The 56,778-nt window shown below is 64.6% G+C and carries 51 protein-coding genes (2 of these 51 cut by a window edge); 26 read left to right on the top strand and 25 right to left on the bottom strand.

The genetic code is table 11. The features are described 5' to 3' along the window. The 4 genes from DOL89_RS18340 to DOL89_RS18355 form a co-directional block, all read right to left on the bottom strand. Positions 1-394: the 5' end (the start) of an efflux RND transporter permease subunit gene (locus tag DOL89_RS18340; protein ID WP_119680815.1), read on the bottom strand. 2,861 nt of this gene lie to the left of the window's left edge; the window shows 394 of its 3,255 coding nt (coding positions 1-394); its start codon is at positions 392-394; the stop codon falls past the left edge of the window. Positions 395-405: 11 nt separating this feature from the next. Further along, on the bottom strand, positions 406-1,731 hold the full coding sequence (locus tag DOL89_RS18345) for an efflux RND transporter periplasmic adaptor subunit (RefSeq protein ID WP_119680816.1): 1,326 nt from the start codon (positions 1,729-1,731) through the stop codon (positions 406-408). A 4-nt stretch (positions 1,732-1,735) separates the two neighbouring features. Then, entirely contained in the window at positions 1,736-3,013 is a 1,278-nt protein-coding gene (locus DOL89_RS18350) for a TolC family protein (RefSeq protein ID WP_119680817.1), read from the bottom strand. Positions 3,014-3,084: 71 nt separating this feature from the next. Further along, on the bottom strand, positions 3,085-3,420 hold the full coding sequence (locus DOL89_RS18355; RefSeq protein WP_162937657.1) for a hypothetical protein: 336 nt from the start codon (positions 3,418-3,420) through the stop codon (positions 3,085-3,087). A gap of 379 nt (positions 3,421-3,799) precedes the next feature. Between DOL89_RS18355 and DOL89_RS18360 the strand changes: the two genes are divergently transcribed. The 3 genes from DOL89_RS18360 to DOL89_RS18370 are packed head-to-tail and all read left to right on the top strand — an operon-like array spanning position 3,800 to position 5,918. Continuing rightward, positions 3,800-4,639: an anti-sigma factor family protein gene (locus DOL89_RS18360; protein ID WP_119680819.1), complete on the top strand. Its 840-nt coding sequence runs from the start codon at positions 3,800-3,802 to the stop codon at positions 4,637-4,639. After that, entirely contained in the window at positions 4,636-5,145 is a 510-nt protein-coding gene (locus tag DOL89_RS18365) for an RNA polymerase sigma factor (protein ID WP_119680820.1), read from the top strand. The genes DOL89_RS18360 and DOL89_RS18365 overlap by 4 nt, the downstream gene beginning before the upstream one ends. 50 nt (positions 5,146-5,195) lie before the next feature. Continuing rightward, positions 5,196-5,918, top strand: coding sequence for an anti-sigma factor family protein (locus DOL89_RS18370; protein ID WP_119680821.1), 723 nt, complete (start codon positions 5,196-5,198; stop codon positions 5,916-5,918). Positions 5,919-6,066: 148 nt separating this feature from the next. Here DOL89_RS18370 and DOL89_RS18375 read toward each other — a convergent pair whose 3' ends face one another. The 3 genes from DOL89_RS18375 to DOL89_RS18385 all read right to left on the bottom strand — a co-directional run bounded on the left by DOL89_RS18375 (position 6,067) and on the right by DOL89_RS18385 (position 9,176). Then, positions 6,067-6,429 carry a c-type cytochrome gene (locus DOL89_RS18375; RefSeq protein ID WP_119680822.1) on the bottom strand — a complete coding sequence of 121 codons (363 nt, stop codon included), beginning with the start codon at positions 6,427-6,429 and terminating at the stop codon, positions 6,067-6,069. 44 nt (positions 6,430-6,473) lie between these two features. Then, complete coding sequence (locus DOL89_RS18380; RefSeq protein WP_119680823.1) at positions 6,474-7,310, bottom strand: substrate-binding domain-containing protein; 837 nt, start codon at positions 7,308-7,310, stop codon at positions 6,474-6,476. Positions 7,311-7,376: 66 nt separating this feature from the next. Then, complete coding sequence (locus tag DOL89_RS18385; RefSeq protein WP_119680824.1) at positions 7,377-9,176, bottom strand: methanol/ethanol family PQQ-dependent dehydrogenase; 1,800 nt, start codon at positions 9,174-9,176, stop codon at positions 7,377-7,379. 1,017 nt (positions 9,177-10,193) lie between these two features. On the opposite strand from DOL89_RS18385, the gene DOL89_RS18390 reads away from it, so the two are divergent. Further along, the gene (locus DOL89_RS18390) at positions 10,194-10,607 is read left to right on the top strand and encodes an RNA polymerase sigma factor (protein WP_162937659.1); all 414 of its coding nucleotides are present in this window, start codon (positions 10,194-10,196) and stop codon (positions 10,605-10,607) included. 386 nt (positions 10,608-10,993) lie between these two features. On the opposite strand, the gene DOL89_RS25025 is transcribed toward DOL89_RS18390, so the two are convergent. The 3 genes from DOL89_RS25025 to DOL89_RS18400 all read right to left on the bottom strand — a co-directional run bounded on the left by DOL89_RS25025 (position 10,994) and on the right by DOL89_RS18400 (position 12,149). Next, positions 10,994-11,170 carry a hypothetical protein gene (locus DOL89_RS25025; RefSeq protein WP_162937660.1) on the bottom strand — a complete coding sequence of 59 codons (177 nt, stop codon included), beginning with the start codon at positions 11,168-11,170 and terminating at the stop codon, positions 10,994-10,996. 22 nt (positions 11,171-11,192) lie between these two features. Next, positions 11,193-11,678, bottom strand: a complete 486-nt coding sequence (locus DOL89_RS18395) for a manganese efflux pump MntP (RefSeq protein ID WP_119680826.1) — start codon at positions 11,676-11,678, stop codon at positions 11,193-11,195. 72 nt (positions 11,679-11,750) lie between these two features. Next, positions 11,751-12,149: an ATP-binding protein gene (locus DOL89_RS18400; RefSeq protein WP_119680827.1), complete on the bottom strand. Its 399-nt coding sequence runs from the start codon at positions 12,147-12,149 to the stop codon at positions 11,751-11,753. A gap of 608 nt (positions 12,150-12,757) precedes the next feature. Between DOL89_RS18400 and DOL89_RS18410 the strand changes: the two genes are divergently transcribed. Then, positions 12,758-13,417, top strand: a complete 660-nt coding sequence (locus DOL89_RS18410) for an AraC family transcriptional regulator (protein ID WP_119680829.1) — start codon at positions 12,758-12,760, stop codon at positions 13,415-13,417. A gap of 5 nt (positions 13,418-13,422) precedes the next feature. Here DOL89_RS18410 and DOL89_RS18415 read toward each other — a convergent pair whose 3' ends face one another. Then, positions 13,423-13,806: a VOC family protein gene (locus DOL89_RS18415; protein ID WP_119680830.1), complete on the bottom strand. Its 384-nt coding sequence runs from the start codon at positions 13,804-13,806 to the stop codon at positions 13,423-13,425. Between the two features lie 196 nt (positions 13,807-14,002). Beyond that, positions 14,003-14,344, bottom strand: a complete 342-nt coding sequence (locus DOL89_RS26065) for an HNH endonuclease (protein WP_119680831.1) — start codon at positions 14,342-14,344, stop codon at positions 14,003-14,005. Between DOL89_RS26065 and DOL89_RS18425 the strand changes: the two genes are divergently transcribed. Next, a complete protein-coding gene (locus tag DOL89_RS18425; RefSeq protein ID WP_119680832.1) occupies positions 14,282-15,274 on the top strand; it encodes an IS481 family transposase in 993 nt (330 codons plus the stop codon). The two genes, DOL89_RS26065 and DOL89_RS18425, sit on opposite strands and share 63 nt — an antisense overlap. A 166-nt stretch (positions 15,275-15,440) precedes the next feature. On the opposite strand, the gene DOL89_RS18430 is transcribed toward DOL89_RS18425, so the two are convergent. Further along, on the bottom strand, positions 15,441-15,827 hold the full coding sequence (locus DOL89_RS18430; protein WP_162937662.1) for a hypothetical protein: 387 nt from the start codon (positions 15,825-15,827) through the stop codon (positions 15,441-15,443). 870 nt (positions 15,828-16,697) lie between these two features. Here DOL89_RS18430 and DOL89_RS18435 point away from each other — a divergent pair. Together DOL89_RS18435 and DOL89_RS18440 are read left to right on the top strand one after the other, a co-directional pair. Next, positions 16,698-18,320: an acyl-CoA synthetase gene (locus tag DOL89_RS18435; RefSeq protein WP_119680834.1), complete on the top strand. Its 1,623-nt coding sequence runs from the start codon at positions 16,698-16,700 to the stop codon at positions 18,318-18,320. 86 nt (positions 18,321-18,406) lie between these two features. Beyond that, positions 18,407-19,114, top strand: a complete 708-nt coding sequence (locus tag DOL89_RS18440) for an alpha/beta fold hydrolase (RefSeq protein ID WP_162937663.1) — start codon at positions 18,407-18,409, stop codon at positions 19,112-19,114. Positions 19,115-19,178: 64 nt separating this feature from the next. Here DOL89_RS18440 and DOL89_RS18445 read toward each other — a convergent pair whose 3' ends face one another. From DOL89_RS18445 to DOL89_RS18455, 3 genes are all read right to left on the bottom strand, one after another. Beyond that, positions 19,179-21,794, bottom strand: coding sequence for a family 16 glycosylhydrolase (locus DOL89_RS18445; RefSeq protein WP_162937664.1), 2,616 nt, complete (start codon positions 21,792-21,794; stop codon positions 19,179-19,181). A 436-nt stretch (positions 21,795-22,230) separates the two neighbouring features. Next, positions 22,231-23,700 carry a phospholipase D-like domain-containing protein gene (locus DOL89_RS18450; RefSeq protein WP_162937665.1) on the bottom strand — a complete coding sequence of 490 codons (1,470 nt, stop codon included), beginning with the start codon at positions 23,698-23,700 and terminating at the stop codon, positions 22,231-22,233. Positions 23,701-23,852: 152 nt separating this feature from the next. Further along, the gene (locus DOL89_RS18455) at positions 23,853-24,059 is read right to left on the bottom strand and encodes a DUF2795 domain-containing protein (RefSeq protein ID WP_119681356.1); all 207 of its coding nucleotides are present in this window, start codon (positions 24,057-24,059) and stop codon (positions 23,853-23,855) included. A 385-nt stretch (positions 24,060-24,444) separates the two neighbouring features. Here DOL89_RS18455 and DOL89_RS18460 point away from each other — a divergent pair, with 385 nt between their 5' ends. Continuing rightward, positions 24,445-25,089, top strand: coding sequence for a LuxR C-terminal-related transcriptional regulator (locus DOL89_RS18460; RefSeq protein ID WP_119680838.1), 645 nt, complete (start codon positions 24,445-24,447; stop codon positions 25,087-25,089). Between the two features lie 168 nt (positions 25,090-25,257). On the opposite strand, the gene DOL89_RS18465 is transcribed toward DOL89_RS18460, so the two are convergent. Then, positions 25,258-25,854 carry a cysteine hydrolase family protein gene (locus tag DOL89_RS18465; RefSeq protein WP_119680839.1) on the bottom strand — a complete coding sequence of 199 codons (597 nt, stop codon included), beginning with the start codon at positions 25,852-25,854 and terminating at the stop codon, positions 25,258-25,260. 211 nt (positions 25,855-26,065) lie between these two features. Here DOL89_RS18465 and DOL89_RS18470 point away from each other — a divergent pair, with 211 nt between their 5' ends. The 5 genes from DOL89_RS18470 to DOL89_RS18490 all read left to right on the top strand — a co-directional run bounded on the left by DOL89_RS18470 (position 26,066) and on the right by DOL89_RS18490 (position 31,315). Next, positions 26,066-27,022 (top strand): TIGR03571 family LLM class oxidoreductase, encoded by a 957-nt coding sequence (locus DOL89_RS18470; RefSeq protein WP_205574734.1) that lies wholly within the window; start codon positions 26,066-26,068, stop codon positions 27,020-27,022. A 215-nt stretch (positions 27,023-27,237) separates the two neighbouring features. Further along, positions 27,238-28,188 carry a tripartite tricarboxylate transporter substrate binding protein gene (locus DOL89_RS18475; RefSeq protein WP_119680841.1) on the top strand — a complete coding sequence of 317 codons (951 nt, stop codon included), beginning with the start codon at positions 27,238-27,240 and terminating at the stop codon, positions 28,186-28,188. A 24-nt stretch (positions 28,189-28,212) separates the two neighbouring features. Then, a complete protein-coding gene (locus DOL89_RS18480) occupies positions 28,213-29,745 on the top strand; it encodes a tripartite tricarboxylate transporter permease (protein ID WP_119680842.1) in 1,533 nt (510 codons plus the stop codon). Then, the gene (locus tag DOL89_RS18485) at positions 29,735-30,205 is read left to right on the top strand and encodes a tripartite tricarboxylate transporter TctB family protein (RefSeq protein WP_119680843.1); all 471 of its coding nucleotides are present in this window, start codon (positions 29,735-29,737) and stop codon (positions 30,203-30,205) included. The genes DOL89_RS18480 and DOL89_RS18485 overlap by 11 nt, the downstream gene beginning before the upstream one ends. 45 nt (positions 30,206-30,250) lie before the next feature. Then, complete coding sequence (locus DOL89_RS18490; RefSeq protein WP_119680844.1) at positions 30,251-31,315, top strand: tartrate dehydrogenase; 1,065 nt, start codon at positions 30,251-30,253, stop codon at positions 31,313-31,315. Positions 31,316-31,354: 39 nt separating this feature from the next. On the opposite strand, the gene DOL89_RS18495 is transcribed toward DOL89_RS18490, so the two are convergent. Continuing rightward, positions 31,355-32,242, bottom strand: a complete 888-nt coding sequence (locus DOL89_RS18495) for a LysR family transcriptional regulator (protein ID WP_119680845.1) — start codon at positions 32,240-32,242, stop codon at positions 31,355-31,357. A 99-nt stretch (positions 32,243-32,341) separates the two neighbouring features. Here DOL89_RS18495 and DOL89_RS18500 point away from each other — a divergent pair, with 99 nt between their 5' ends. The 7 genes from DOL89_RS18500 (at position 32,342) to DOL89_RS18530 (ending at position 39,171) form a co-directional block, all read left to right on the top strand. After that, entirely contained in the window at positions 32,342-33,511 is a 1,170-nt protein-coding gene (locus DOL89_RS18500; protein WP_119680846.1) for a mandelate racemase/muconate lactonizing enzyme family protein, read from the top strand. Positions 33,512-33,525: 14 nt separating this feature from the next. Beyond that, the gene (locus tag DOL89_RS18505) at positions 33,526-34,599 is read left to right on the top strand and encodes a tartrate dehydrogenase (RefSeq protein WP_119680847.1); all 1,074 of its coding nucleotides are present in this window, start codon (positions 33,526-33,528) and stop codon (positions 34,597-34,599) included. Positions 34,600-34,886: 287 nt separating this feature from the next. Next, positions 34,887-35,279 carry a DUF350 domain-containing protein gene (locus DOL89_RS18510; RefSeq protein WP_119681357.1) on the top strand — a complete coding sequence of 131 codons (393 nt, stop codon included), beginning with the start codon at positions 34,887-34,889 and terminating at the stop codon, positions 35,277-35,279. Positions 35,280-35,297: 18 nt separating this feature from the next. Continuing rightward, the gene (locus tag DOL89_RS18515) at positions 35,298-36,119 is read left to right on the top strand and encodes a coiled-coil domain-containing protein (RefSeq protein WP_119680848.1); all 822 of its coding nucleotides are present in this window, start codon (positions 35,298-35,300) and stop codon (positions 36,117-36,119) included. Positions 36,120-36,131: 12 nt separating this feature from the next. Further along, positions 36,132-36,776 carry a DUF1190 domain-containing protein gene (locus DOL89_RS18520; RefSeq protein WP_119680849.1) on the top strand — a complete coding sequence of 215 codons (645 nt, stop codon included), beginning with the start codon at positions 36,132-36,134 and terminating at the stop codon, positions 36,774-36,776. Positions 36,777-36,781: 5 nt separating this feature from the next. After that, on the top strand, positions 36,782-38,065 hold the full coding sequence (locus tag DOL89_RS18525; protein ID WP_119680850.1) for a glutathionylspermidine synthase family protein: 1,284 nt from the start codon (positions 36,782-36,784) through the stop codon (positions 38,063-38,065). An 8-nt stretch (positions 38,066-38,073) separates the two neighbouring features. Then, positions 38,074-39,171 (top strand): potassium channel protein, encoded by a 1,098-nt coding sequence (locus DOL89_RS18530; RefSeq protein ID WP_119680851.1) that lies wholly within the window; start codon positions 38,074-38,076, stop codon positions 39,169-39,171. Between the two features lie 36 nt (positions 39,172-39,207). On the opposite strand, the gene DOL89_RS18535 is transcribed toward DOL89_RS18530, so the two are convergent. The 3 genes from DOL89_RS18535 to DOL89_RS25030 form a co-directional block, all read right to left on the bottom strand. Continuing rightward, positions 39,208-39,693: a Mut7-C RNAse domain-containing protein gene (locus DOL89_RS18535; RefSeq protein WP_119680852.1), complete on the bottom strand. Its 486-nt coding sequence runs from the start codon at positions 39,691-39,693 to the stop codon at positions 39,208-39,210. 89 nt (positions 39,694-39,782) lie between these two features. Continuing rightward, positions 39,783-42,917, bottom strand: a complete 3,135-nt coding sequence (locus tag DOL89_RS18540) for an ATP-binding protein (protein ID WP_119680853.1) — start codon at positions 42,915-42,917, stop codon at positions 39,783-39,785. A gap of 217 nt (positions 42,918-43,134) precedes the next feature. Beyond that, positions 43,135-43,302: a hypothetical protein gene (locus DOL89_RS25030; protein WP_162937666.1), complete on the bottom strand. Its 168-nt coding sequence runs from the start codon at positions 43,300-43,302 to the stop codon at positions 43,135-43,137. 231 nt (positions 43,303-43,533) lie between these two features. Here DOL89_RS25030 and DOL89_RS25870 point away from each other — a divergent pair, with 231 nt between their 5' ends. Then, positions 43,534-46,236 carry an endonuclease/exonuclease/phosphatase family protein gene (locus tag DOL89_RS25870; protein WP_119680854.1) on the top strand — a complete coding sequence of 901 codons (2,703 nt, stop codon included), beginning with the start codon at positions 43,534-43,536 and terminating at the stop codon, positions 46,234-46,236. Positions 46,237-46,305: 69 nt separating this feature from the next. Here the strand turns inward: DOL89_RS25870 and DOL89_RS18550 are convergent, their stop codons facing one another. After that, positions 46,306-46,557 carry a hypothetical protein gene (locus tag DOL89_RS18550; protein ID WP_119680855.1) on the bottom strand — a complete coding sequence of 84 codons (252 nt, stop codon included), beginning with the start codon at positions 46,555-46,557 and terminating at the stop codon, positions 46,306-46,308. 398 nt (positions 46,558-46,955) lie between these two features. Between DOL89_RS18550 and DOL89_RS18555 the strand changes: the two genes are divergently transcribed. Further along, positions 46,956-50,180: a PAS domain-containing protein gene (locus tag DOL89_RS18555; RefSeq protein ID WP_119680856.1), complete on the top strand. Its 3,225-nt coding sequence runs from the start codon at positions 46,956-46,958 to the stop codon at positions 50,178-50,180. Between the two features lie 60 nt (positions 50,181-50,240). Here the strand turns inward: DOL89_RS18555 and DOL89_RS25035 are convergent, their stop codons facing one another. Then, a complete protein-coding gene (locus tag DOL89_RS25035; RefSeq protein ID WP_162937667.1) occupies positions 50,241-50,705 on the bottom strand; it encodes a ferritin-like domain-containing protein in 465 nt (154 codons plus the stop codon). A gap of 261 nt (positions 50,706-50,966) precedes the next feature. Here DOL89_RS25035 and DOL89_RS18565 point away from each other — a divergent pair, with 261 nt between their 5' ends. From DOL89_RS18565 to DOL89_RS18575, 3 genes are read left to right on the top strand one after another with little or no spacing between them, the layout of a single operon-like run. After that, positions 50,967-55,007: a PAS domain S-box protein gene (locus tag DOL89_RS18565; protein WP_119680857.1), complete on the top strand. Its 4,041-nt coding sequence runs from the start codon at positions 50,967-50,969 to the stop codon at positions 55,005-55,007. Positions 55,008-55,018: 11 nt separating this feature from the next. Further along, complete coding sequence (locus DOL89_RS18570) at positions 55,019-55,399, top strand: response regulator (protein WP_119680858.1); 381 nt, start codon at positions 55,019-55,021, stop codon at positions 55,397-55,399. A gap of 10 nt (positions 55,400-55,409) precedes the next feature. Beyond that, positions 55,410-55,994, top strand: coding sequence for a DUF533 domain-containing protein (locus tag DOL89_RS18575; RefSeq protein ID WP_119680859.1), 585 nt, complete (start codon positions 55,410-55,412; stop codon positions 55,992-55,994). 6 nt (positions 55,995-56,000) lie between these two features. Here the strand turns inward: DOL89_RS18575 and DOL89_RS18580 are convergent, their stop codons facing one another. Together DOL89_RS18580 and DOL89_RS18585 are read right to left on the bottom strand one after the other, a co-directional pair. Beyond that, the gene (locus tag DOL89_RS18580) at positions 56,001-56,462 is read right to left on the bottom strand and encodes a CBS domain-containing protein (protein ID WP_225890040.1); all 462 of its coding nucleotides are present in this window, start codon (positions 56,460-56,462) and stop codon (positions 56,001-56,003) included. Between the two features lie 27 nt (positions 56,463-56,489). Next, positions 56,490-56,778, bottom strand: the final stretch of a protein-coding gene (locus tag DOL89_RS18585) for an SLC13 family permease (RefSeq protein ID WP_119680860.1). It continues 1,481 nt past the right edge of the window; only the last 289 of its 1,770 coding nucleotides appear in the window; its start codon lies beyond the right edge, outside the window — the gene reads right to left on this strand; it ends in the stop codon at positions 56,490-56,492.

The following is a 56,778-nucleotide window of genomic DNA, read 5'->3' on the forward strand; positions in this document are numbered from 1 at the left end:
TCGGGCCCATGGTGGGCGTCAGCCCGGGCGGGAGCAGGTCTTTCGCCTGCGTGATGCGCTCGCCCACCTGCTGGCGGGCGAAGTAGATGTCCACCTCCTCGTCGAAGATCGCGGTGACCTGCGACAGCCCGTTGACCGAAATGGAGCGGGTGCTGTCCAGCCCGGCGATCCCGGCGAGCGCCGTTTCCACCGGGTATGTGACCTGCTGCTCGATTTCGAAGGGCGAGAGGGCGGGGGCGAGCGTGGTGATCTGGATCTGGTTGTTGGTGATGTCGGGCACGGCGTCGATCGGCAGACGCAGCAGCGACTGCGCCCCGAACGCCGCGGCCACGGCCACCAGCAGCACGATGAGGAAGCGCCGCTGGACGGCAAAGGTGAGGATGCGTTCGATCATGCCAGCGCTCCTCAATGCGAATGGGAGTGCTCGGCGGCACCCCGTGAGGCTTCGGCCTTGAGCAGGAAGGTGTTGCCGCTGGCCACCGGATCGCCGGGAAAAAGCCCGAACACGATCTCCGCCGTGCTGCTGCTGCGGCGGCCGACCTCGACGACACGGGTCTCGAAGCCTTCCTCATTCCGGACGAACACCACGGTTTCCCCGTTCAGGGTCTGGAGTGCCGAGGCGGGCACCGCGACGTCCGCCGGTTCACCGCCGCTGGCGATCGCCCCAGACACGAAGTCGCCGGGGCGCCATGTGCCATCCGGGTTCTCCAGGCTGGCGACGACGCGGGCTGCCCCGGTCTGCGGGTCGATGGTGGGGCCAGTGAAGATCACCTTTCCTTGGACCGTCTGTCCCGCAGGCCCCTTGACGGTGACCACCTGGCCTTCACGGACCTGCGGTATGTCGCTGGCATAGACGGGCAGTTCCACCCAGACGGTGGAGAGATCGGCGACCGTGAAGATCTCCTTCTCCGCCGAAATCAGTTCGCCACGGATCGCATTCCGTTCCGTGACCCGCCCACTCATCGGGGCGCGGACCTCCAGGCGGCTCATGGCCCGCGGGTCCTGCTTGGGCAGAGCCTCGAGTTCAGCGTCGGTCAGGCCCAAGGTGGCCAGACGCTGGCGGGCCACATCCAGGGCGATCCGGCTGGTCTCCGCCGCCGTGCTGGCGTCGAGATAGTCCTGCTCGGCCGAGACTTTCTTGCGCCGGAGGTCCTCTTCGCGCTTCAGCGTGGTGCTGGCGAGCGCTTCCTGGCGCAAGGCCGCCAGGTAGTCGGCCTTGGCCTCGGCCAGGTCGCGGCTGTCCAGCACGGCCAGCACGTCTCCGGCGGCGACCTGGTCGCCCAGGCGCTTCAGCACCTCCGCGACGACGCCCGGAACGCGGGTCGTGACATGGGCCATCCGGTCGGCATCGGGCACAATGGTGCCCATGACCTGGACCTCCGTCGAGACCTCGCTTGGTCCAGCCTCGACGACCTTGATGTTGGAGCGGCCAATCTGGGCCTCGGTCAGGTGGATGGCGCCTTCCTCATCCTCATGGCCGTGCGCGTCCTCGTGGCCGTGCTCGTCACCGTGGCCATGGGTATCCTCGCCTGCGCTGCCATGGCTATCGTTGGCCCCGCCCTCCTCATGAGCGTGTTCATCCTCCTCGCCATGCTCATGGTTGTCGCCAGCTGCAGGGGCCTCTTGGGTGGACGCAGTGGGAATGGGGCTGCTGCCCTGGTTGAGGCTCCAATAGCCGATTCCGGCGGCCATCAGGGCCAGCACGGACACGCCGATCACAGTCTTCTTCATGGAATCACCTCTCCCCGTTCGGGGTGGTCGCCAGCAGCCGCTCGAGGTCGGCGCGCGCAGTGTGGAAGCCCTGGAGGGCGCCGATCAGGTCGCGGCGCGCATCGAACAGCGTGCGCTGCGCATCCAGGACATCCAGGTAGGAGAATTTGCCCTGCTGGTAGCCTTCCTGCGCCGCACGATACGCTTGCTCGGCCACAGGAATGATCTGCGCCTGGAGGGCGGAGGCCGTGTCGCGGGCTGCATCCAGATTGGCCCGGGCGGCCGTGACCCGGCGGCTCAAGTCCAGCCGTTCGGCCGCGAGCTCGGCTTCCGCGGCCACGACCTCGGCCCGTGCCCGGGCAATAGCGCCCCGGTTCCGGTCGAACACCGGGATGGGGATGCTGACGCCGACCAGGAAAGCATTGTCGTCGGTCTCATGGAACTGGCGCACGCCCGCGGACACGGTGACATCCGGGACGGCGCGGCTGCGCTCCACCTCCAGTTCCGCCCGGCCGCGCAGGACATCCGCCTCCCGGCGCAGCAGATCGGGAGTCTCAACAGGGGGAGACTCTGCAGTCAGTGCCGGAGCATTCAGGCGCGTGAACCAACTGTCGTCCAGCACCAGGATGGACGGTTCCAGCCCGATCAGGCTGCTGAGGACCTGCTGTCCGGCGGCAGCACGGCGGCGGGCCTGCTCCAGGGCGATCTCGGCTTGGCGGCGCGCGATCTCGGCCCGGCTCGCCTGCACGGTTGTCTCGCGTCCGGCCTCGACTCGGGCCTGGATCGATCGTTCGACCTCCTGCGCCAGGCGGACGCGCTCCGCGGCGAGGCCGACGTCCTGTTGGGCAGCGACGGCTTCGGTGAAGGCGGCCCGAACGTCGCGGGCAAGGTCCAGCTGAGCCGCGGCGAGGTCATGCCGGGCGGCCAGGCGCGCGGCACGGGCAGCATCCACGCGGGCGCTGCGCTTGCCGCCGAGTTCAATGGTTTGGGACAGGCCGTAGGTGGTCTCGACACTGTCAAAGCCGGAGAACGGCCCGGAGCCTTCGAAATTCTCCACCTCGACACCGAACTCCGGGTTCGGAAGAGCTCCGGCCTGATCAAGGTTTCCCGCAGCCGCATCGAGCCGGGCCGCCGCCGCCGCGGCACGCGGGGCAACATCCAGTGCGCGGACGATCGCGGCTTCTGGGGTGAGAATGGAGGATGAGGGTAGAGGGGATTGGGCAGCGGTCGGCGGCTGCTGAGCCTCGACGGCTGGCGCCCAGGCGATTCCGATCGCCAGGGCGGCTGCAAAATGCGCGCGCATGTGGTCTCCGCGTGCGGACGAGCGAACACCGGGTGCGGCCAGGGGCCATCACCCGGACGAAGTCGGTTCGCTCAAGCGCGCGGAGGCTTGTAGGGCGGGGACGGATCGGCGCTCTCCGGCGCCGGGGGCCTGTCCGCGGGATAATGGCTCGATATCCAGGTCACCGGGGCACTCACCCGGACCGGCGACACATGGTTGGCCGCATGGGAATGGCCGCAGCCGTGATGGCAGTCGACGAACCTCTTGCCCATCGGCGCGTCGGTGTCGCTGTCCACGGAAACCTGACCATGGCTATGCGCCTCATCCACGGCATGGGAAAAGCCGGGGATGCTGATCATGAACGCCGCAAGCAGCGCGATGATTGCGAACCAGCGCATGTGCGACAAGGTAGGACCCGAACTCGACATTTGCAAGCTGATGGGGCGAATGCCTCGGCTGCCAGGTCATGCTAAATCCGCCAGAGATGGGCTTTGCCAGTCTGGGATGCCCCCCGCAGGTCAACCCGTCGCGGCCGCAGGCGCTGGGGCGCAGCAGGAAAGCCCCTGAACGTCAGTCCAGGCAAGACCGGGGCTCCGGTTGCCGCTGATTCGGCAGTAACCCTTACGCTTCAAAGGAAAGTTGGTCATCTGCCTCGTCTCCAGCCAGGGCAGAAGGGCAGCGTGGAATTCCGCCTAGCTCTGGCCCTCATAGGGGAGAGGACAACGACCGCCACGTCGCTGATAGCTTGGTCCAGCTGCGCCACGGCTCCGGCGGCAGGAGCCTCCAAAGCTCAGTGCGAGAAATGACATGGCCAAGCTGACGGACGAACTCCTGGTGGCGTATCTGGATGGGGAGTTGAGCGTGGAACAGTTGGCGTTCGTCGAGGCAGAGCTCCGGCGGGACCCAGATGCGGCGGCCCGGCTAGACGCCTTCCGCACAATATCCAGCCTGGTCAGGGTGGTTGGTCCCGGCTCCCAAATACGCCTGCGACAAGACCAAACGGTTCCATCCGGTAAGCACCCCGGCCGCCCAAGGCTGCTGGCAAAAGTCGGCGTCGCATCGGCCTGTGCTGCGGGGCTGCTCTGGGCGGGAAGCAGTCTGTTCGACCAGGCGGTCGACCCGTCACGGCAGCGGCTGCTGCATGCCGCGGCGGAACGGTTCTCGCTCTATGCGGAAAATCTCCCGGGAATGGTTTTGATGCCGGGCGTTCTGGAGGAACAAGCCACGGAATGGCTCAGCCACCAGCTTGGCGCCCCAACCTCGATCCCGCACCTGCCCGGCTGGACCCTGACAGCAAGCCAGGTGCTGCAAGAGGGATCAGCGCCTGCGGTTGAACTCTTCTTCACCGCCCCCGGCCGGTCGCCGATCGCCATGTGCATCACACCTTCGGGCGGAGACGACCGACCGCCAAAGATGGGCGCCATCCGCGATTTGCGCATCACCGAATGGGATCAGCACGGCTTCTTCCTGGCTCTGTTGGGGCCGCTTGATGAAGGTGAACTGATCCGGCTCACCAATCAGGTCCGCGATACCTGGCCTGGCCACCATGTCCCCACTGGCGTCACGCCGGGCGGCGGTTCACCTGGAACTGTCCAGAAGCATGCGGCGGCTTCCGCGGTTCCTTCGGACGTGACAGGTGCGCCATGAGAGATCTGATCCGGTCCCTGCCCATGCTCCGCCGGTTCGCACGGACCCTGGCCCCCTCTGAGGACGCAGCGGATGACCTGGTTCAGGAAGCCTGCAAACGGGCCCTGTCTGATGATCCTCCTCCGGCGTCCGAAGGGCAGGGAATTGACCTTTGGGCAAAGCGGCTCATCCGCAATGTCTGGCAGGACTGGAAGCGGAACAAGCATCAACAGGCATCAGCCGAGCGGCTGGAAACCGGCTGTATGGCCGATTGCCATGATGGCTGGCTAGATGTCGAGTCCCACATTTCCTTGGGTGATGTCCGCCGGGTGCTTGGCAGCCTTCCGGCCGAACAACGATCCGTGATGATCCTGGTCTGTGTGGACGGTCTTTCTTACCAGCAGGCCGCCGACCAGCTGGGCATTCCCATTGGCACTGTGATGAGCAGGCTATCCCGCGGGCGGCTGGCCTTGATGAAAAGTCTAAGGGAGCGACGCAGCCTCTCCTTCCGGAGGGCCGCAGAATGACCGCACCAGAGAACAGACCAATAGCCACTGTGATATGGCCGGATCGGCTGGTGGCCTATGTCGATGGGGAACTGCAAGACGACTTGGTTCCAGAGGTCGAGGCCAGCATCGCGGCGGATCCCATGGTGAGGGCCATAGTGGAGGATTTGCGGCAGTCGCGTATCCTGCTGCACGCGGCCTTTTCCGATAAGGCGGTGCTCCCACGAACGGCGTCCATTATGCCCCGCCGCCGTCGCGAATCCCAAGCATGGAAGCGTGCAGCTGCTGCGGCAGTCGCTATGGCGGCGGCGGTCATGCTGATCATCTCGGTCCGGGTCGGGCCGCTTTCCGAGTTGTCAGGGGAAGAGGTTGCCCATCTGCATGACGAGGTCGCGGCCTATCACACCGTCTACATGACCGAGCGCGAGCACCTGGTCGAGGTGCCTGCGAGCCAGCAGGCCCACATCGAGCAGTGGCTGGGGGGACGACTCCACGGCCCTCTGCATGTGCCGGACCTGGAGGTAGTAGGGTTCCAGTTCGCCGGGGCCCGGCTCCTCACCCTGGGCACTGTGCCGGTGGCGCAGCTGATGTATACAGCCGAAGGTCGCTTGCCGATCGCCTTGTGCGTTGCTGCTGCGGGCGGTGAGAACCGTGCACCTATGGCCGACCGGCATCATGGGCTGGGGGTGGCCAGTTGGGTGGAGAATGGCCAGACCTATGTCGTGGTCGGTGATCTGAACGATGCCGAACTCTCATCCATCGTCGAGACGGCTGGCCCAGCCGTGAAGGCCTGACGGGGAGCACACCAACTCCGCAGGACCAGACCGGCGCCACGGCGGGCCTATCAAAAGCGTTTTGGGCTGAACCTTGTCTCCCATGGGTAGGATTTCCAAGGCGGCAGTCGACTGGCTGCCGCCTTGGTTCCTGGAGACCTACATATGCTTAGCGGCTGCGCCCACGTGGAATCGGCTCCCACCAGTGGGTAAAGGTCGGCTCGTCCTTGTCCCGCAGGCTGCGCAGATAGGCGATCAGGTTCTCCACATCCCGCTCGTCCAGGCGAACGGCATAGGGCGGCATTCCCGTCGGCGTGCCGTTGAGGACCGCATCCCGGATGCGGCGGTCGTTGGGGCGGTCGTCCCTGAGGTTCGGCCCCATACCGCCGCCGCCGCGCCCGCCGTGGCAGATATAGCAGTTCTCCTGCAAGAACAGGCGGCGCCCTTCTACGGCGTTGCCATCCCGCGCGGCAGCGGGAAGGGAAAAGGTTACCAGTGCAGTGGCCCCGAGGAGGCCCAGCATCATGCGCATGATCGACTCCTCTCGGTTGATTATTCGCTCATGAGAGACACGGGCTATGACGGGCCTGCTCGACCCGGTATCTGCACCCGCGGTAGGCCGTACTCCTCCAGAATCCGGTCAATATCGTCGCGGCGGCGCTCCAGGATGCTGTCCACCTCCCGCTTCAGAGCCGCGTCTTCGTGGCGAACCCCCATGGAGATTGCGTAGACGAAGGGCAGGTTCGGTGGTTCGATGCTGGGAGAGACCGGCTCCACCAGCAGATCGCGGTTCTTGGCGAAGTACCCGGCCAGGGGGCCCCAGACAATGGCAACGTCGATCTCCCCCGAAGCCACGGCATCGATAATCCTGGCCTGCGGGTTCTCCGCCGCATCCACGTCCCACATCGTATAGCCACGGATGTTGGCGGTGATGTTCCGGCGGGCCAGCGCATGGGCCGGTGGGGGATTGGCCCCGTCGTCCCCGATGGCGTGCAGCCCGATCCTGAGTGTGCGCAGAACCGGATCATCGAAAGACCGAAGGCCAAGATGCCGGTCCTTCGCCGTTACAAAGACATAGCTGGAGGCGTAATAGGGCCGGGTCGGAAGCACCATCTCGAAGCTGCTGGGCACGCCCATCACCAAGTCGCACAGCCTGGCCTTGAGGGTCCGGCGGATAAAGCCGCGTCGCTGTGGATGCCACGTGTAGCTCAAGCTGGCGTTCATCTCCTCGGCGATGAGTTGCGCGATCCTGTTTTCAAAACCTTCCTCACGCTGGTTGGAGAAGGGCAGATTGTCAGGGCTGGCGCAAACCCGTAGCACCCGCGGCTCGGCACCGGCCTGGGTGACTGTCAGTGTGCCAGCGAGTGCAAGCCCGAGCAGCGCCCGTCGGGCTATTTTGCCTGTCTGAAACATTGGACCTCCTGGTCCGATACCGTTTGTGCGGTGTGTTCACGCATCTGTGCAGGAGCGGCGGCTGGCCTAGTCGGCCAGCCGGAACACATGCACCGCACCGCCCGGCTTGGTATCGCGGGGAAGTTCCGCCATGGCGCCGACGGCCCCCAGGGCCGCATAGGGATCCTCCGGCGAGAGCTCGGCCGGAACGATGGCCCCAGCCCAACCGCCGACCCCGGAATAAATGGCCACGCGCTGTTTGCCATCGGGTCCAATGAAGGTCATCGGGTGGCCGATGATGCCGGAATCGAACTGGGTCTTGAACAGAACCTCACCGGTATCGGCGTCCACTGCTTTGAACCATCCATCCATTGTGCCGTAGAAGACGACGCCGCCCGCTGTGGCCAGCACGCCGCTCCAAACCGGCCATTTCTCCTGGATGGCCCATTTCTTCTCGCCGGTTTCGACATCCCAGGCGAAGAACTCGCCGCGATAGCCGCCCGGACCGGCCTTCATCTTGACACTGGCGCCGACAAAGGGCGTGCCCTCGATGTAAAGAGCTTCCAACCCCTCGAAATCCATGCAGATGTTGTTGGACGGCACGTAGAACAGCCCGGTCTGGGGCGAGTAGGCGGCAGGCTGCTGGTCCTTGCCGCCGGGAGCGGCCGGGCAGATATCCTTGACGACGACACCCTGCCGGGGACGCTTTTCCGGATTCTCCACAGGCAGGCCGGTCTCCAGATCAATGCCGCTGGCCCAGTTGACCGGTACAAAAGGCTTGGCGGACAGGATCTCGCCAGTTGTCCGGTCCATGGTATAGACAAAGCCATTCCGGTCGAAGCGCACCAGCAGTTGGCGCTCCGAACCGCCGATGGGTCGGTTGACCAGAATGCTCTCGTTGACGCCGTCATAGTCCCAGGCGTCGTTCGGGGTCATCTGGTAGGCCCAGACGGCCTGGCCATCCTCCGGCCGCCGGGCAAAGATGGTGGTGGACCATTTGTTGTCGCCCGGGCGCATCTCATGATTCCAGACGCCGGGGTTGGCGGTGCCGTGATAAAGGAGCCCGGTCTCCGGGTCGTAAGTCACCCAGCCCCAGACCGTGCTGCCGCCTTGCCGCCAGAGATCAGGCTCCTCTCCCTGCCAGGTGGTGACGCCGAGATCACTGCCGCTGTCCTTGGGGTAGAAGGGGCGGAACCCCTCGCCGATCAACACCTCCCTGTCGGGGCCGGTGCTATAGGCCCGCCAAACTTCCCTGCCGGTGTTGACGTCGAGGGCGGCGATGAAGCCACGCACCCCCATCTCGCCGCCGCTATTGCCGACAAAGACTTTGTCCTCCACCACTAACGGCGCCATGGTCATGGTCTGACCGGTGGCCGGGTCGCCGAGTACGGTGCGCCACACCTCCTGTCCGGTGGCGTAGTCCACGGCCACCGTGGTGTTGTCGAGCACATTGTAGATGATCTTGCCCCGGTGATAGGCCGCACCCCGGTTGACGATATCGCAACAGGCCTTGCCCTGGGCGAAGGGATCGGCATCGGGGTCGAACACCCAACGGGTCTCCCCGGGCCGCGTCAGGTCGAGGGCGAAGAGTTTGTTCGGGAAGGGCCCGACCATATACATGGTGTTGCCGATGACCAGCGGCGCGCCCTCATGTCCAGCCTCCACGCCCGTCTCGAAGCTGAACTCCTCGACCAAGCGTCCGACATTGCTGGGGTTTATCTGATCCAGAGCACTGAACCTGGTGCCCTGAAGTGTGCCTGCGGGCGTGGTCCATTCGGCTTCAGCGGCAGGCGGCGGACTTGCGCTCTGCGCCATGGCAAGGGACCAGGGCGCCATGGCCGAGGTCAGCAGCAGCGTCAGCGCGAGAAGATCCCGCGGGTCTGCCATCGGGGACCTGGCTTGTCGGCACGGTACACAGTTTCGCAGCGGGTGCCCTTGGTTGGCCGTCTTTTGCCGGTCTTTAGTCGTTAGAACAGCGAACGTTCCTCCCGTCATTTTACCCTCCACTGGTGAGGAGCACGCGCTCTGTGGCGCGTCTGGCAGAGGCCTGTTCACCAGGAAACCCTACTTCTCTCCTGGCCTACCGGCCGTGTGGAACTCAAAGGGCAAGGACCTTTCGATTGCAGGGGAGCAGAAATGTTCCAGCTGGAGACCAGGCCAGTAAGAAAGCTCTTAAGAGAGGCGCACCGAGTCCAATTGGTCGATGGAAGGTGGACGTCTTGCCGGAGCAGTTGGCGTCTCCCTGAACATCCGTTTGGATCGCCCGTTGAAGTCGATCTGGACCTTGCCAGCTACCCTGCTTGTTTTCAAAAGTCCTGCCCTGGTTTAAGAACCGGCACGTTAAGTCTCTGTGCGGTACAGAGCCCACCAGAATGTCGAGTTGCCTCGGTTTTGAAGAATCTGGTCCCGGAATGGCGCTGTTTTCGAGGAATAGAGTAGTCGTACGCGTTGCATGTCGCTTCAGCACCCGAAAAAGGGGTGGCACACGCTTGATGTTGCTGATCGTTCAGGTATCTACTAGGTTGGTGGTCAGATCTTGGAAGCAAGAACCGGTAGTTCCTATTCCTGGACCGAATTGAGTGAGGCTTATGCCTGAGGTTCACGCCTCAAACGATCTCGCCTCCGTTGCCCTTTATGCTTCCGTTCAGATAGGCGCATCGCCCTTAAATCCTGATGCGCCTGCCTTGTGCAATAAGGCGATAATCCTGGGAACGCTCATGTGTATTTGGACAAAATTGTGTCCTAATACCGGCTCGGGCAGAATTGCAATGTATTCACAACCTGACCTCCTTTGATCCGGGAGCTTACGGGCTTCCTGAAGCGCGGGGACGTGCCATGACTTTGGCGGGTTCATACAAAACGCAATCAGGTACCAGCTGGAGCAAGGCTGATTCCGCAGTGGATATGACTGCCGCGACTGGTCTGTCGGCAGCGCCGTACAGCGTGCCCAAGCTGTTCCCGCTCGCAGCCCTCGCAGGCCATGCCATATTCGAGATCACCCGCATCGGAAAGTTACTAATCAGCCGACTGCAACGGTGGATGGACCCGGACGTCGCACGGGAGCGGCTCTGGGGTACAGATATTGTCGGCACCGACATCGCCGATGTTCCCGCCCGTTCCCAGCTTCAAGCCACCCAGGACGCGATGATTGCCCTGCCACGGGACCTCCGGGACGCGCTGACACTCGTCTGCGTGGATGGCCTCAGCTATCGGCAGGCGGCCGATCAACTGGGCATTCCGGTGGCCGCCCTGAACAGCCGTGTTGCCCGCGCCCGCGCCATCCTGGCCGAGGAACTGGGACTTCTCCCGCGACAGTAAGAGCTTGATTGCCGTGGAACCAACGAGGGTGATCCGCCTGCTTAAGCAGTGAAGGCCCGCCGGATCGCCTTGCCTGTTCACCGCCCACTTCCGGGTCACGAGCAGTGGTTCACCGCGACGCTGAAGAGATGAAGGCTTGCAGGAACCAGGGCCCGAAGGTTCCAGCGGGCGAGGAATGGGTCACCGATCACCAAGCTGACAATGGCCGCATGCTTTAGCGCCTGGTGCGTGTGGTCCAGGTAGACGCAAACGGGCCGACCCCACGCCCATGGGGTCGGCCCAGCTTCACTCAATGCTCCCGCATGAAGGTGAGCAACTGCTCGGCTTGGCAACTGCCGAGGCAATAAAAGGTTCCCCAACCCAACAACCAACGTCCTCTGAGGTCGTCAATGGACCCGTCGGGCAACGGTCCAGCGGGCCACCTCGGCTTCGGCTCGGTTGGCCGGAACATCGGGATGGTGCAGGCGGTAGATGAACAGCGCCGCTTCAATGGCGTGCTTCTCCGGAGCCCCGGATGTCTTCATCTCCGTGAAGGCACGCTCAACCGCGGATCGACAACACATGATGGCCTCCGTGGTACAGGGTCTATACGTCCATATGGTCCAGCAGGATCTTGGTGCCGATCGCCACGAGGCCAAGACCGCCAACCAGTTCGGGGCGGCGGCCCAGCACTGGCCCAACAGCGCGGCCGAGCAGCACGCCTCCGAAGGCCATAGCGAAGGTGACCAGCCCAACCAGCGTCGCCACGACGGCAATGTCGATGTCGGCCATTGCCAGCCCGACGCCAACCGCACTGGCATCTATGCTGGTGGCGACAGCGGTGCTGAGCAGGGCCAGCCAGCTGGTCCGTTTGGCAACCGCGGGATCGTCATCTCGGCTGGACAAGGCATTGCGCACCATTGAGCCGCCGATCAGGCTGAACAGGATGAAGGCGACCCAATGGTCGACGGACTGCACCAGGTCGGCGAAGGAAATCCCAACAGCCCAGCCCAGCAGGGGCATGAGCAGCTGGCAGATACCTAACGTCACACTAATCGAGGAGCGAGGGAGGACAGCTTTTCTGGTAGCCATCAGCAGCGGCCCGTTTTGCCGAAGGGCTATTCCGAAACTGCTTTCGATCTGAACGCGATGCGTATGCCGCTACTAATCCGTCGCGCTCAACTGAGGGACTCTCTTCGGCGTTGTGGCGCTCTCAAAGCGGTCGCCGCAGACCAGTACGCGTGTGCAGGTGCCGCCATGGGACGTTGTCTGCAAGCTGCCTCCTAGCTGGGCGGTAAGGGCCCCCACCAAGGCTGTCCCCAGGCCACTGCCGCCCGGTCCGCCCGGCGGCCAGCCCACCCCATCGTCGCTCACTGCAAGTTCCACCTGGTGCGTTTCCCGTCTTCGGCGGCAGGTGATCTCGATCCTGCTGGGCTGGCCATCGGGGAAAGCATGCTTCAGGCTGTTGGTCACAAGTTCGTTGACAATGAGGCCCAGCGGAATGGCCATCTCGATCTCGCAATGGAGCGGCTCGGAGGAGACACGGATGTCTACCGGGGACATATCCTAGTGGATGGCCCATAAGCTGTTGGCGTCATTTCTGAGGAAACTGCCATCTTGGTGATCTGCTCGATTGCGGCCCTGATGGCCAGTTCCGAATCCAGCGATAACTGTATAGACTGGCAATCACCGAACATCGAGACGGCATCTTCGGCCGATCCGGCCTGTATCAGCGCGACCCGCATCCCAAGAGCGGTCTCCAATCCAGGGAATCTCTCTAATGAGGTCCGGGCCCAGTAACGGTGCCGATCTCGTGCATCCTCCTCAAGCCGAACCCAATTCCGCACGATCTGGTCGCACTCTGTCTCAGTAGCAGGTGGTCTCCTGGCCTCACCGTGAAACAGTTCCAAGCCACCGCCCACCACCCCTTCAATAACGAGCCAAGGCTGTCCGCCATCAGTATGCATGATGTATCTCCTTCCTGTTCATCGGGACATCGGATTTCCGCATGCAAGTCACAAGCGGAGCGTCCGCTCTTACAAGCCCCGGGCTGAGTTTATTGCCGCGCTTCCTCCTCGTTCTGGCATAATCAGCAGAACCTGAGAGCACTGAGCGCCGACTGTAGAAAATATGGCGACGGTCGCTCTGTGTAGCTTTTCGGAGTTACCTTCATGATAAGCGGCACGACGATCCTGGCTTGTTGGAGCGGTCTGCAGGAGGAGGAGGGGACTGTTCGGGTCTCGCCTGATGGCTGCCGCGACCTGATCCTGCGAATGGATTTAGCGAAACGGCCAGTCTGGTTCATCTCGGGCCTTCAGGAGCACACCTATGATGTTGCCGTCGCGTCTGGAGCCTCGTTCCATGGCTTCCGGCTGCGCCCTGGCACGATCCTGGATGACGAGCGCCTGCTCAACTCGCTGCGAGAACGTGATCCAGAACCGGACCAGGCGCTGCCCCTGATTAACGAATTCAGCCGGTTGTGTCCCAAGGTAGAGGAGATGCTGGCATGTTTAGCCGAGGCGAGTAGCATAGATACGGCCGCGAAGCAGCTTGGGGTCCCGCCACGCCAGCTTCAGCGGTTCTCGATGCATCACACCCAGCAATCACCAGGCTATTGGCTTCGGCTCGCACGCGTGCGTCGGGCAGCCCGGGCGGTATTGAAGCCAGTCGACAGCGGACGTGAACCATTGGCCGCGGTTGCCGCTGATCACTATTATGCAGATCAGGCACACATGACCCGCGACTTTCGGCGTTGGCTCGGTACTACGCCGACGGCATTGCGGACCGATCCCGAACTAGCAGCCCAGCTGATGGAAAGCGGATACGGGTAAGCTATTCAGGTTTCGACAGCCGTACAGATCTCCACCAGAAAGCCATTCAGATCGCTGACATAGGCGACAGTTTGACCCCAGGGCATCCTTTCTGGAGACTGCACCGGAACAGCGCCTGCCTCGACAGCACGGGCATAGGCAGCAGCCACGTCCTCTGTCTGAAAGGCGATCTCGAAACAAGGACGTTGGGGATCGGGGCTGGATGGATTCTTCCCGAGATCCCGCATCAGCTGAAGCGAGGAAAACGACAGGGTCGTCTCACCGGTGTTCAACTCCCCATATGTCTCACTCTCATGCAGAAACTGGGTCGGAATGCCGAATGCGCTGCCGTAAAATGCCAGCGTCTCTTTGACGTTTTTTACATAATGAATTGTGTACTTGAGCTTCATACACGCATCTCCTTCATCAACAATGTTGAAACCACTGGCGAAAGATCGCCGTCGGAAGAGGCCCTGTCTTGAAGATTCGCGACACGAGCTTGCGATCCAAACTGACGACCTGAGGCTTTTCTGCTGCTGATCTGCTGAAACGGCCGGGTATGGGGACATGCTCTCCATGCCCCAGCAAAAGAGTATGCAATTTCCGTCAGAGATTCAGGATCCGACCCTGCAGGTATCGGATAACATCATCGACATCAGCGCGCGCGCCTTTCCGAAGGTTGCAATCGGCGTGCAGGATCTGAATGTTTGCAAGCTCATTGCCGCCACCCAGCGACCAAGGAATCACATGGTCAATGTGGTGAGACCCGTCGTTTAGACGAAAATCACTGCCACATTCGGGACAGATCCAGCCTTGGCGCTCCGCTAGATGTTTGGTCCCGGGGTTTGATGGTGCATTCTTGTCACGTGAGTGGAAGGAAGCGCTATGGGGCAGGTTCACCACGGGAGCGCCACAACGACAGCGGCGGTCCGTCGAGCGATACAGCATAGTCAAGAGAGCCTGAGAGCCCTGGCCAAGCGGTATGGCATCAACCCGAAGACGGTTGCGAAGTGGAGGGCCAGGAGCTCGGTCGCTGATCAGCGCACCGGGCCCACGGCCCCCAGATCCACCATCCTGACGGCCGAGGACGAGGCGATCATCGTCGCCTTCCGGCGTTACACGCTGCTGCCGCTCGACGACTGCCTCTACGCCCTCCAGGCCACTATTCCGCACCTCACCCGTTCGAGCCTGCATCGCTGCCTCCAGCGACACGGCATCAGCCGGCTGCCCGAGACCGACGGGGACAAGCCGCAGCGCTCAAGGTTCAAGCGCTACCCGATCGGCTTCTTCCACATCGACATCGCGGAGGTCAGGACCGAACAGGGCAAGCTCCACCTCTTCGTGGCCATCGACCGCACGTCCAAGTTCGCCTTTGTCGAGCTGCACGAGAAGGCGACGCGGCGCGTGGCTGGCGACTTCCTCCGCCACCTCGCGGCAGCCGTTCCCTACAAGATCCACACCGTGCTCACCGACAACGGCACCCACTTCACCGAGCCGACCGGTGACGGTTGGACGCCCAAGGACATCAAGGCCATGCGGGCCGAGAAGATCCCCTTCCGCTGCCACTCCTTCGAGGCTGCCTGCGCCGATCTCGACGTGGAGCATCGGCTGACCAAGCCTCGCCACCCCTGGACCAACGGTCAGGTCGAGCGCATGAACCGCACCATCAAGGATGCGACCGTCAAGCGCTACCACTATGAGAGCCATGACGAGCTCCGGCAGCACCTCGCCGACTTCGTCGCAGCCTACAACTTTGGCCGGCGCCTTAAGACGCTAAAGGGCCTTACGCCTTACGAGTTCATCTGCAAACAGTGGATTGCCGACCCAGAACGCTTCATCCTCAACCCGCTCCACCAAATGCCGGGACCAAACATCTAAGTGGAGGATGACCTCAATGGGCCAGACCGAACGGCGCTTGATTGGCTGGACCTCTCTAAGAAGCACTACGAGCCGCAGGAGTTCCTGCTTGACCGATGCGGCGCTTTCACGGGCATCAATCTCTGCCGCAGCTTCCAGCATCAACAGACGTTCGCCTCTTGACCGATCAGCCATCATTCACTGCCAGGGCAATAGATGCGTCGGTCCCCGACATAATGGCTTGGCGCGCATTCATTGCCCGGGTCTGCCTCGCTTTGAGCGTTCGAATTATATTCCCGAGCTTTGTATAACGTTCCGTGTTCTGCTCCGTCTCCCGATTACGCTCCAGAATTCTTAGCACTTGCCCAATCTCGGCATGCAGTTGCTGGAGCTCAGTCTCGGTCTTTCGCTTGTGGCCGGAGAACCTCTGGCCGAGTGCGTCGCACTCAGCCTGCATGTCTCGGAATCGCTGGTCGAGCATATGCTCGAGTTGGCTCATGCGCCCGCTGATCTTCTCGACGTCTGCCGCAGACGCGACGCCAATCCACCTCAAAAACTCCTGCCAACTGCTCACGTCCAATGCCTCCGCCATTCACGAGGCAAATCTACCCCAATGGATTGGGCTCGGAAAGCGTCGGAAGAGGTCACCGGTCAGGCAGGCGTTCCTCAGGCGCAAACAGGTTAGATCAAAGGGTGCCGGGCTCGACACACGCTAGCCCTTCAGACTGAAGGCCGCCATCGCGACTTCAGCCTGCCCGGACCTCACGGGGAGCCTTCGGCAAATATACCGATCCTGGACCGGCCGATTGGTGGCCTCTGAGCCTAGAGTCGATCCAGTTTGGCAACCGGATGGTCCGCTCTCTTTTGATAGACACAGATTAACACGTCAGGGCTTGGGAAATGGTCCCCGTGCACCATTATGGGCCCGATACCGAGTTCTAGCGGAACCCCTGCAAGGGGCGGGCGGTAGGCTCTTCCCCAATGCCAGAGGCTCGCCTACTTGGCCCTGGGGTGGAATGCGAGCTTGCCCTGCCAGCTGGTCGCGACAGCGCAGAACCAGCATGTACGGCAAGTAAAGCGCACGACATTCACTCTAGCGATACCGGAGTGTGACCATGTGCGCCCAAGTAAAGTTGCGCGAACACACGGACCAGAAGGTGCATGCGGCTGACATCCATGTAGCTGATGATAGACTAGGAAATAGAGTCGCGTTGTCTCCGAACAACGAACTGCGCGCCTTAGAGTCCCCGAGATAGTGAACCTCTGTCGCCGAGATACTGAAACGGAACGGTTGGGGAATGGCGGATTTCCTCGGAGGCGAGTCGCGGAAATTAAGATGGTTGGCATGTCGGCGTCTTGCCGCGTGGGGAGCCGAATGCTACCTCGGCAGGGCAAGCCGTGCCTGCGGACCAACACGGGCACCGACTGGGAGGAGAAGACAGCCATGTGCGCAGCCATCGCCGATCAGGACCTGATCCGGAACCCTGCCAATTTCGTGCAGCTTTCTCCCCTGTCGCTGCTACGCCGGACCGTGGATGTGCATCCTGCCCGGACGGCCGTGCGCTACGGCGCGGTCACGCGCAGCTATGCCGAATTCGGGGAACGCTGCCTGCGACTGGCGGCCTCGTTGGCGCGGGCCGGGATCGGCCGCGGCGATGTGGTCTCCATCATGGCGCCGAACACGCCGGCCCATTTGGAAGCGCATTTCGGCGTGGCTATGGCAGGCGCAGTGCTGCACTCCATCAATATCCGCCTGGACGCGGCCGCCATCGCCTTCCAGCTTCAGCATGGGCAGTCCAGGCTTCTGCTGGTCGATGAGGAATTCGTTCCAGTGGTGCGCAAGGCGCTGGCCCTGCTGGAAGGGGAACTGCCGGTTGTCCATATCGCCGACCCTGCCGTGCCGTCCGATCCGCTGGGCATGGCGGAGTACGAGACGTTCATCGCCGAGCCGGCGGACGGCTTCACAGCGCTGGACCCGGTGGATGAGTGGGATGCCATCACCCTCAACTATACCTCGGGCACGACGGGCAATCCCAAGGGCGTGGTCTATCATCACCGCGGTGCTTATCTGAATGCCGTGGGCAACACCATGGCCTGGTCCATGGGCGGGCATCCGGTCTATCTCTGGACCCTGCCGATGTTCCACTGCAACGGCTGGTGTTTCCCCTGGACCATCACCGCGCTGGCCGGCACCCATGTTTGCCTTCGGCGGGTAGAGGCGAAGGCCATCTATTCGGCGCTGCTGGAGGACAAGGTCAGCCATTTCTGCGGCGCGCCCATCGTGCTGAACCTTCTGGCCAACGCGCCGGACGAGTTGACGCAGGGGCTTGCACCCGGGATCAAGGTGATGACCGCCGGCGCCGCTCCGCCGGCCCCTGTCATCGCGGCAATGGAGACGCTGGGCTTCCAGGTCACCCATGTCTACGGCCTGACCGAGGTTTACGGCCCCTGCGTGGTCTGCGACTGGAAAAGCGAGTGGGACGAACTGCCCTTGCAGGAGCGGGCCCGCCTCAAGGCCCGGCAGGGCGTGCGCTATCACCTGCAGGAGGGGCTCGATGTGCTTGATCCGGAGAGCATGGCCCCGGTCCCGGCGGATGGCGCCACCATCGGCGAGGTGATGATCCGCGGCAACATCACCATGAAAGGGTATCTGAAGAATTCCGTTGCCACGGAGGAGGCGTTCCGGGGCGGCTGGTTCCACTCCGGCGACCTCGCGGTGAAGCATCCCGACGGCTATATCGAACTCAAGGACCGCTCCAAGGACATCATCATCTCCGGCGGTGAGAATATCAGCACCATTGAGGTGGAGGGCGTGCTCTACAGCCATCCCGCCGTTCTGGAGGCCGCCGTGGTCGCCCGACCCGACCCGAAATGGGGTGAGACGCCCTGCGCCTTCGTCACGCTGAAGCCCGGAGCCAGTGTGACGGCGGAAGAGTTGATCGCCTATTGCCGCGAGAATCTCGCCCACTTCAAGGCGCCGCGCACCGTGGTGTTCAGCGAGTTGCCGAAGACCTCCACCGGCAAGATCCAGAAGTTCGTGCTGCGCGACCGGGCCAAGGAGCTGTGACCACTGGCGCGGCGTTAGAGCGCCGCCGCGTAACGCTTCAGGGACGCGGGCTTGACGTCCTGCAGATCTGCCAGCCCGGCGGGGCTGTGCGGACGCTCGTCATGCTGCACGAGGCGCTGGGTTCGGCCGGGCTGTGGAAGTCCTTGCCGCTGCAACTCGCCGCGCGGACGGGCCTGGACGTGCTGGCCTATTCCCGCCTGGGTCACGGCTATTCCGATCCGCCGGCCGGGCCGCGTGAAGCCGATTACCTGCATGTGGAGGCGGAGCAGGTGCTGCCCGCTCTGTTGCAGGCGCTCGGGATCGAGGACCCGATCCTCTACGGCCACAGCGATGGCGCGTCCATTGCCCTGATCTATGCGGCCAGCCATCATCCGCGCGCCGTGATCGCGGAGGCTCCGCATATCGTGGTGGAGCCGGTGACCCTGGCCGGCGTGGCGGCTGCCGGAACGCCGGAGGCGCGTGACCGGCTGCTGCCCCGATTGGCGCGCCATCATGCCGATGCACCGGTGCTTTTCGCTGCCTGGCACGATACGTGGACCAGCCCATCGTTCCGGGACTGGAGCATTGAAGCTTTGTTGCCCGGCATCTGCTGCCCGCTGCTGCTGATCCAGGGCACGGGCGACGAGTACGGCACATTTGCACAACTGGACCGCATCGCCGGGAGGGTCCGCTCTCCCTTGGTTGAGCGGTGGGAGGTGCAGGGGGCAGGGCACAGCCCGCACCGGGAACACCCGACGGCATTCGTAGAGCGGCTGGCCGCCTTCATCGAGCGGACCGCGCCCCGGATGGAATAAGACACGCCGCAGGTGGGGCCACCTGCGGCGTGTCTGGATAGGGCGGCGGATGGCCGCCCCTGGGTCAGGCGGCGTAGTCCCAGGCCCCATCCGTGCCCACCCCGACGAGATCGACCTGATCGCCGGAGGCGAAAGCATCGAATGACAGGGCGGAGACGCTGGAACTGGCCATGCTGGCCGCCTTCTCGATCTTCAGCCAGTCGAAGCGGCCCTGTTCCCAGCCGCCCTGGGTGGCGGCGAGCGCGATCTTGTCGCCTTGGTTCAGGTTGATGGTGAAGCTGCGGGTCTGAACCACGTCCGTGCTGTTGCTGCCGCTGCCGGTCCAGGAGTTGACGGTCTTGCCGCCGACCTTGACCGAGAAATCCGCAACGCCGTCGAACTCGTTCAGATAGCTCACCGTGATCTTGTAGCTGCCGCTGTCGCCGGTGAAGGTGCCGGATGCTTCGCCGCTGCCGGTCAGCTTGATCTGCGCCCCGCCGGAAGCGCTGCTCTTCTGCTCCACGAAGTAGCCGCCGCTCAGGCTCAACTTCTCGGCTTCCGTGGTGCCCAGTCCAATGGTCGGGCCGCTGAAGACCATGGCCTTTTCGACCTTCACCCAATCGAAGCGCGCCTGTTCCCAGCCGCCCTGCTTGCCGGCGAGCGCGATCTTGTCGCCTTGCTTCAGGTCCAGCGTGAAGCTCCGCGTCTGCACGATATCCGTGCTGTTGCTGCCGCTGCCCGTCCAGGAATTCACCGTGGCCCCATTCACTTTCACAGCGAAATCAGCCGCGCCATCGAACTCGTTGAGGTAGCTCACGGTGAACTTGTAGCTGCCATCGGCGCCGGTGAAGGTTCCGGCGGCTTCGCCGCTGCCGGTCAGCTTGATCTGTGCGCCGCCGGAGGCACTGCTCTTCTGCTCGACGAAATACCCGCCGCTGAGACTCAGCTTCTCCGCCTCAGTGGTGCCGACGCCGATGGTCGGGCCGGATACCGCCTTCTCGATCTTCAGCCAGTCGAAGCGGCCCTGTTCCCAGCCGCCCTGGGTGGCGGCGAGCGCGATCTTGTCGCCTTGGTTCAGGTTGATGGTGAAGCTGCGGGTCTGAACCACGTCCGTGCTGTTGCTGCCGCTGCCGGTCCAGGAGTTGACGGTCTTGCCGCCGACCTTGACCGAGAAATCCGCAACGCCGTCGAACTCGTTCAGATAGCTCACCGTGATCTTGTAGCTGCCGCTGTCGCCGGTGAAGGTGCCGGATGCTTCGCCGCTGCCGGTCAGCTTGATCTGCGCCCCGCCGGAAGCGCTGCTCTTCTGCTCCACGAAGTAGCCGCCGCTCAGGCTCAACTTCTCCGCCTCTGTCGTACCGACGCTAATGGACGGGCCGTTCGTACCGGTGGAGGGAGCTGGCTCCGAGATAACCGGGGCATTGGCCGGGGCTGCCACCGACTTTGCGAAGACGAACATCTCCGGCTCGAGCTTGGCGATGCTTGTATTCTTCAGCAGCAAGGCCTGATCCTTGTCCAGCCGCAGGATCACGTCCGACCCGACCTGGCTGAGCCAGGGCTTCACATCGTCGAAATGGGTGAAGTGGAAGCCTTCCAGGCGGATCTTGTCGGTGTTGTTGACGCTGTTGGACAGGTCCAGGATGGTGTCGTTGCCGTCGCCGTTGCGGATGATGAAGACATCTGTTCCCTTACCGCCCAGCAAGGTGTCGTTGCCCTTGCCGCCCTTCAGCTCGGTGTACTGGCCGTTGGCGGAAGCGAGATAGTTGTTCTTGTCGTTGCCTGTGATGTGACGCCCCCAGTCGTTCAGCTGGACGACCTTGGTCTCCGTGCTGCCAAGGGTATAGTCGACGTCCCAGGTCGTCTTGGCGCCGTCACCGTTCAGGACCGTGAAGGCGTCGATGCCGATGGGCGCCCAGTCCTTTGGAACGCCGACCACGGCATGATCGACGTTTTTCTGATAAACGCGGATGTGGTCGATCTTCATCTCCGCGGGGAACGGCGTCGTGGAATTCGGGCTGCCGGGCCAGTAGCCGCCGACCGCCAGATTGGCGATCATGTAGGCGGGCTGGTCGAAGGTATGGTTCGCGAATTCGCCGACCTTGATGCCGTCATAGTACCAGACCAGCTTGTCCTTCTGCCAATCCAGCCCATAGGTATGGAACCCGTCGGAACTGTCGAACAGGCCGGCTTTCCGGATGTGATCCTCGACCTTCTTGCCGTTGGCGTCGATGTAGTGGGAGGTGCCGTACAGGATGTGCGGCTCCTGGCCGATCGTCTCGATTACGTCCATTTCCGGCGGCCACTGGGCATCCATGGTCAGAAGCCAGAAACCCGGCCACAGACCCTTGCCCGCCGGCATCTGCGCCTTGATCTCGAAATAGCCGTACTGCATCGAGAAAACACGCTCGGAGATGATCATGCCCGAGGTGTAGTCCATGTTGTCGATCTGCCACTTGATCGAATCCGGAGCCTTCTGGGCCTGAATGGTGAGAACCCCGTTGGAGTGCTTGAAGGGGTTGATGCCCAGGTTCTTGTAATCGGGGTCGATATAGAACTGCTTCTCGCCGTTGCCGGGCAGGGACCGCTCGTCCCAATAGCCTGAAGTCTTCCAAACCGCGCCGGATTCACCCCAGAGGCGAAAACTGTCGAACTGCTCGTTGAACTGCAGCGTATAATTCGACATATCGATCTTTTCAGCCATCGTGCCATCCCCGTGTCGTTGGTGCCCTTGCCACGCCCGTAAGGGCATGACCAACGGACAACTACCTCGCCCGAAAGAGGCATCAGGATCAGGGTCCGAGTATTAATGGAGTATTGACAGCGAAAGCTCTGACTGTGATCAAAAGGGCGCGGGTGGCATTATTGAGTGGAAAAGAGGACGAAAATGAGATCGCAAGTGACACGGAAGTGTCTGCGCCAGTTGTAATTTCAAACTGATGGTATATTTGTTGGAGGGGAACGGCGGTCGGTGACGGAATTGTTTCACGCCTGGGGCTGATTCGGGCGTGTGGGACATAATGCAGCGTACTGCTTTGTCGCCGGTCAGGACGTTGGACTTCACGTCATGAAGGCTTCCGTTCCTGTTCCGGAGAGCCCATAGGGCCCCGCTCCTGGGTCCGTCTTCTCCGGCCCGCCGGTCAGTCCTGTTGGGGCGGTTCCACGCATGCGCCCGGTGTGGTTGCTGCGGCCTTGCGCAGACGCCAGGCCCGGGACAGCAGACCGAAGCCGCTCCAGCCGAGAAACATCACCAGGGGCGCTGCGATCAGGGCCGGAAAAAGCGCTATCAGCACGGCGGCAGCGATGGCGGCCAGCCCGATCCGCAGCACCGCCTTGCCTTCCGTCACCCCAAGGGACCGCGAGCCTGTCAGCGCGGCGCCGGCAGCGCTGCCAAGGCTGAGGGCGCCGGCGGCGATCCGGCCCGCACTTCCCTTCCTGGAGCGGCCCGGCGTGCGCGGACGGGGCCTACCGCCAAGCATATGCCGCTGCTCGTCGAGGACGATCTCTGTCGCATTCTCCAGATCGTCCAGATAGGCCGCCTCCATCTCCGCGGCGAAATGCGGGTCTTCGATTGTGACATCGAGTTCCCAGTTGGAGAGCCAGCTCACGAGGTTCAGGTTGGTCGATCCGACCCTGGCCCAGCGACCGTCGCAGACCGCCGTTTTGGCATGCAGCATCGGCCCCTTCCATTCGAAGATGCGGATGCCGGTTTCAAGCAGCGGCCGGTAGCCGGACCGGGCAAGCGTCTGGGCGGCCGGCACATCGCTGGAGCCGGGAAGCAGGATGCGAACATCGACCCCGTCCCGCCGGGCCTCTGCCAGCGCCTGGACATAGGGTGTCGTCGCGACGAAATACGCATCCGTCAGCCACAAGGTCTTGCGGGCGCCGGCTGCCACCAACTGATCCAGCCGATAAGCGCTGAGTTGGCCTGGCCGTCCCCGGATGACACTGATTTCCGACGTGCCGACTGGTGCAGCGCCGCCCCAGGTCTCGGGCAGGGACTCGCCGCCGGCAATGGACCAGACTTCCGCGAAGGCGCGGTCCAGATCGGCAACGGCCGGCCCCCTGATCTCCACGCCGGTGTCGCGCCAAGGCGGGATGCCGCGGGCGGAATCTCCTGCCCAATCCCGTGCGACGCAGAGGCCGGAGACGAAGCCGATGCGGCCGTCGACCGTCAGGGTCTTGCGATGATCGCGTGAAATCCAGCCGAAGGGGGACGACAGGCGCGGCGGATTGAAGGCGCGCACATCGACGCCGGCATGGCGGAGCGAATCCCAGAACCGGGAGGATGCGGCGCCGAAGCTTCCCAACCAGTCATAGACGAACCGCACCTTGATCCCGGCCCGTGCCCGTGCGGCCAGCGCCGCTGCGATCTCGCGGCCGGTCTCGTCGTCGGCGAAGATGTAGTTCTCGAAATGGATGGTATGCTCGGCATGGGCGATGGCGTCGATCCATGCCGGATAGTTCTCCGTCGCGTCGCGCAGCAGCCTGACGCCGTTTCCGCCGACGGGATGGCTGCTGGTGATGCGGGAAAAAGCCCTCTCGAACAGAGTGGTGCCGTACTGGTGCGGCGCATGAGCGGCGTGGTCGGTTACATTCGCCTCGAGCATCGGCAGGTCCGCGGCTGATCGGGAGTGATCGGGAGTATATGTTGGCAACGCGGAATGCCGTAGCTTGGGTCCGCTGTCCATAGACCCGATGGGGGGGCGGCATGCCGGAGCGCTGATCAACCGCCTCGACATGCCGGCGATCCGGATCCGGCTCAGCTCTCCTTGCCGAAGCCTTTCATCACGTCCGCCATGGTTTCATAGCGGCCATCCGGCATCTTCTCGATGGCGTCCAGCACTTCCCGGTCCGCGCCCTGCTGCTTGGCGTGCTTGACCAGGTCCGGCTTTTCCGCCGGGGAATCGATGCCTTTGAGGTGATGGGTCACATTGGCGGGCGATTGGCCGCCGACACCGCGGGACATGGCGAACTCCTCCATTTGATTCGAGCGCAGCACCAACCGCGCTGTCCGCACGCCCGTTCCTGCAAACCTCGTCGGCAACTCCGGCGAGGGGAGAGGTTCATTGCACCTGAAGCTGGAGGGCATAGGCCTGTCGGTTCGTGCCTATGCGCCTCCCTCCACCTCCTCCATCCAGCGGGGCGGTGCGCGGCCCGGTCGGATCGGAGAGCTCCAGTGGGATAGCCCCTCGCCATCCTGGTCGCTGCGCATAGGCCGAATGGTCCGGCAGGCCTATCACCCGACCTGCGATATGGGCGGTGGTTTCGATCTTTTGGGCGGGTTGGCGGCTGGGAGAAAGAGGGGCAAGCTTAGCGCCAAGTTTAATGGCTGACCTTCAAGAGGATTGACGATGCGGCAGGTGAATATCCTTCTGGTCGATGGGAGCACCCTGTTTCGCCAGGGCTTGAAGCAATTGTTGCCCTCCGAATTCAACGTCGCCGGCGAAGCCCGCGACTTTCGGGAGGCCCTGGAGGTGCTGCGCCAGGGTGCCACGCCGGAGCTGATCCTGGTGGACTGCCCCGCGCCGACCGTCCAGGAGGCTGTTTCCGAGCTGGGCCGGGCGGCTCCCGCCGCGCGGATTGTCTATCTGGCCGATGTGGCGGAGCTGGGGCGTCTGCGCGCCGCGCTCGAGGGCGGCGCTGCCGGCTACATTACCAAGGACCGGTCGCCTGAAGCGCTGGTCCAGCAGCTCCGGCTGGTGCTGATGGGCGAAAAGGTCTTCCCGGCCGATCTGGCCCAGCAGCTTGTCATGGGCGGCGGCACCCGCGAGGTGTTCGAATCCCACAAGGGGCTGTCCCAGCGTGAGAATCAGATCCTCCGGTGCCTGCTGGAAGGCCAGAGCAACAAGATGATTGCCCTGAAGCTGAACATCACCGAGGCGACGGTGAAGGTTCACCTGAAGAGCCTGCTGCGCAAGATCAATGCCTCCAACCGCACCCAGGCGGCCATTTGGGCGATGAACAACGGCATCAGCGCAATGGAAGCGGCGGCCTGACGGCTTGCAGGGCGCGCCATCGCGCCCTGCTCAAGTGGCACTGGGGGATTCGGCGACGGCCCGACAGGGCCTGCTCGCTGAATCCCTCGGTCGCGTTTTCCGGCCTGTTCCGGCCAGGGGCCGTTTCCAGCGGCCCCTGGCATAGGAAGAATGTGGATGCGGCGATGGCTAGTCCGGGATCGCGTCCGGCTTGTCGACGACCACTGCGAACATGTCCCTCAGCATTGCCAAGCTGGCGGATTGCAGCGCGCCCGCGGGTACCGGCGTGCCGTCATGGCCCGGTAACGAGCGTGTGGCCGTGGCGCTTGCCACCACGACGGGACGGTGCCCCAGGCTGAAAGCATTGCGCGCGGTGGAATTGATGCACATGTGGGTCATGAAGCCGGCCAGCACGAGGTCGCGTCCGCCCTCCTGCGCCAGCGCTTCGGCCAGTTCCGTGCCGACGAAGGCGCTCGGGAAGTTCTTTACGATCACCTGTTCCCCGGGCCGGGGCGCCACGGCATCGCTGATCTGCCCGATCTCCTCCCGCACGTCATAGGGGCTGCCGGGGCCAGCGTCGTGCATGATGTGGAAAATCGGGATGCCGGCCGCCCGCGCGCGGTTCAGCAGCTTCGCCGCTTCATCCAGCGCCTCTTCGACTCCTTCCAGTTTCATCACGCCCTGGCGGTAGGTGTTCTGGCAGTCGATCATGACCAGGGTGGAGCGGCCCAGGGGAGCCGGCTCGCGGCTCAGCCCCGAAAGGTCGCGAAGCGTGGTGGAAACCATGGCAAGGCCCTTGCTGGGTGTCAGGAGCCATGGACGTTAGCACCCCGCGCCGCACCGCTCCCTTGTACTTTGGGTGCAGATCGGGGCCGGGCAGGACGGGGCCGGGCTGTGTCACAGCGGAACCGGGATTTTCGCTGGAGCATGCCCTGGATGCATCCTGTCCGTTGAACCTCTTGCGGACAGCCCCGCGGCATGAGGCAGTCAGGAGTCGCTGGTGACAGACGATCCGGCCCCGAATTCGGCAATCCAGCGGCTGTTCGCGGAAGGACGGTTGTCGCTTGGGCTGGTTCTTCCCATTGCCGTCGGGCCCTCGGGCATTGTGGACTGGCAGGCGCAGTTGGGGCTTGCAAGGCTGGCCGACCGGTTGGGCTTCGCCGCCCTCTGGGTCCGGGACGTTCCGCTGAACAGTCCGGACTATCCCGACCCGGTCGGGCATTCCGACCCTTGGACCCTTCTGGGCGCCCTGGCCGCCGGTACGGAACGGATCGCGCTTGTCACCGGCGCGATCGTGCTGCCCTTGCGGCATCCCCTCCATGTGGCCAAGGGCGCCGTTTCGGTCCAGAGCCTGTCGAACGGCCGCTTCGTCCTCGGTCTCGGGTCCGGTGACCGGCGGGAGGAGTTCGCCGCGTTCGGGCGCGATCCGGCGGCGCACAGAAGTCTGTTCCGTGAGGGATGGGAGCGCGTGGCCGCCGCCTTGGGGCCGGACGGCGCGGTAATCCCCGACATGCCAGACGGGCAGGGCGGCGCTTTCGAACTGAAGCCCGCACCGCGCGCACATATTCCGATGCTGGCAGTCGGATCGGCCGGCCAGTCGCTGGAGTGGATCGCCCGCAATGCGGCGGGGTGGGCGACCTATCACCGCGGATACGAAATCCAGAAGGATCGTATCGCCCTCTGGAGGGCGGCCCTGGCCAAGACACGGCCTGGCGCTTTCCGAAGCCTCAGCCAGTCGATGGCGCTCCAGCTTCTGGACGATCCCGATGCTCCATTGCAGGATATCGATCTCGGCTACCAGTGCGGCCGAAATGCCTTGGTCGGCGCGCTGGACGGGCTACGGCGACTCGGCGTGCATCACGTCATGCTCAACCTCCCCCGCGCTGGGCGCCCGCCGGAGAGCGTGCTGGAAGAGTTGGCCGGCGAGGTGATGCCGCGCATCGCCGGCGGCTGAACCGTCTCTTCCGGCCAGTCCGAACACATGATGCAGGATGAGCATGCGATTATGCCGAATGCGTATTCGCACGGGATGAGAGCTGCCGGTACGGTTCGAAGAATAACAAAAAGAACGCCCGCGCTGCCCGACCATGGGGATGTAGGTCCCAGCGGACAGCCGGAGAAAAGGCCGGAGCGGAACGAACCGCCCGGCAAAACGGAGGAGGAAACACCATGCTCAAGACGCTCGCGGCCGCTGTGCTGGTCGCAACCGCTGCATTTGCCGGGCCGGCCATGGCCGAGTATCCGGAGCGGCCCGTGAACTACATCATTGCCTTCAATCCGGGCGGCGAGTCCGACGTGGCGGCGCGGCTTCAGCAGCCCTATTGGGAGAAGATCACGGGCAAGCCGCTCGTGATCCAGTATCAGGCAGGTGCGGGCGGGGCGCAGGCCTGGTCGAAGCTCAACAGCATGGAGGGCGATGGCTACACGATCATGGGCACCAACCTGCCCCATACGATCCTGCAGCCGCTGGAGAAGGATGTCGGCTACGAGACGGACGATCTCGTCCACGTCAACTTCTTCCACTATACGCCCGACGCGATCTTCGTGCCGGCCGACAGCCAGTTCAAGACGCTGCAGGATCTGATCGACTATGCCAAGAAGAACCCCGGCATGGTCACCTTCAGCGGCTCCGGCTCCAACTCCTCCAACCATCTGGCGCAGCAGCGCTTCGACGAGCTGGCGGGTGTCAAGACCACCTACATTCCCTTCAGCGGCACCGGCCCGGCCATGACGGCCGTGCTGGGCAAGCAGGTTACCGCCGGTTTCAACTATTCGACATCCGCGGTGAATGCCGGCGACAAGGTCCGCATGCTGGCGGTCTCGTCCGATGAGCGCATGTCGAACTTCTCCGACACGCCCACCTTCAAGGAGTTGGGCTTCGACCTAGTTGGCGGCGCCTATCGCGGCATCGGCGTGCCGAAATCCACGCCGGAGGACATCCGCAAGGCCATCTCCGACATCGTCACCAAGATCAACCAGGACCCGAAATTCATCAAGCAGATGGAGGATGCCGGCTTCGTCCTGACCGACATCCCCTATTCGGAGATGAAGGCGTTCATGGATGAGCGGAAAGCCTTCTACACGGACATTGCCAAGAAGATGGGCATCGCAAAGCGCTGAGGCTGTAACCGGAGGCGCACCGCCATGGAAGTGCTAGGCTACCTCATCGACGCGCTGACGCCGCTCAACCTGCTGCTCGCCGTCGGCGGCGTAGTGTTGGGAACGGTGATCGGCGCTCTGCCGGGCCTGTCCGCGACCATGGCGGTCGCTGTCCTGGTCCCCTTCACCTTCGCCATGAACCCGGCCTCGGCCCTGATCGTGCTGGGAGCAATCTATACCGGGGCCATTTATGGCGGCTCCTACGCCGCCATCCTGGTCAATACGCCGGGCACGCCATCCTCGATCGCGACGACCTTCGACGGCTATCCGATGGCGAAGCGCGGCGACGGCACGCTGGCCGTGACGCTCGCCACCGTATCGTCAGTCATCGGCGGCATCGTGGGAGCGCTGTTCCTTCTGCTGCTTGCGCCGCCGCTCGCCAACTTCGCGCTGGCCTTCGGGCCGCCGGAATATTTCTGGCTGGCCGTCTTTGGCCTGACTCTGATATCGGCACTGTCGGTCGGCAATCTGCTGAAGGGGCTGATCGGGGCTTGCTTCGGCCTGCTGCTGGCCATGGTGGGCGTGGCCGTGGTCGGCGGCGATATCCGCTTCACCATGGACAGCCAGATTCTGCTGGGCGGCATCAATGTCGTGAGCGCCCTGATCGGGCTCTACTGCATCCCCGTGCTGATCGACCTGGTCGCGACGCCGGACCCCCACCTGAAGGTGGAGCAGGAGCTGGGCGGCTACCGGCTGAAGGAGGCGCTGTCCATCGCCTGGCGGGGCAAGGTCAACGCGATCCGCAGCTCCGTGCTCGGCACATTGATCGGCATCCTGCCCGGTGCCGGCGGGTCCATCGCCAGTCTGGTCGCCTATTCGGAGGCGCGCCGCAGCTCCGCACATCCCGAGCGCTTCGGCACTGGCGAGCCGAACGGGATCATCGCAACCGAGTCCTCCAACAATGCCACCGTGGGCGGCGGTTTCATCCCGACTCTGGTGCTCGGCATCCCTGGAACGCCGCCCGACGCCATTATTCTCGGCGCCCTTCTGGTCCAGGGCATCAAGATCGGTCCGTCCCTGTTCACTGAGCAGGGCAGCATCGTCTACACCTTCATGTTCGGGCTGCTGATCGCGACCGTCCTGATGTTCCCGGTCGGGCTGCTGCTGGGCCGCTACGCCTACAAGTCGATCATCACGATCCCGAAGGCAATGCTGGTACCTGTTGTCGCCTTCATGACCGTGATCGGCAGCTTTGCCATCCACAATAATCTGGACGATGTGCTGGTGATGTTCGTCCTAGGCGTCATCGGATGGGTGCTGAACCGGTTGGGCTTTCAGCCCTCGCCCATCGTGCTTGGCCTTGTGCTCGGGCAGATTGCGGAGCAGGGCTTCGTCCAGTCCTACCTGATCGGCAATGCGCAGGGGAACGTGCTCGGCATGTTCTTCGGTCGCCCGCTCAGCCTTGTCATTGTGGCGCTGGCCGTGCTGACCCTGTTCTATCCCCTGATCGCCAAGCGCTGGGGCGTCAAGAAGCCGTCCTCCGTGACGGCAACGGCGGAGGCCCGCAATGCAGACTGAAGCCAAACGCCCGGACTACGGCACCATCGTCGTATCCGCGATCTTCATCCTTCTCGGCATCTGGGTGCTGTCGCAGACGGGGGAGATGAGCCCGCTCGGCTCCGTCTTCCCGCGCACCATCGCCACCGTGATGATCGTCTGCTCGGCGGTGCTGATCGTGGTGACGCTGCTGCGTGGCCGCAAGCTGCAGGCGGCGGCCTCCGGCTCAGTCGAATCCACGCCGCGCCGGGTGGCGCTGATCATGGTGATGGGAGCCTGGATCCTGCTGATGCCGGTGCTGGGCTTCTTCACCACCAGCCTGATTGCCTTCGTGGCCCTGCTGGCTGTCGCCAACTACGACCCCTTGCCGGCCCGCACCATGGCTTGGTACGCCCTGGCGGCGGTGCTGACAGTCGGGGCTTTCTACCTGCTGATGACCAGGGTGCTGCTGGTGCCCGTGCCCAAGGGGCTGCTGTTCTGATTATCCCCGCCGGTTCGGAGGCGGGAGAGGAAGGAGAAGGTTCACATGCCCAAGTACAAGATCGCGGCCATCCCGGGCGACGGCATCGGGACGGAGGTGGTGCCGGAGGGCATCCGTGTGCTGGAGGCCGCGGGCCGGCGCTTCGGCATCGAGTTCCAGTGGGACAATTTCGACTGGAGCTGCGCCCATTACCAGAAGCATGGCTGCATGATGCCCGCGGACGGGCTGGACCGGATCCGCGGCCACGACGCCATCTTCCTGGGTGCGGTCGGCTTTCCCGGCGTGCCCGACCATGTCTCTCTCTGGGGCCTGCTGATCCCGATCCGGCGCGAGTTCCAGCAATATGTGAATCTTCGCCCCGTGCGCCTGCTGCGCGGCACCACGACGCCGCTGGCCAACCGCACCGCGGCCGATATCGACTTCTATGTGGTCCGCGAGAACAATGAGGGCGAGTACTCCGAGGTCGGCGGGCGCATGTTCCGCGGCACGGAGAACGAGGTCGCCATCCAGGAGGCGATCTTCAGCAGGCGCGGCGTGGACCGCATCCTGCGCTACGCTTTTGAACTGGCGAAGAAGCGCCCGCGCAAGCACGTCACCTCCGCTACCAAGTCCAACGGCATCGTCCACACCATGCCGTTCTGGGATGAGCGCTTCGCCAAGATGAAGCAGCATTATCCCGATGTCGGCACCAGCCAGTACCACATCGATATCCTCTGCGCCCACTTCGTGCAGCATCCGGACTGGTTCGACGTGGTGGTCGGCTCCAACCTGTTTGGCGACATCCTCTCCGACCTGGGACCCGCCGTGGCCGGTTCCATCGGCATCGCGCCCTCGGCCAACATCAATCCGGAGCGGGACTTCCCCTCCATGTTCGAACCGGTGCACGGCTCCGCCCCCGACATCGCCGGCAAGGGCATCGCCAACCCCATCGGCCAGATCTGGTCGGGGGCCATGATGCTGGAGCATCTCGGCCATCCAGAGGCGGGGGAAGCGATCCTGGAAGCTATCGAAACCGTGCTTGCCGATCCGGCGGCCCGCACCCGCGACATGGGCGGCAAGGCCACGACCGAGGAATGCGGCAAGGCCATTGCCGAGGCGCTGGGCGGCTGAGGTTCGAACCCGCGCCGGCGGCCTGCCGCCGGCGCGGGATCAGCCGAGAAGCTTCCAGAACGCTTCGGCCGCCGGGCTCATGCGGCTCCGCGGCCGGAACAGGCGGATTTCCAGCGGCACGTTCCAGCTCTCATCCCCCGCCGGGACGAGGGTGCCGCGTTTCAGGTCGTCCGCGACCAGCGTGGCCGGCATCCAGGCGATGCCGCGTCCCTCCCGCACCATGGTGCGAAGCAGGACGGCCAGATGCGCCACAAACACCCCGTGCAGCCAGACTTCGCGCCCGGACAGCATTGCTGCCACTGCACGGCCCAGGCCTGACACCTCCGAATAGGCCAGATAGGGCAGGGGCGCCGCTTCGGTGCCGGGCAGCCGCATCGGCGCCGTGCCTGCCGCGTCCGGAGAAACCACCGGGATCAGCATGTCCTCGCCGACCTGGATGGAGCGGAACTGGCGCGGGTCCAGCCGGCTTGGCGCGCCGCCATGCTGGTGGCAGAGCAGGAACTGGCTCTGACCATGGGCGATCAACCGTTCGCATGCGCTCATGCTGTCGGATTCCAGCCGTACCGCCAGCGGCGGGGCTTCCGCCTCCAGCGAGCGCAGCCAGGCCGGGAAGAAGGTCAGAGACAGGGAATGGGTCGCGGCGAAGCGCAGGGTGGACATGCCTTCCCCCTCCGCCTGCCGGGCCTCCTCACGCCCGCGCTGAAGCTGGCGGATCACCTCGTCCGCTGCCGGGCGGAAGCGGTGGCCGGCATCGGTCAGCTTCACCGGCTGGCCGGTCCGGTCGAACAGGGTGGCGCCCACCCAGTCCTCAAGCGCTCGAATGCGGCGGCTGAACGCCGGTTGGGTCAGATTCCGGGCTTCAGCGGCACGGGAGAAGCTGCCCAGTTCGGAAAGGGCGAGAAAGTCTTCGATCCAGGCGAGTTCCATGGTCCTCCGCAATGCCGCCGAGGCATGAAGGAATGCCAATGTGGCATTCGCCCCCCGGCGCGTCCATCCCTAGTCTAGGGGCAACCGAGGAGGAACCCCATGCGCATCGTCGAAATCCGCGAGAAGACTGTCTCGATCGCTTCGAACATCGCCAACGCCTATATCGACTTCAGCAAGATGACCTGCTCGGTCGTCGCCGTGGTCACGGATGTGGTCCGCGACGGCAAGCCGGTGGTCGGCTTCGGCTTCAACTCCAACGGCCGCTACGGCCAGGGCTGCCTGATGCGGGAGCGCATCGTGCCGCGCGTGTTGGAAGCCGATCCGGACACGCTGGTAGATGAGGCGAACGGGAATCTCGATCCCTTCGCCATCTGGGACCGGATGATGATCAACGAGAAGCCGGGCGGGCATGGGGAACGCTCCGTCGCGGTCGGCACGCTGGACATGGCGATATGGGACGCCGTCGCCAAGATCGAGGGCAAGCCGCTCTACCGCCTGCTGGCCGACCGCTATCGCGGCGGCGTCGCCGACGACAAGGTCTGGGTCTATGCCGCGGGCGGCTATTACTCGCCCAACAAGGGCAATGACGCGCTCAGGGACGAGATGCGCAGCTACCGCGACCGCGGCTACAAGGTCTGCAAGATGAAGGTTGGGCTGGCCCCCCTGGCCGAGGATCTGAAGCGCATCGAGGCAGCGTTGGAGGTGGTCGGCGATGGCCAGAACCTCTGCGTCGACGTCAATGGCCGCTTCGACATCGACACCGCCATCGCGTTCGGCGAGGCGATCAAGCCCTATAATCTGCGCTGGTATGAGGAGGTGGGCGATCCGCTGGACTACGCCTTGCAGGCCGAACTGTCGAAGCATTACGAGCTGCCCATGGCAACGGGCGAGAACCTGTTCTCCATGCAGGATGCCCGCAATCTGCTCCGCTTCGGCGGCATGCGTCCCGACCGGGACATCCTGCAGTTCGACTGCGCCTTGAGCTACGGCTTGGTCGAGTACATGCGCACGTTGAAGATGATGGAGGAGCATGGCTGGTCCAGCCGCCGCATCGTGCCGCATGGCGGGCACCAGATGTCGCTGAACATCGCGGCCGGCCTGCATCTGGGCGGCAACGAATCCTACCCCGACGTCTTCAAGCCCTTCGGCGGCTTCGCCGACGGCGTTGCTGTCGAGGACAGCTATGTCGGCCTGCCGCAGGTGCCGGGTATCGGCTTCGAAGCGAAGTCCGAGCTCTACGCCCTGCTCCGCCGCGAGCTGATGGACTGAGGAGGGGGCCGATCATGCGCGAATACAACATCGCCGCCATTCCGGCCGACGGCATCGGCCCGGAGGTCATCCACGCCGGCCTCCGCGTTCTGGAAGCGCTGGAACGCCGTGTCGGCGACATGAAGCTGCATGTCCAGGAATTTCCCTGGGGCTCGGACTATTACAAGCGGCATGGCGTGATGATGCCGGCGGACGGGCTGAAGACCCTGAAGCCCTTCAACGCCATCTATTTCGGTGCCGTCGGCGCGCCGGACGTGCCGGACCACGTCACGCTCTGGGGCCTGCGCCTGCCGATCTGCCAGGGCTTCGACCAGTACGCCAATGTGCGCCCCACCAGGGTCCTGCCCGGCATCACACCGCCGCTACGCAATTGCGGCCCCGGCGATCTGGACTGGGTGATCGTGCGTGAGAACTCGGAGGGCGAATATTCCGGCAATGGCGGCCGCGCCCACCGCGGCCTGCCGGAGGAGGTGGGCACCGAGGTCGCCATCTTCACCCGCGTCGGCGTGACTCGCATCATGCGCTATGCCTTCCGCCTGGCCCAGTCTCGCCCGCGCAAGTTCCTCACCGTGGTCACCAAGTCCAATGCCCAGCGGTTCGGCATGGTGATGTGGGACGAGATCGCGGCGGAGGTGGCGGAAGAGTTTCCGGACGTCACCTGGGACAAGATGCTGGTCGACGCCATGACCGTGCGCATGACTCTGAAGCCGCAAAGCCTGGACACCATCGTCGCCACCAACCTGCATGCCGACATCCTGTCGGACCTTGCCGGTGCGCTGGCCGGAAGCCTGGGGGTCGCCCCCACCGCGAACATCGATCCGGAACGCCGCTTTCCCTCCATGTTCGAGCCGATCCACGGCTCCGCCTTCGACATCACCGGTAAGGGCATTGCCAACCCCATCGCCACCTTCTGGACCGCCGCGCAGATGCTGGAGCATCTCGGGGAGAAGGACGCGGCGGAGCGGCTGATGCGGGCGGTGGAGCGGGTCACCGCGTCCAACATCCTGACACCGGACGTCGGCGGCACCGCCACGACAAAGGACGTGACCGATGCCGTCATCGACGCGATCCACAGCTCCAACGTCTGAGCCGGCGGGCGGAAACGGATTCCGCCGCGCGGTTACGGTGACACGCTGCGCAGGCCCCTGAACATGAATAGAACATCGGTTCGGCATCCCAGAATGCCGAACCAGCCCTCCGGCGGGGCATCCGGCACGGTTCCGGACGGTTTCGAGCATGTCACCGAAACAACGTGCAGCCGTCCGGACCGGGCCGCCGGATGACTTTCGGCATTGCAACGTTCCGGTGACCGGATAAGCTCTCCCGCGCCTGTGCGCCGCTTGTGGTGCCGCTGGCCAAGGAGGATGCGACCGGCATGTTCGAGACCCTACCTCTCTATTTCCTGTTCCTCGGAACCGGCGTGATCCTGATCGCGCTGGCGGTGGCCATCTATGTGATGATCACGCCCTACCGGGAGATCACCCTGATTCGCGAGGGCAACAGCGCCGCCGCCATCAGCCTGGGCGGCACGGTGATCGGCCTGTCGATTGCGCTGTTCAGCATCGCCTCCGGTACCTATGACGTGCTGGATCTGGCGCTCTGGGGCGCTGTGGCGCTGGCCAGCCAGATCGCAGTGTTCGTTCTGGTCTCTTTCAAGCTTCCCGGCTTTCGCCAGGGAATCGAAAGCGACCGTGTCGGTTACGGCATCACGCTCGGCGCTTTCTCGATTGCCATGGGCATTCTGAACGCCGGCAGCCTCAGCGTCTGACGTCCGGAGATTACAGCCATGATGCAGTTCTTTCGTACCCTCCTTGGCGTGAAGGGGGAGAATCTCGGCCGTCAGATGGTGGACGCCATCGTCGACCTCGACCCCAAGAGCGCGTCCGCGGCCCAGCTCCGGGTCATGGAGGAGGATCTGGACAAGGCCGGCAAGCTGCTGACCCGGCTGCGCGCGGACTTCCAGCGTGAGCGCAAAGAAGCCATTGAGGCGCGTGAGAACTATACCCGCCGCATTGCCGCGGCAGAGCATCTGAACAACCAGCTCATGGCCGAATCGGACCCCAACCGTCGCGCCAGCCTGGAGGGCAGCCTCTCCACCCTGCTGACCCAGCTCGAGGAGCTGGAAGGCGAGGTGCTGGTGGAGGAGCGCGAGGCGGAGGAGGCGGAAACCCTGGTCGCGGAGGCGGAAGCCGCCTACCGGGAAAAGGCCAAGGCCCTGGCCGATGCCAAGACCGCCCTGACCCGCGCGGAGCGCGACATGCAGCGCGCCAAGATGCAGGAGGAGCGGGAGCACGAGCGTGCGAACCGCGCGGCCGAGGTGGCAGGACTGCGCCAGGGCAGCGGCTCCAAGCTGACTGTGGCGGTGGACGCCATGAACCGGCGGGCCGAGACGGCCCGCATCAATGCCGAGGCGGCACGCCTGAAGGCGCAGGCGCTGGGCGACCTCTCCAACCGCGACAAGGCTAGCCTCGGCGATCCGAATATCGAGGCGGCGCTGAGGGCCATCGGGAGCGGTGGCGCTCCGACGCAGGGACTTCATGACCGGCTGGCGAAGCTGACCGGCAAGCCCCCTGCGCCGAAAGCCCTTCCAGGGCCGGAAAAGGGATAAGGGAGACGCGAATTGGCCAAGGTTCCAACCACCGATCCGACTTCCCCGCCCGCGGCGCGGCGGCGGCGCTCGCGGTACATATCGACGCTCCTGCTGGGCGCCGCCGCCCTCTCGCTGTCCGGCTGCGGAGAAGAGGCCGTGGAGACGGAGGCGCGGGTCTTCCCCACAGTGGAAGCCTGCCGTGCCGAGTTCCCGGCGGAGGAATGCGACAAGGCCTTCGAGGCATCGCGCGACATCCACCTGCAGACCGCACCCCGCTACGCCAGCGTCGCCGAATGCGAGGCGGAGAACGGCCCCGAGGCCTGCCAGCAGACGGTCATGGCGAACCCGAATGGCGGCGTCAGCAGTGTCTTCGTTCCGGCGCTGATGGGCTTCATGCTGGGCCGGGCGCTGGATGGCGGGCGCTATCCCTATGGCTTCGGCTATGGCGGCCGCAATTACTATCCTCGTCCAGTCTATGTGGACCGGGACGGATTCCTGCGCAGCGGTTCCCGCACCATCGGCCAGGTGCCCGGCGGGCGTGACAGCTTCCTGTCCAGCCGCAGCGCCAGCACGGTGACCACCACGACCACCCGCAGCGGCGAGGTGGGCAGGCCAACCCGGACCAGCCGGGGCGGCTTCGGGCGAAGCTCTGCCCGGTTCGGCGGCGGAGGCTGACCACCATGCGGCGCGTCGAGATCACCCCCCGGCCGGACTGGCGCGCCAAGATGGAGGCGCTGGGCTTCGATTTCCACACCATTCCGTCGCCGGAGGACCCCTCCGGCATCTATTGGGATGAAAGCGCCTACTGGCTTCTCAGCGAGGCGGAAGTGGATTTGCTGGACGACGCCAGCGTCGAACTTCACCGCATGTGCCTCGCCGCAGCGCGGCGCATCGTCTCCGAACGACTTTACCCGCTGCTGAACATCCCGCCGGACGTGGTTCCCGCCATCGAGGCGTCCTGGAAGCGGCATGAGGCGGGGGAGGAGTTCTCCCTCTATGGCCGGTTCGACCTCGCCTTCGGCGGGCCCGGCCATGGCGACGGCATGCCCAAGCTGCTGGAATACAACGCCGACACGCCTACCGGCCTATACGAGGCGGCGGTTGCGCAGTGGGCTTGGCTAGAAGACGTCTTCCCCGAAGGCGACCAGTTCAATTCCATCCATGAGGGGTTGGTGGAACGCTGGCAGGAGCTGCTGCGCCGCGACCGCACCCTGGCGGAGGATCCGGCCCGCCGCGCCGCCGGGGCTGCCGGGCAGCTCCACCTGACCTGCGCCATGCCGCACAAGGAGGATGAGGGCACGCTGCGCTATATCCAGGACACCGCGACCGAGGCTGGCCTCGCCACCAAATCCATCGCCCTGGGCGACATCGGCTGGACGGAGGAGGAGTTCGGATCGCAGCCGCGCGGCTGGTTCAGCGACCTGGAGGAGGTGGAGATCACCACCCTGTTCAAGCTGACCCCGTGGGAATGGCTGGTCGAAGACGAGTTTGGCGGGCATCTGCTGCGCCTCTCGCAGACTGGCGCGGTCCGGACCATCGAACCGGCCTGGAAGATACTGCTGTCGAACAAGGGGCTGCTGGCCGTCCTGTGGGAGATGTATCCCCATCATCCCTATCTGGTGGAGGCGCATTTCGACCGTCGGGCCTTCGCCCCCGGCACGCGGGTCGTGGCCAAGCCCCTGCTGGGGCGCGAGGGGGCCAACATCAGCGTCGCCACCTTGGGCGAGGGCGGGGTCGTGCAGGGCCGCCCTGAGTTGGAGACCGCTGGCCCCTATGGCGAGGAGGGCTATGTCTATCAGGCCTGGTCTCCCGTCGCGAACGCCACGGACAGTACGGGGCGCACTCTCCACGCGGTGGTGGGGGCCTGGATGGTGGGCGACGCCTGCCGTGGGATCGGCATCCGCGAGGACATATCGGCGATCACGCACAACACCTCGCGCTTCGTGCCCCACAGGTTCGAGTAGGCCCCGAATTGCCGAAGGTACTGCACGGACTTCTCAACCTGAAGCGCCGCCGCTGGCGCGATCTCTGGGGTCGTACGGAACGCTGGTGGGTTCTGCCGCTCTATCTCGCCATCATCTTCGTGCTGCATGTGCTGGCCATGATGGTGCTGGAAGGCCTTCCGCTGCTGGATGCAGTCTGGCTGACGGCGACCACCATCGTCACGGTGGGATATGGCGACGTATCGGCGAAGACAGCCGCCGGCCGCATCGCCACCATGCTTCTGATGTATGTCGGTGCCATCTTCGTGGTCGCCGTCGCCATCAATGACTGGCTGGACGCCAAGGCTGACAAGGCGGAGCGCATGGTCCGCGGGACCTGGAGGTGGAATGTGGAAAACCATGTCCTGATCATCGGCACGCCGGAACGCGACGCGCTGGAATATTTCCGCCGGCTGGCGAAGCAGATCCGGTGCGGCCGGGGCTGGACGGAGGCGCCGGTGCTGCTGCTGACCCGCGCCTTCGACGGGCAGGGGCTTCCGGCCGCTCTGCGCGATCTGGGCGTGGTTCACCGCACCGGCGACGTCGGTACACAGGCCGATCTGGAGGCCTGTGACGCCACACTGGCCCGTGGCATCATTGTACTGACCGACCATGAGGCGGAGGATGCGTCGGACGCCCGCACCTTCGACCTGCTGCACCGCCTGCGTGAAGCCGGCTACAAGGGGCCGATCGTGGCGGAATGCGTGGCGGACGCGAACCGGCCCCGCCTGATGGCCGCCGGCGCCACCTCTCTGGTCCGGCCGATGCGTGGTTTTCCAGAGATGCTGACCCGTGCCCTTTTCGCGCCGGGCGCCGAGCAGGTGATCGAGAACCTGTTCACCGCCGAGGGCGACGAGTGCCTGCTGATCGACCTTCCCGCCCCCGCGCGAATGACTTGGCTGGACGTGGTCACCCGGGTGGTGGGTTCCGGCTGCGGCATTCCCATCGCCTATCGCACGCCCGGCGGCACGGTGGTCAGCAACCCGCCCGGCCGGGAGACGATCGAAGCGGCTGGCCTTTTCGTCATTGTCCATGACGTGCAGGAAGCGCGCGCCCGCGATGTCATCCACGCGGCCTTGGCAGGCTGATCCGATCCTTCCCGGCCCGACTGCGGAAGGACCGGTTCAGCCCTCCGGCGCCGATACGGGGGGACTTGCGGCACGCCAGCGCTCAAGCTGTGCAGTCATGCGCCGGACATGACTGCCCGGCCAGAACACCCGTCCGCAGCATGGACAGGTCCTGAACGGACCCGGTAGCACCCGCGACTGGGGCGGAATGCCGGCGATCTCATCCTCTTCCGCCGGACGCAACGGCGTGTTGTCGAGCATGCAGCGCGTGAATGGCGCCTTGGTCCAGTCCAGGCCCAGCCGGTCCGCGAGCAGTGCTGCATGTGCGTCCGGGTTCTCACCGGTCAGCAGCACGCTGTCGATTCCGTCACCGGCCTCCCGCACGAGCTGGCGATCGCGCGTGATCAGGACCCGGCGCTCGGCACGGCAGAGACCAATGAGGGTCGCGTCGGGCGTGCCGGGCTCGGCCAGGGTTGTGTCATGGCCGGCGGCGCGCAGCCAACGGGCAAGGTTCGCCAGCATCTCGTCGCAGAGCAGTCGCACGGTCGCGGTTCCGCAGTCCTGGGCGGCAGAGGCTCCATACCCAACCCGACTCTGGACCGGATCGGTTCCCGAAGCCGGTCGCGGGCGCGTCAGGCCGGCATCTTGCCAGCCGTAACGGCATCCACCACACGCAGCAGCTCGTCCATCTGGTAGGGCTTGCGCAGGAGCTGCACATCGGCGGCCTGGGCGATATCCTCGCTGTATCCGGTGGTCAGCAGCACTGGAAGATCGGGGCGCAGCCGCCGCGCCTCGCGCGCCAGCTCCACCCCGTTCAGCCGGCCTGGCATCACCACGTCCGAGAACAGCAGGTCGATCCGCGTCCCGTCGGTGAGCAGGGGTAAAGCCTCATCCGCAGTCGCCATCCGCGTCACTTCGAAGCCGGCCTCCTCCAGCGCCGCCTGGGCTGTGGACGCCACCGCTGGATCATCCTCGACCAGCAGCACACGTCCGCCGCGCTGCGCCATGGCCGCGGCAGGGCGCACAAGCGTTTCGACCGCGCGGGGAGCCGCTATGCAGCGTCGCAGCAGCAAAGTCACCGTCGTGCCCTGGCCAGGGCTGCTGCCGATGCGGGCGGTGCCGCCGGCCTGGCGCGTCAAGCCGTAGACCTGCGCCAGGCCGAGCCCGGAACCCTTTCCAACCTCCTTGGTGGTGAAGAACGGCTCAAAGGCGCGCGCGGCGATATCCGCCAGCATGCCGCTGCCGGTATCGGTCACCTGAAGCCGGACGAACTCGCCCTCCATCCCTGACGGGTCATCTGGGGAAAGGAGCACATTTTCCGCCGCTATGGTCAGGGTGCCGCCGGACGGCATGGCGTCGCGCGCATTGACCGCCAGGTTGATCAGGGCCAGCTCGAACTGCGTGGGGTCCACCTCAATGGTCCAGAGGCCGGGCCCGAACCGCGTCACCAGTTCGATGTCGGCGCGCAGGGCACGCCTTAGCAGCTCGGCCATGCCAAGCACCTGGGCGCTTACATCCACCGGCTCCGGCCGCAGGCTTTCCCGCCGTGCGAAGGCCATGAGCTGCTGCACCAGTTTGGCGCCGCGGTCCACGGCCTGCTGGCCAGCCTCCAGCAGAGGCTTCACAGCCGGCTCCTGCGTCCGACGTCCGACCATGGCGAGGCAGCTGGAAAGGGCCTGAAGCAGGTTGTTGAAGTCGTGCGCCACGCCGCCGGTGAGCTGACCGACCGCCTCCATCTTCTGGGCATGGCGGAGCTGTTCCTCCGCCTGATGCCGCACCGTGATCTCCTCGACCACACGCTCCTCCAGCCCTTCATTGAGCTGTCGCAGCTGCTCTTCCGCTGCCTTGCGCTGAAGGATTTCGCTCTGGGCCGCCTGGAACAGCCGGGCATTGTCCAAGGCCACGGCAGCCTGCGCCGCAAGGCTCAGCAGGCTTTCCTCCGACCGGGCACTGAACATGCCCGGCTCGGGATGGCCGAACAGCAACCCGCCCAGGATTTCGCCTGAGCGGAGCCGAACCGGCACGGCCATATAGCTGCGCACCGGCAGATGTCCCTCCGGCATTCCGTGGAAAGGCGCATTTCTGCCATAGCGGGGATCGCGGGTGATGTCGTCGGAACGGATGAGGCCTTCGCCGGCGAAGGTCGGCCCGAACACGTCCGTTTTGCGCGGCAATGGAAAGGCGGAAAAGGCTTCGCGCGGGGCGCCCGACAGGGAATAGAGCATGTACCGCTCCCCCTTCGCTCCCACGGTGCTGTAGAAGAAGGCTCCAAATCTGGCCCCGGTCAGCGCCACCCCCGCATCCGTCACGGTCTGCACCAGACGCTCCAGATCCAGCTCCACCGCCATAGCTGCCGCAGTGCGGTTGACGACCTCCAATGCTCGCGTGCGCTCGCGCAGCGCCTCCTCGACCCACTTGCGCTCAGTGATATCGTAGGAGATGCCCACCAGCCGCATCGGGCCGCCGGCGGCGTCGGTCAGGAATTCTCCGCGTCGGGCGAGCCACCGCTCCTCCCCTGTATCGGGACGAATGATGCGGTATTCCAGGTAGTCGGTGGTGGTCTCGCCCCGGATCGTTCCTACCCGGCTTCTGTCGTCTGGATGTATGATCCGGGCAAGCTCCTGGAGCGTCACGTAGCGGCGGGGCGGAATGCCCCAGAGCCGGCAGAATTCGTCCGACACGGTGAGCTGCCCCGGCATGGGCTGGTTCAGCTCGAAGGTGCCGATCCCGCCGGTTCTCTGCGCGATGAGCAGCCGCTGCTCGCTTTCCCGGCGGGCATCCGCCGCTGCAGCCAGCGCCGCCGCCACTTCGTCGACCTCCGCCAGTCCCGACTGCTGCGGACGGAACGGCTCCCCCAGGCTGACCGCGCGGGCCGCGTCGGTCAGGGTCCGGATCGGCTCTGAAATCCTGCCCGCCAGATGCCGCGCTGCCAATGCTCCAAGCAGCAGCAGCAATAATCCTCCTCCTGCGACCGCCAGAAGGGAGTCTTGAAGGCGGCGGACCACTGTTGTGGTCGGCAAGCCAATGGCCACGGTCCAGTCCGAGACTTCCGACCGGCTGAAAGCGGTGATGAGGCGCACGCCTTCGAGGTTGACGGCGTCTCCGGCCCCTTCCGTGCCTGTCGCAAGCATGGCCGCCAAGCTGGGTGTCACCGGCTGCCCGACGAATTCTTCGGGGCGGCGGTTCCGCGCGATGTGCGTGCCTTCACTGTCGATGATGGAAACCGTCCACCCTTCCGGAATTCGCTGACGCGCCAGCAGATCCGCAAAGGCTGAAGCCGGTAGCCCAAGCGTCAGTTCATAAACCGCTTTTCCGTCGAGCAGCACCGGAACGCTGATGCCCACGGACGGACGGCGCGACACGGCGCCGATGAGCAGATCCGAGATGACGGGCTTGCCGGTGGCGAACACCTCGTCAACGTCTTTCAGGCCGGCGCGCCTGGGAAGGGGAGTACCCTCCGCAACCAGCGTATTGATGAGCTGCTGTCCCGAACGCTCGGACAGGATCAGGTTTGCGCCCTGCGGCTGTCGGTTCAGGACCTCATCTGTCTGGAGGCGGAAGTCGAGAAGGTCCCCCGCGCGCAACGGACGCGAGATGGCAAGCACCTCGAGCGCCCGAATCCTGCCTTCCAATTCCCTGTCCAGAGCCAAGCGGAGGGCGCGGGCCGTCTCCAGCGTCTGGGCACGGGCGTGGTCCAACTCGGCCGAGTATCCCTGGACCAGCAGCACTACCGCGAGCAACAGGGGCGGCAAGGCGCTGACCAACATGAGCCCTAGAAGCCGGGCGCGTATTGTCAAGTTGCTGCGTAGCGTCTGGGTCAACGGAAGCACAGGCAAAAGTGGCGGAGCGGCAGGACATGGGGCACTGTCCGCACCATGCCCTACCGGACAGACCGGACGGGATTAAACTTTCGGACTAGCTCCCGATCCTACCGCCATTGCAGGCTGATTTTTCCGACCATGACAAGCGAAATCCGTGTCCGGATCAGTCGATGATGATGAGGTCGGCGACTTCCGCAACCACCCGCTCAAGCTCATCCGCAGCGGCTTCGCTGGCAGCGCGGTCGGCCGAGCCCTCTTCGAAGCGGCGCTCCCGGAGAACGCGGATGCGCTCGTTCAGGGTCTCTATGTAGCTGAGCAGCCGTGCGTTCATGTCCTGCATGCTGGGCCAACGCCGCAGACCCGCCTCTGTTCCAGGCGGCACACAGCTCGTCCCGATCAATCCCGTTCGATGCCGCCTCCGACCGAAGGGGGAGGTTGTTGAAACAAATTTGGGCGCCTGCCCGCGCCGTAGTTTTTCCGTCATCCGCGGCTGACATGGTGCGGCCGCCGTCCGGGCGGCCTGGGTCGCCCGGAAATCTCGTCCAAACGGAGAAAAGCGGGCATGAGCGTCTGGATCAACGAACTGCACTACGACAATTCCGGCACCGACGACGGAGAGGCAATCGAGCTGGCGGGGGCCGCTGGAACCGATCTGACCGGCTGGTCGCTGGTGCTGTATAACGGCAATAACGGTGCCGCCTACAACACGCGCCTCCTGGAGGGACAGATCGCCGACCAGGCTGACGGTTTCGGAACCGTCGCGCTGTCCTATCCCCGTGACGGCGTCCAGAATGGATCGCCGGACGGAATCGCGCTGGTGGACGCCGCCGGGCGGGTCGTGCAGTTCCTGAGCTATGAAGGCAGCTTCACGGCTGTCGGCGGTCCCGCGGACGGGATGACCAGCACCGATATCGGCGTCGCCGAGACCTCCAGTACGTCTGTGGGCCACTCACTGCAGCTCACGGGGACGGGGGACAGCTACGGCGATTTCACCTGGGTCTCCGCCAGGGCGGGAAGTTTCGGCGCCGTTAATGCCGGACAGACCCTGACCGCGACCGACGGGCCGGATGAGGGCGGCGGCGACCCGCCCGAGGAGCCGGAGGCCGTCGCGGCCAGCATCTCCGAGATACAGGGTGCTGGTCACAGGAGCGGCATGGATGGCCGGCTGGTCACCACCAGCGGCATCGTCACGGCCGTGGACGGGAACGGCTTTTATATCCAGGACCCGACGGGCGACGGGGACCAGCGCACCTCCGACGCCGTCTTCGTCTTTACCCGCGCGGCTCCTCCCGCCGGCGTCCAGGTCGGCGCCGCCGTGACCTTGACCGGGACCGTGCAGGAGTTCCAGCCCGGTCAGCCCAGCGACGGCAATCTCACCATCACTCAGATTGCCGGTGCCGACATCACGGTAACGGCACAGGATCAGGCACTGCCGCAGGCCGTCGTGCTGGGGAGCGGCGACGGTGCCCGGATGCCGCCCACGGCCACCATCGACGATGACAGTCTCACCAGCTTCGACCCGGCCACGGACGGCATAGATTTCTATGAGAGCCTGGAGGGCATGCGGGTGACGGTGCAGGACGCCGTCAGCGTGAGCACCACCAGCACCTTCAGCAACAACAGCACGGGCGAGATCTGGACCGTTGCGGATGGCGGGGCGGGGGCGACCGGCTTCTACTCCGACGCTTCCGGCGCCGGTATCACCATCGCGGACGGCGACTACAATCCGGAACGTATCCAGATCCAGTTCGACCGGGACATCGCCCCGGGACTGTTCACGGATACGGGCACATTGCGCCCCGAATTCATCCTGGAGCGCGGAGCCGAGCTGGGCAGCGTTACCGGGATCGTTAATTACGCCTTCGGGAATTACGAGGTCATCGCGACCGAGCAGTTCGATCCGGTGGACTTCTCTCCCGTGGATGAGGTTACCGGCCTGAACGGCGGGGCGGACCGGCTGACTGTCGCCAGCTACAATGTGCTGAACCTGGACCCCAATGACAGCGACGGAGACAGTGACCTGGAGGACGGCCAGTTCAACGCGCTTGCCATTGACATCGTGGAGAATCTGAAGACGCCTGACATCCTCGGCCTTCAGGAGTTGCAGGACGGCAGCGGCAGCGCCAATGACGGCACCACCTCCGCAGCCTTGACGGCCCAGACGCTGATCGAAGCGATCGTCGCAGCCGGCGGGCCGACCTACAGGTTCGTCGAGGTTGCTCCGGCGGACAATACGTCGGGCGGTGAGCCGGGCGGAAATATCCGTACCGGCTTCCTCTACAATCCCGACCGGGTGGATTACGTGGCGGACTCCGCCGAACTGGTCGGCCAGTCGAGCGTCGAGTCCGACAGCCCGTTCTATCGTAGCCGCCAGCCGCTTTTAGCCGACTTCACCTTCAACGGCCAGACTGTGACGGTGGTGAACAACCACTTCGCCTCGCGCGGCGGCAGCGACCCGCTGTTCGGCAACACCCAGCCTCCGGCCAATTCAGACGAAGCCCAGCGCGAGGCTCAGGCCGCCGCTGTTGCGGATTATGTGGATCAGCGACTGGCCGAGGGCACGGACGGCAACGTCGTCGTGCTGGGCGACTTCAACGGCTTCGCCTTCGAGCGCTCCTTCGACCTGCTGACCCGCGACGGCGAACTGCTGACCAACCTGGGCGATACGCTCGCGCCGGAGCAGCGCTACAGCTATGTGTTCGAGGGAAATAGCCAAGCCATCGACCATATCCTGGTTAGCGGCAATCTGCTGGACGAGGCGGAGTTGGACTATGTCCACCTGAATGCCGGGCGGCTGACCGAGGCGGCCAGCGACCACGATCCGGTTCTTGCCAGTCTGCTGGTCGAAGCGCCCGTCGTGACGGCCGGCGGCAATGGACAGGACATCCTGTCCGGCCGTAGCGGGCGGGATGTGCTGTCGGGCGGTAACGGCGTGGACCGGCTGTTCGGAATGGCTGGCGGGGACCGGCTGGATGGCGGTAACGGCGCCGACATTCTGGACGGGGGCGTCGGGGCGGATGTTCTGACCGGCGGCCGTGGCGCAGACCGCTTCGTCTTCCGGCCCAGGGACGGCAGGGACATCGTCACCGATTTCGGCAATGGGCCGGATATGCTGGATTTCACCGCCTTCGGCTTCGCCGATGCGGAGGATGCGTTGGCCCTGGCCAGAGTCGTCGGAAATGCTCTTGTATTCGATCTGACGGCCACCGACAGCGTGACCTTGATCGGCCGCGGCCAGCTTGCGGAATCCGCTCTGCTGGTCTGATCCGGCGCGGGGGCGGCCGGCTCGGTCGCCCCTTTCCGCCCGCGGGATGCGCCGCCTATCCGCTGGGCGTCAGGAGCTGGCAGTCACGCGTCGGACCAGATCCACATCCGGCGCATCTGCCGCCAGATACAGGGATGCCAAGCCGAAATGCAGCAGTCCCGGCCCCGGCAGCAGCGACTCCGGACGGCCATCGGCCTTCATGACGTCATGTAGCATGTTGGCCAGCCGGACATGCTCCAGCGGCTCCATCTCGGCGATCAGCCGTACCGCATCTTCGGCCGTGGGCGCGCGCGTCGGCTTGGGAAAAGCGACAATCGACATACAAATGGCTCCGATCCTGTGCCGGTCGGGCCACGATAGCGCCTCGGCGGGCATCCGGAAGATCGTCCGGGCGGCATAAAAGCTGCAACTTTGGTTCTAAATCGGAAGTGCGGGCGCATTACTCACCCTCGTGGAAGTCGCCTTTCTACGCCGGACAGCCTTACGTCCCTGGATCAAGGGCGCGCTTAAGGGGCGGTTAATACTTGTCATCTACCTCTTTTTCGTGAGAGCGCCAGGCGGGCTTCGAACCGGTCGATGGCGGATGGAGAGCCGGGGCCTGTTCCGGCGAGCAGTCTGCCGGAGGGATTGCGGATAGGATGTCGTCCCGCTTGCAACCAGACAGCCTGGCTCTGGAAGAGGCGAAGGGGCCAGCAGCGAATGCATAAGGCCGTCAGTCCATGCCGGCGTTGAGCATCGGTTGCCCTTCGGACCTGCTGGGGCACCTTGTGGCGGCGAGCCCGGCCGCGCTTTTCGCGGTCAATGCGGACGGGTGCTTCGCATATCTGAATCCGGCCTGGGCGGAAATCACAGGTTTCGACGCCGCGGGCTCGCTTGGCAGGCCCTGTCTCGAGTTCGTGCATCCCGAGGACCGCTCCCGACTTGCCGCGAACATGGCGAAGCTGATCTCGGGGCAGGAGGCTGTTACGCGCAGCGAGTACCGCGCCAAGCACCGGCACGGCGGCTACCGCTGGGTGGAAGTCCGGACACAGGCGTCGTTGTCTGCGGACTATCATCTCACCTACCTGTTCGGCACCATCTCGGACATCGACGAGCGCAAGCGCAACGAGGCTATCAGCCAGGGTGAACAGGCTATCCTGGAGGCGATGGCCGGCGGAAGCGAACTCCGGGACCTGTTCGACCGTATCTGCCATCTGTGCGAGAGCCTGGTCCGGAACAGCCGCGCCTCCATCCTGGTCCTCGACGAGGAGCGCCTGCATCTCCGCTTCGGGGCGGCCCCGAATCTCGCGGCGGACTATAATGCTGCCATTGACGGCGTGCGCATCGGCCCGAATGTGGGGTCCTGCGGGACAGCGGCGTTCAGTGGCAGGCCGGTGCTCGTCTCCGACATTGCGTCGGACCCGCTCTGGTGCGACCACAGTCATCTGGCGCTTCGGCAGGGGCTCAAAGCCTGCTGGTCCTATCCGCTGATCGTGGATACCGGTCTGGTGCTCGGCACGCTTGCCGTCTATCGGACGGAGTCCGGCGTCCCCGACGGATGGGAAAGCGAGGTGTGCCAAAGGCTCGCACGTCTGGCGGCGTTGGCGGCCAGGAAGCATGAGGCAGAAGAGGCGCTGAAGGCCAGTGAGCGGCGCTTTGCCCTGGCGGTAAGGGGCGCCAATGTCGGTATCTGGGAGGTGAATTTCGGGCGGGGCAGCATGTTCACCTCCCCGATCTACCGCGAACTGGTCGGCCTCGATCCGGACACGCCGACCCGCTGGTCCTATCCAAAGGAGATACTGCCCGCTCATCTGCTGGAACGCATGCATCCGGACGACCGGGCACGCAGCCAGTCCGCCATGCGCCGTCATCTTGATGAGCATGTTCCCCTCGACGTGGCCTACCGGATCTGCCGGTCGGATGGAGGCCATAGCTGGTTTCATGCCAAGGGGCAGGCGGTATGGGACGAGGAAGGCCGCCCGATGATAATGGCCGGGTCCATTGTCGATATCACTGTTCAGGTGTTGGCCTCGGAGCGGCTTCGGGAAAGCGAGCAGCGCTTCCGCGACTTCGCCGAAACCGCGTCGGACTGGTTCTGGGAGACGGATGCCGATCTCCACATCACCTCCGTATCGAACTGGATTCTGGACAATCTCGGCGTGGACCTGGCCGATGTGATTGGCCGGCCCCTTGTCGCCATCGTGGCGGAGGATACGCGGACGGCCAAATGGCAGGAGCATATAAATTCGCTCCGCTCCTGGCAGCCGTTCCGGAATTTCGAATATGATTACCGCCATCCGAACGGGGAGCTTTGCCGGTATCGGATTAATGGAAAGCCCGTCTTCTCGGCCGAAGGCAGGTTCCTGGGCTATCGGGGTACTGGAACCGATGTGACCGCTGAGCGCCGTACCCTCGCGGTTCTCGAAGTGCGGGAGCGGCAATTGTCCCAGGCGCAGCGGATCGCCAGGTTGGGCGACTGGCGCTGGCGGGTGGGTGACAGCCGGTTGGAATGGTCGGATGAAATGTACCGCATCTTCGGCCTGGAGCGGGGCAGCTTCGATCCGGTCCTGGAGGAAGTGCTGGGCTTCCTCCTGCCCAGGGATCGGGTCCGTGTCGCGGCGGCGCTTGAGCGGGCCGTGGCGGAGGCCCATCCCTTCGAGGCGGAACACCGGATGCTGCGCCCGGATGGCGAGGTGCGGGTTCTCTGGGTGGAAGGCCGATGCGAGCTGTCCGACGACGGACAGGTCACGCATGTCTTCGGCATCTGCCAGGACGTGACCGAGCGGGTGCGGCAGCAGCAGGCGCTCGAACAGCGGGAACGGGAGCTTCTTCACGCCCAGCAGATCGCACGCATGGGGCATTGGCGGCTGGCGGTGGACACCGGCGAGTTGGAGCTGTCTCAAGGTTGCCGCAGTCTGCTGGGCGTCCAGCCGGGCCAGGAGGACCTGTCCTGGCAGAGGTATCTGGTCCGGATTCATCCGGATGACCGGCCCGAGGTGATCGAGAAACTGGACGCCTGCATCGTCGACGGTAGGGCGGGGCGGTGGGAATACCGGGTCCGCACTTTCCACGAGGAAGAGCGGATCATGGCGGTGGAAGGCCAGTGCGAGTTCGATGCGGTTGGCAATGTGATCGCCATGTTCGGGATCATCCAGGACGTCACCGAGCAGCGGCTGCTACAGCAAAAGCTGAGGGCCGCCAAGGAAGCGGCCGAGGCGGCCAGCCGCGCGAAATCCACATTCCTGGCGACCATGAGCCATGAGCTGCGTACCCCGCTGAACGCCGTTATCGGCTTCAGCGACATTCTGGCGTCGGAAACGCTGGGTCCGCTCAGCAACGAGCGTTACCGGGAATATGCGGAGGATATCCACCGCAGCGGTCAGCATCTGCTCGAACTCATCAATGATGTGCTGGATACCGCACGGATCGAAGCGGGGCAGGTCGTGCTCCAGACCGGCCCGGTGGATATGGAAGCACTGGCGGCTGAAGCTGTACGGCTGCTTCACCATCAGGCGGATGCCGCCGGGCTCAACCTCGATCTCGTACTGCCTGCGCCTGTGCCGTTGATCCGGGCGGACCTCCGCCGGCTGCGGCAGGTTCTGATCAACCTGCTGGGCAACGCCATCAAATTCACGCCCGCTGGGGGCCGCATCAGCCTAGAGGTCGCGGGCGGAACCGGGGCGGTCGAGCTGATCGTGGCGGATACGGGCGTCGGCATCCCACCGGAGCGCATCCACGACCTTGCCAAGCCATTCACGCAGGTCGGGGAGAATGTCCTGTCCCGTCGCCATACCGGCTCCGGCCTCGGGCTCTATATCTCCCGCTCCCTGGTCGAGTTGCATGGCGGCACGCTCAGGATCGAAAGCACGCTCGGAGCGGGGACGCGGGTTACCGTGCGGCTGCCGTGCAGGGGTGCGGACCGCATGCCGATCGCCGAAATGGCGGCGTCCCTGGATGACGCCTGACGCAGACATGGTGGTCGGCAGGGCGCTGGGGAGGCGGAGCGCCCTGCTGCGTGCGGGCCGTCAGACCTTCGTGGAGAGATAGATTTCCCGGCCCATCGCGTCGAACTGCTCCAGCTCGGTTTCGATCTGGTCGATCCGGTCCTCCTTTGCTTTCAGGATTTCGTTGACCAGATCGCGGGAGGCGTAGTCCTGCACGTCGTTCGCCGTCTTGACGGCGTGGCGGAGCGCCTCAGCCGAGGCTTTCTGCTGGTGGAGGTCCGCTTCCAGGATGGCCCGGTGCTCCGCGGCGAAGAAGGTCTCCCCCATGGCGCCGAAATCCGGATCGCCTTCCAGGAACAGCAGCCGGTAGGCAAGCTGATCCATATAGGCCTTCTCCTTAGCAGCTTCCGCTTCCTCCATCCCGGCCAGCTTGCCGTAACCCTTTTCCTTCAACCACAGCGCATGTTTGGCGAACTGCATGAACGCCGAATGAGCGTTCCTGAGGCTGTCATTCAAGGCGGCGATGACCTGTTCGTTGCCCTTCATTACGGGGTCTCCGGTTCGATGTTGGCGATTGGCTCCACGGCCACGCGCCCGCAACCGGCCCGCCTTTAAGAGATTGCGCGGCGATTTCAGGACTGGCCGGACACTGGCGCAGCATCGGCAGGGCAGGTGCTCGCATATGGCGGCCCGCCATACCGCCGAAGAGTTTGAAGAAGCAGCAGAACCGGGATCGACTTTTTCCCTCCGATACTGTTTCAGCCCTGTCGGCAAGGGCCGCACATGCCACCTTTTTGATCCGTGCACATGACATCTGCGCCCAGCCAATCCGCTGTCGACCGCCGCCTCGCCGAAGAGCTGGCCTACCGCGAACGCCAGCATGAGCTGCTGGCTCGCTTCGGCATGGCCACCCTGAAATCCTCCGATGTCTCGGCTCTTCTGCAGGAGGCTGCGCGGCTCTGTGCCGAGGGGCTTCGCACCGAATTCTGCAAGGTGCTGGAAAGTGTGGACGGGCAGGATGCCCTTCTCGTTCGGGCCGGCGTGGGCTGGGACCCGGGGGTTGTGGGGAAGGCGTTGGTCGGGGCCGATCTTGCTTCGCCGGCGGGCTACGCGCTGAAGACCGGCGAACCGGTCATTTCCAACCATCTGGTCGGCGAGACCCGGTTCCGGACTCCCCAGCTCCTGGCGCAGCACGGGGTGAAACGGGCAATCAACGTCATCATCCGGGGCGATGGGGAGCCCTTCGGGGTTCTGGAGGCGGATAGTCGCCAGGAAGGCAAGTTCGATCAGGCCGACGTGGCCTTCCTCCAGGGGTTCGCCAATCTGCTCGGCGTCGCGATCGACAAGGCTCGGGTCGAAGCCGCCTACCATACCGGCCTGGAGCAGCAAAGGCTGATGCTGGAAAGCATCAAGGATCATGCGATCTTCATGACCGATGCCGATGGCCGCATCGTGTCCTGGCCGTCCGGCGCACAGGCGATCTTCCAGTGGCTGCCGGAGGAGATCATCGGGCAGGAAACGGCCCTGCTGTTCACGCCGGAGGACCGGGAAAACGGCGTGCACAGGAAGGAGCTGGTCACCGCGCGCGAAACGGGGCTTGCGCGGGACGAGCGCTGGCATGTGCGGAAGGACGGCTCGCTTTTCTTCGCCGAGGGATCGGTCCGGCCCCTGCACGATGCAGGCGGTGCCCTGAAGGGCTATCTCAAGGTCGCGCTGGACGCGACCGAGCGCCGACGGGCCGAGGAGGCGCTTCGCGAGAGCGAAGCCCAGTTCCGGATACTGGCCGATTCCATCCCGCAACTTGCCTGGATGGCCGATCAGACGGGGGCGATCTACTGGTATAACCAGCGCTGGTACGACTTCACCGGGGCCACGCCGGAGGAGGTGGAGGGCTGGAACTGGCGCAACGTCCACCATCCCGATCATCTGGAGCGCGCCACGGAAAACTATAAGAAGGCCATCGCGGCGGGGGAGGCTTGGGAAGATACTTTTCCGCTGCGCGGGCGTGACGGCAATTTCCGCTGGTTCCTCTCACGCGCCCTCCCGGTGCGGGACCGCCGCGGACGGGTGGTGCGCTGGCTCGGCACCAACACCGACGTTACGGAGCAGCGTGCCGCCGAGGCCAGAATTCTGGAAGCGGAGCGTCGGCTGCAACTTGCGCTGAGTAGTGCCCGCATCGGCACCTGGTCCTGGAACTTCTCGGAGGATGTGCTGCAGGTCGATGCGCGCATCCGGGAGATCTTCGCGTTCGGCAGCGAGGAGGAGATCAGTAGCAAGCGCTTCTTCGACCGTGTCTATCCGGACGACCTGCCGCGGGTCCAGCATATCGTCGAGGTCGCCAGGAGTACGCGGGGCGAATATGACGTGGAGTTCCGCATCCGGCTTCCATCAGGGGAAATACGCTGGACCGTCGCCCGCGGGATCGTGACGCAAAGCGCTGCCGACCGCAGCCTGTCGATGGTCGGAGTTACCTGGGACACCACCGACCAGAAGCGGGCGGAGGACACTCTGCGCTACAGCGAGGCCCGGTTCCGCTCGGTGGTGGAAGCGACGGCGGCAATCGTCTGGAACACCACCGGTGAAGGGGAATTCGCCTGGGAGCAACCCAGTTGGAGCGCCTTCACCGGCCAGGATTTCGAAGCCATCAAGGGCTGGGGGTGGCTAGATGCCCTGTACCCGGATGACCGGGTCCTGACCGCGGAGGCCTGGCGCAATGCCGTGGCCGAGCGCAAAGTCTTCAAGACCGAGCACCGGGTGCGCCGCCATGACGGCGATTACAGGGACATGCTGGTGCGAGCCGTCCCCCTACTGGACGCGGATGGGGAGAAGGTTCTGGAATGGGTCGGCGTCCATACCGACATCACGACCCGGCGACGTGCCGAAGAAGCTCTTCGCGAGGCAGAGGAGCGCTATCGTCTCGCGGCGCGGGCCACCAACGATGCGATCTGGGACTGGAACCTCGCGGCCGACGAAATCCTGTGGAATGATGCCATCCGCACCCTGTTCGGCTATGGCGAGGATCATGCCGAAACGAGCGGCAGCTGGTGGAAGGAGCAGATCCACCCCGATGACCGCAACCGTGTGATCACAAGCATCCACGATGTGATCGATGGCGGCGGAACGCGCTGGAACGAGGAATACCGCTTCCGCCGGGCCGACGGCAGCTTCGCCAGCATCCTCGACCGGGGGTTCGTGCTGCGCCGTTTCGATGGCGACCCGGTCCGGATGATCGGCGCCATGCAGGACATCACGGACCGCAAACGGGCCGAGCAGGAGCTGGCCGCTGCACGCGATGCGGCGGAGGAGGCGAACCTCGCGAAAAGCCAGTTCATCGCCAATATGAGTCATGAACTGCGCACGCCGCTCAGCGCCGTGATCGGCTATTGCGAGATGCTGGAGGAGGAGGCCGAGGATCTCGGCGCCGAAAGCATGCTCGACGATCTCCGGAAGATCAACAGCAACGCCCGCCACCTGCTGACCCTGATCAACGATGTGCTCGACATCTCGAAGATCGAGGCCGGCAAGATGGAAGTGCATCCGGAGGACTTCGAGACCGGCCCCCTCGTCCGGGAGGTGGCTGAAACCGTCCAGGCCCTGGTGGACAAGAAATCCAACACCCTGAACGTCACCTGCGGGGACGAGCTGGGACACATGCACTCGGACCCGGTGAAGCTCCGGCAGTGCCTGTTCAACCTGCTGAGCAACGCCTCCAAATTCACCGAGAACGGCCGTATCACCCTGTCGGCGAACAGGGTGCCTGTCGAGGGAGAGGACTGGCTGGAATTTCGCGTCAGCGACACCGGGATCGGCATGACGCCCGAGGCGCAGTCCCGGCTGTTCCAGCGCTTCAGCCAGGCTGATGCCTCGACCACGCGGAAATTCGGCGGAACCGGGCTTGGCCTCGCCATCACGCGGGCCTTCTGCGTGATGCTGGGCGGGGACATCTCGGTCAGCAGCGCACCGGGGGAGGGCACCACCTTCACCATAAGGCTGCCGGCGGACGCGCGACCGTCCTTACGCCGCTCCTCTCCCGACTGTCCCGAACAGGGGCCGGTGAAGGCGGCCGAAGTGATGGTAGAGGGGGTGGATCGCAACCTGATCCTGGTCGTGGACGACGATCCGCATACGCGCACCCTGTTGTCGCGCTTCCTGACCCGCCAGGGCTTCGGCGTGCAGACGGCATCGAATGGTCAGGAAGGCCTCACCATGGCAGCCGTCTTGAAGCCCACGGCGATCCTGCTCGACGTGATGATGCCAGGAACGGATGGCTGGGCAGTTCTGTCCCGGCTGAAGGCCGATCCCGAGCTGGCCGACATCCCCGTCATCATGGTCACGATGGTGCAGGAGAAGAAGCTGGGGTTCGCGCTCGGAGCCGCCGACTATCTCACCAAGCCCGTGCAGTGGACGCGCCTGAAGCGCGTGCTCGACCGTTACCGTGGACAGGGGATTGCCGGCCGGGCCCTGCTGGTCCAGCACGATCCCGCCAACCGGGAGGAGCTGCGCCACCTGGTCGAGAAGGAGGGCTGGGTCGTGACCGAGGCCGGCGACGAGGCTGCGGCCCGCCGCAGCTTGGCCCAGACAGTGCCGGATCTGGTGCTGATGGACCTTGAACTGCCAGGCAATCCCATCGGGCTGATCCAGGAGCTGCGCCGCAAACCGGGCCGCGCCATCCCGATCATCGGACTGGCGGAGGGGGGCGTGACGGATGCCGATCGGGAGCGGTTGCAGGGAAAGGTCCGGGACATCATCCAGACCGACGAGGAGGGCTCGGAGGAGGAGTTGCTGGCTGAACTCAGAAGGATCGCAATCTCCCGCACGGCATCCGGCGCCAGCCGGCCTGAGACATGATAAGGGAACCGATGACCAAGATATTGCTGGTCGAAGACCATGAAGAAATCTGGGACTTCCTCTCGCGCCGCCTGAAGCGCCGCGGCTATGAGGTGGTCCTGGCCCATGACGGGCAGCAGGCGGTCGACAAGACCCGCGCGGAAACGCCGGACATCGTCCTGCTGGACATGAACCTGCCCATCATGGATGGATGGACCGCGGCGCGCACACTGAAAGCCAGCCCGGAAACGGCGAAGGTCCCCATCATTGCCCTGACGGCGCATGCCATGGCGGGCGACCGCGACAAGGCTCTTCAGGCCGGGTGCGACGATTATCATCCAAAGCCGGTCGACTTCTCCAGGCTCCTGTCACAGATCGACAGCGCGCTCGGCACCGCGCACACGCCATCCTGACGGCTGTGCCATGATCCAGGCCCCGGCCTTCCTGTCGCGTCTCACCCGCGCCGCCCGCGGCGAGGAGACGGACGCATCCGTGATGGCGGGCGCGGACACCGTTCAGACGCCCGTAGAGCCCGCACCGGAACCGGAGGTCGATCCCGGCATCGTCAATGCGCTGGCCTCCAAGGTTCTGCTGGCTTGGCTGCGCAACCGGTATCAGCTCCTGTTCCCGTTCTCCTTCGACCTCCGCCGCCTGGACCGCACCCAGGCGGAGCTGGCAATCCAAGCCATGGTCGCCGCTGCGCAGGCGGACGGTTCCTTCGATGGCAAGGAGCGGGAGCGGATCGAGGGAGCCATGTCGCTGATGAACCCCAGCGAGGCGGAGCACGGGGTGCTGGCGGTGGCCCTCGATAATCCGAGACCGCTCAACGACCTGCTGCGAGACGTGCGGGACGTGCAGACCGGAGCATTGATCTACGCGGCATCGCTGCTCGCCGTCGATCAACGCAAGCCGGTGAACCGCCATTACCTCCGTTATCTGGCCGCCCGCCTCCAACTTTCCGACGAGCTGCTGAAAAGCCTGGAGCAGCGCTTCGGCTCCGGCTCCTGACGCGGATCAGGCCGGGGTCCCGGTCCCTGCGGCCTCATCGTCCACCTCCAGCCGGTCGGTCAGGTCCTTCAGCCCTCTCTGGACCACCTCGCTCTCCACCAACAGCAGCCGGGAAACGTCCGACAGCGACAGCCATCCGATCACCCCGCCGCCATCCTCCACCACGGGAAGGCGGCGGATATTGTGGGACGCCATCAGGTCCATGGCGGTGGTCAATGGGTCGTCAGGGCGGCAGGTGAAGACCAGCCGTGTTGCGATCTCCGATACCCGGGTACGCCGCGGGTCCTTGCCCTCCGCCACGGCCCGATACAGCACGTCGCGGTCGGTGACCACACCCTTGATGTCTGTCGGTGTGCCCAGGGGTAGGGCGCTGACGTCCAGCTCGCCCATCAGCACAACGGTTTCCTGCACAGTCGCGTCCGGCTCGATGAACTCGACATGGCGGGTCATGATATCGGCGACTTTCATGATCTCTGTCCTATCAGCGCGGGACCGTCAGAGCGGCCACACCATGGCGATCAGGGGAACGCCGGCCACCACCACCAGGATCGACAGCGGCAGGCCCAGTTTCCAGTAATCCCCGAACCGATAACCGCCCGGCCCCATCACCAGCGTGTTGCACTGGTGCCCGAAGGGGGTCAGGAAGTCGCAGGCCGCTCCCACGGCCACGGCCATAAGGAAGGGGTCGGGGTTCAGCCCAAGCTTCTGGGCAAGGCTGGCTGCGACCGGCGCCATCACCAGCACGGTTGCGGCATTGTTCAGGAAAGGCGTCACCGCCATCGCG

Source organism: Indioceanicola profundi (genome assembly GCF_003568845.1).
In the GTDB taxonomy this organism is placed as follows: Bacteria; Pseudomonadota; Alphaproteobacteria; order Azospirillales; family Azospirillaceae; genus Indioceanicola; species Indioceanicola profundi.

Excerpts from the sequence above, each read along its gene's own strand:
- DOL89_RS18345 (WP_119680816.1), bottom strand. The coding sequence starts at position 1,731 with ATGAAGAAGACTGTGATCGGCGTGTCCGTGCTGGCCCTGATGGCCGCC.
- DOL89_RS18350 (WP_119680817.1), bottom strand. The coding sequence starts at position 3,013 with ATGCGCGCGCATTTTGCAGCCGCCCTGGCGATCGGAATCGCCTGGGCG.
- DOL89_RS18355 (WP_162937657.1), bottom strand. The coding sequence starts at position 3,420 with ATGTCGAGTTCGGGTCCTACCTTGTCGCACATGCGCTGGTTCGCAATC.
- DOL89_RS18360 (WP_119680819.1), top strand. The coding sequence starts at position 3,800 with ATGGCCAAGCTGACGGACGAACTCCTGGTGGCGTATCTGGATGGGGAG.
- DOL89_RS18365 (WP_119680820.1), top strand. The coding sequence starts at position 4,636 with ATGAGAGATCTGATCCGGTCCCTGCCCATGCTCCGCCGGTTCGCACGG.
- DOL89_RS18375 (WP_119680822.1), bottom strand. The coding sequence starts at position 6,429 with ATGCGCATGATGCTGGGCCTCCTCGGGGCCACTGCACTGGTAACCTTT.
- DOL89_RS18380 (WP_119680823.1), bottom strand. The coding sequence starts at position 7,310 with ATGTTTCAGACAGGCAAAATAGCCCGACGGGCGCTGCTCGGGCTTGCA.
- DOL89_RS18385 (WP_119680824.1), bottom strand. The coding sequence starts at position 9,176 with ATGGCAGACCCGCGGGATCTTCTCGCGCTGACGCTGCTGCTGACCTCG.
- DOL89_RS18390 (WP_162937659.1), top strand. The coding sequence starts at position 10,194 with ATGACTGCCGCGACTGGTCTGTCGGCAGCGCCGTACAGCGTGCCCAAG.
- DOL89_RS25025 (WP_162937660.1), bottom strand. The coding sequence starts at position 11,170 with ATGTGTTGTCGATCCGCGGTTGAGCGTGCCTTCACGGAGATGAAGACA.
- DOL89_RS18395 (WP_119680826.1), bottom strand. The coding sequence starts at position 11,678 with ATGGCTACCAGAAAAGCTGTCCTCCCTCGCTCCTCGATTAGTGTGACG.
- DOL89_RS18400 (WP_119680827.1), bottom strand. The coding sequence starts at position 12,149 with ATGTCCCCGGTAGACATCCGTGTCTCCTCCGAGCCGCTCCATTGCGAG.
- DOL89_RS18410 (WP_119680829.1), top strand. The coding sequence starts at position 12,758 with ATGATAAGCGGCACGACGATCCTGGCTTGTTGGAGCGGTCTGCAGGAG.
- DOL89_RS18415 (WP_119680830.1), bottom strand. The coding sequence starts at position 13,806 with ATGAAGCTCAAGTACACAATTCATTATGTAAAAAACGTCAAAGAGACG.
- DOL89_RS18425 (WP_119680832.1), top strand. The coding sequence starts at position 14,282 with ATGGGGCAGGTTCACCACGGGAGCGCCACAACGACAGCGGCGGTCCGT.
- DOL89_RS26065 (WP_119680831.1), bottom strand. The coding sequence starts at position 14,344 with ATGCTGTATCGCTCGACGGACCGCCGCTGTCGTTGTGGCGCTCCCGTG.
- DOL89_RS18435 (WP_119680834.1), top strand. The coding sequence starts at position 16,698 with ATGTGCGCAGCCATCGCCGATCAGGACCTGATCCGGAACCCTGCCAAT.
- DOL89_RS18445 (WP_162937664.1), bottom strand. The coding sequence starts at position 21,794 with ATGGCTGAAAAGATCGATATGTCGAATTATACGCTGCAGTTCAACGAG.
- DOL89_RS18450 (WP_162937665.1), bottom strand. The coding sequence starts at position 23,700 with ATGCTCGAGGCGAATGTAACCGACCACGCCGCTCATGCGCCGCACCAG.
- DOL89_RS18455 (WP_119681356.1), bottom strand. The coding sequence starts at position 24,059 with ATGTCCCGCGGTGTCGGCGGCCAATCGCCCGCCAATGTGACCCATCAC.
- DOL89_RS18460 (WP_119680838.1), top strand. The coding sequence starts at position 24,445 with ATGCGGCAGGTGAATATCCTTCTGGTCGATGGGAGCACCCTGTTTCGC.
- DOL89_RS18465 (WP_119680839.1), bottom strand. The coding sequence starts at position 25,854 with ATGGTTTCCACCACGCTTCGCGACCTTTCGGGGCTGAGCCGCGAGCCG.
- DOL89_RS18475 (WP_119680841.1), top strand. The coding sequence starts at position 27,238 with ATGCTCAAGACGCTCGCGGCCGCTGTGCTGGTCGCAACCGCTGCATTT.
- DOL89_RS18480 (WP_119680842.1), top strand. The coding sequence starts at position 28,213 with ATGGAAGTGCTAGGCTACCTCATCGACGCGCTGACGCCGCTCAACCTG.
- DOL89_RS18485 (WP_119680843.1), top strand. The coding sequence starts at position 29,735 with ATGCAGACTGAAGCCAAACGCCCGGACTACGGCACCATCGTCGTATCC.
- DOL89_RS18490 (WP_119680844.1), top strand. The coding sequence starts at position 30,251 with ATGCCCAAGTACAAGATCGCGGCCATCCCGGGCGACGGCATCGGGACG.
- DOL89_RS18495 (WP_119680845.1), bottom strand. The coding sequence starts at position 32,242 with ATGGAACTCGCCTGGATCGAAGACTTTCTCGCCCTTTCCGAACTGGGC.
- DOL89_RS18500 (WP_119680846.1), top strand. The coding sequence starts at position 32,342 with ATGCGCATCGTCGAAATCCGCGAGAAGACTGTCTCGATCGCTTCGAAC.
- DOL89_RS18505 (WP_119680847.1), top strand. The coding sequence starts at position 33,526 with ATGCGCGAATACAACATCGCCGCCATTCCGGCCGACGGCATCGGCCCG.
- DOL89_RS18510 (WP_119681357.1), top strand. The coding sequence starts at position 34,887 with ATGTTCGAGACCCTACCTCTCTATTTCCTGTTCCTCGGAACCGGCGTG.
- DOL89_RS18515 (WP_119680848.1), top strand. The coding sequence starts at position 35,298 with ATGATGCAGTTCTTTCGTACCCTCCTTGGCGTGAAGGGGGAGAATCTC.
- DOL89_RS18525 (WP_119680850.1), top strand. The coding sequence starts at position 36,782 with ATGCGGCGCGTCGAGATCACCCCCCGGCCGGACTGGCGCGCCAAGATG.
- DOL89_RS18540 (WP_119680853.1), bottom strand. The coding sequence starts at position 42,917 with ATGTTGGTCAGCGCCTTGCCGCCCCTGTTGCTCGCGGTAGTGCTGCTG.
- DOL89_RS25030 (WP_162937666.1), bottom strand. The coding sequence starts at position 43,302 with ATGAACGCACGGCTGCTCAGCTACATAGAGACCCTGAACGAGCGCATC.
- DOL89_RS25870 (WP_119680854.1), top strand. The coding sequence starts at position 43,534 with ATGAGCGTCTGGATCAACGAACTGCACTACGACAATTCCGGCACCGAC.
- DOL89_RS18550 (WP_119680855.1), bottom strand. The coding sequence starts at position 46,557 with ATGTCGATTGTCGCTTTTCCCAAGCCGACGCGCGCGCCCACGGCCGAA.
- DOL89_RS18555 (WP_119680856.1), top strand. The coding sequence starts at position 46,956 with ATGCCGGCGTTGAGCATCGGTTGCCCTTCGGACCTGCTGGGGCACCTT.
- DOL89_RS25035 (WP_162937667.1), bottom strand. The coding sequence starts at position 50,705 with ATGAAGGGCAACGAACAGGTCATCGCCGCCTTGAATGACAGCCTCAGG.
- DOL89_RS18565 (WP_119680857.1), top strand. The coding sequence starts at position 50,967 with ATGACATCTGCGCCCAGCCAATCCGCTGTCGACCGCCGCCTCGCCGAA.
- DOL89_RS18570 (WP_119680858.1), top strand. The coding sequence starts at position 55,019 with ATGACCAAGATATTGCTGGTCGAAGACCATGAAGAAATCTGGGACTTC.
- DOL89_RS18575 (WP_119680859.1), top strand. The coding sequence starts at position 55,410 with ATGATCCAGGCCCCGGCCTTCCTGTCGCGTCTCACCCGCGCCGCCCGC.
- DOL89_RS18580 (WP_225890040.1), bottom strand. The coding sequence starts at position 56,462 with ATGAAAGTCGCCGATATCATGACCCGCCATGTCGAGTTCATCGAGCCG.